This is a genomic window from Sphingobium sp. (assembly GCF_035511395.1).
Taxonomy (GTDB): domain Bacteria; phylum Pseudomonadota; class Alphaproteobacteria; order Sphingomonadales; family Sphingomonadaceae; genus Sphingobium.
The window spans coordinates 1-55,937 of the sequence record NZ_DATKFP010000097.1; the positions used below are offsets into that span (position 1 = coordinate 1).

The 55,937-nt window shown below is 65.3% G+C and carries 55 protein-coding genes (1 of these 55 running past the window's edge); 29 read left to right on the forward strand and 26 right to left on the reverse strand.

From position 1 onward, the window contains the following. From VMR39_RS06060 to VMR39_RS06070, 3 genes are all read left to right on the forward strand, one after another. On the forward strand, positions 1-783 hold a 783-nt coding region (locus VMR39_RS06060; protein WP_325415089.1), incomplete at its 5' end, for a hypothetical protein. A gap of 112 nt (positions 784-895) precedes the next feature. Next, positions 896-1,462 carry an ATP-binding protein gene (locus VMR39_RS06065; RefSeq protein ID WP_325415090.1) on the forward strand — a complete coding sequence of 189 codons (567 nt, stop codon included), beginning with the start codon at positions 896-898 and terminating at the stop codon, positions 1,460-1,462. 73 nt (positions 1,463-1,535) lie between these two features. Further along, on the forward strand, positions 1,536-2,450 hold the full coding sequence (locus VMR39_RS06070; protein WP_325415091.1) for a dienelactone hydrolase family protein: 915 nt from the start codon (positions 1,536-1,538) through the stop codon (positions 2,448-2,450). Between the two features lie 55 nt (positions 2,451-2,505). On the opposite strand, the gene VMR39_RS06075 is transcribed toward VMR39_RS06070, so the two are convergent. Both VMR39_RS06075 and VMR39_RS06080 read right to left on the reverse strand, forming a co-directional pair. Beyond that, a complete protein-coding gene (locus VMR39_RS06075) occupies positions 2,506-3,039 on the reverse strand; it encodes a peroxiredoxin (protein ID WP_325415092.1) in 534 nt (177 codons plus the stop codon). Between the two features lie 32 nt (positions 3,040-3,071). After that, complete coding sequence (locus tag VMR39_RS06080) at positions 3,072-3,458, reverse strand: VOC family protein (protein WP_325415093.1); 387 nt, start codon at positions 3,456-3,458, stop codon at positions 3,072-3,074. A gap of 98 nt (positions 3,459-3,556) precedes the next feature. On the opposite strand from VMR39_RS06080, the gene VMR39_RS06085 reads away from it, so the two are divergent. After that, positions 3,557-4,057 carry a hypothetical protein gene (locus tag VMR39_RS06085; RefSeq protein WP_325415094.1) on the forward strand — a complete coding sequence of 167 codons (501 nt, stop codon included), beginning with the start codon at positions 3,557-3,559 and terminating at the stop codon, positions 4,055-4,057. 21 nt (positions 4,058-4,078) lie between these two features. Here the strand turns inward: VMR39_RS06085 and VMR39_RS06090 are convergent, their stop codons facing one another. Beyond that, on the reverse strand, positions 4,079-5,029 hold the full coding sequence (locus VMR39_RS06090; protein WP_325415095.1) for a 2-hydroxyacid dehydrogenase: 951 nt from the start codon (positions 5,027-5,029) through the stop codon (positions 4,079-4,081). A 75-nt stretch (positions 5,030-5,104) separates the two neighbouring features. Here VMR39_RS06090 and metX point away from each other — a divergent pair, with 75 nt between their 5' ends. Then, positions 5,105-6,241, forward strand: a complete 1,137-nt coding sequence (metX, locus tag VMR39_RS06095; protein ID WP_325415096.1) for a homoserine O-acetyltransferase MetX — start codon at positions 5,105-5,107, stop codon at positions 6,239-6,241. A gap of 11 nt (positions 6,242-6,252) precedes the next feature. Then, complete coding sequence (gene metW, locus VMR39_RS06100) at positions 6,253-6,846, forward strand: methionine biosynthesis protein MetW (protein WP_325415158.1); 594 nt, start codon at positions 6,253-6,255, stop codon at positions 6,844-6,846. Positions 6,847-6,911: 65 nt separating this feature from the next. On the opposite strand, the gene VMR39_RS06105 is transcribed toward metW, so the two are convergent. Both VMR39_RS06105 and VMR39_RS06110 read right to left on the reverse strand, forming a co-directional pair. Then, positions 6,912-7,310: a PilZ domain-containing protein gene (locus VMR39_RS06105; protein ID WP_325415097.1), complete on the reverse strand. Its 399-nt coding sequence runs from the start codon at positions 7,308-7,310 to the stop codon at positions 6,912-6,914. A 122-nt stretch (positions 7,311-7,432) separates the two neighbouring features. Beyond that, positions 7,433-8,047, reverse strand: a complete 615-nt coding sequence (locus VMR39_RS06110) for a TetR/AcrR family transcriptional regulator (protein WP_325415098.1) — start codon at positions 8,045-8,047, stop codon at positions 7,433-7,435. 161 nt (positions 8,048-8,208) lie between these two features. Between VMR39_RS06110 and VMR39_RS06115 the strand changes: the two genes are divergently transcribed. Continuing rightward, on the forward strand, positions 8,209-10,569 hold the full coding sequence (locus VMR39_RS06115) for a TonB-dependent receptor (protein ID WP_325415099.1): 2,361 nt from the start codon (positions 8,209-8,211) through the stop codon (positions 10,567-10,569). A gap of 100 nt (positions 10,570-10,669) precedes the next feature. After that, positions 10,670-11,932: an MFS transporter gene (locus VMR39_RS06120; RefSeq protein ID WP_325415100.1), complete on the forward strand. Its 1,263-nt coding sequence runs from the start codon at positions 10,670-10,672 to the stop codon at positions 11,930-11,932. A gap of 15 nt (positions 11,933-11,947) precedes the next feature. Here the strand turns inward: VMR39_RS06120 and VMR39_RS06125 are convergent, their stop codons facing one another. Together VMR39_RS06125 and VMR39_RS06130 are read right to left on the reverse strand one after the other, a co-directional pair. Beyond that, positions 11,948-13,525 carry a peptide chain release factor 3 gene (locus tag VMR39_RS06125; RefSeq protein ID WP_325415101.1) on the reverse strand — a complete coding sequence of 526 codons (1,578 nt, stop codon included), beginning with the start codon at positions 13,523-13,525 and terminating at the stop codon, positions 11,948-11,950. A gap of 44 nt (positions 13,526-13,569) precedes the next feature. Further along, positions 13,570-14,454, reverse strand: a complete 885-nt coding sequence (locus VMR39_RS06130; protein WP_325415102.1) for an aldose 1-epimerase family protein — start codon at positions 14,452-14,454, stop codon at positions 13,570-13,572. Positions 14,455-14,638: 184 nt separating this feature from the next. Here VMR39_RS06130 and VMR39_RS06135 point away from each other — a divergent pair, with 184 nt between their 5' ends. Beyond that, positions 14,639-15,178 (forward strand): hypothetical protein, encoded by a 540-nt coding sequence (locus tag VMR39_RS06135; protein ID WP_325415103.1) that lies wholly within the window; start codon positions 14,639-14,641, stop codon positions 15,176-15,178. A 90-nt stretch (positions 15,179-15,268) separates the two neighbouring features. Here the strand turns inward: VMR39_RS06135 and pheT are convergent, their stop codons facing one another. From pheT to rpmI, 5 genes are all read right to left on the reverse strand, one after another. Next, a complete protein-coding gene (gene pheT, locus VMR39_RS06140; RefSeq protein WP_325415104.1) occupies positions 15,269-17,686 on the reverse strand; it encodes a phenylalanine--tRNA ligase subunit beta in 2,418 nt (805 codons plus the stop codon). Next, positions 17,683-18,774, reverse strand: coding sequence for a phenylalanine--tRNA ligase subunit alpha (gene pheS, locus VMR39_RS06145; RefSeq protein ID WP_325415105.1), 1,092 nt, complete (start codon positions 18,772-18,774; stop codon positions 17,683-17,685). The genes pheT and pheS overlap by 4 nt, the downstream gene beginning before the upstream one ends. Positions 18,775-18,864: 90 nt before the next feature. Next, the gene (locus tag VMR39_RS06150; RefSeq protein ID WP_325415106.1) at positions 18,865-19,482 is read right to left on the reverse strand and encodes a LysE family translocator; all 618 of its coding nucleotides are present in this window, start codon (positions 19,480-19,482) and stop codon (positions 18,865-18,867) included. A 179-nt stretch (positions 19,483-19,661) separates the two neighbouring features. Then, positions 19,662-20,024 (reverse strand): 50S ribosomal protein L20, encoded by a 363-nt coding sequence (gene rplT / locus VMR39_RS06155; RefSeq protein ID WP_325415107.1) that lies wholly within the window; start codon positions 20,022-20,024, stop codon positions 19,662-19,664. Between the two features lie 13 nt (positions 20,025-20,037). Continuing rightward, the gene (gene rpmI / locus VMR39_RS06160) at positions 20,038-20,241 is read right to left on the reverse strand and encodes a 50S ribosomal protein L35 (RefSeq protein ID WP_325415108.1); all 204 of its coding nucleotides are present in this window, start codon (positions 20,239-20,241) and stop codon (positions 20,038-20,040) included. Between the two features lie 159 nt (positions 20,242-20,400). Between rpmI and VMR39_RS06165 the strand changes: the two genes are divergently transcribed. Genes VMR39_RS06165 through VMR39_RS06175 form a run of 3 tightly spaced genes read left to right on the forward strand, consistent with a single transcriptional unit; the run spans position 20,401 to position 23,563 of the window. Then, complete coding sequence (locus tag VMR39_RS06165; protein ID WP_325415109.1) at positions 20,401-22,551, forward strand: AsmA family protein; 2,151 nt, start codon at positions 20,401-20,403, stop codon at positions 22,549-22,551. Between the two features lie 55 nt (positions 22,552-22,606). After that, positions 22,607-23,020 (forward strand): VOC family protein, encoded by a 414-nt coding sequence (locus tag VMR39_RS06170; protein ID WP_325415110.1) that lies wholly within the window; start codon positions 22,607-22,609, stop codon positions 23,018-23,020. 3 nt (positions 23,021-23,023) lie between these two features. Beyond that, on the forward strand, positions 23,024-23,563 hold the full coding sequence (locus VMR39_RS06175; protein ID WP_325415111.1) for an O-acetyl-ADP-ribose deacetylase: 540 nt from the start codon (positions 23,024-23,026) through the stop codon (positions 23,561-23,563). Here the strand turns inward: VMR39_RS06175 and VMR39_RS06180 are convergent. Further along, positions 23,557-24,378, reverse strand: a complete 822-nt coding sequence (locus tag VMR39_RS06180) for an inositol monophosphatase family protein (protein ID WP_325415112.1) — start codon at positions 24,376-24,378, stop codon at positions 23,557-23,559. The genes VMR39_RS06175 and VMR39_RS06180 overlap by 7 nt on opposite strands. Before the next feature lie 73 nt (positions 24,379-24,451). On the opposite strand from VMR39_RS06180, the gene VMR39_RS06185 reads away from it, so the two are divergent. Further along, entirely contained in the window at positions 24,452-24,880 is a 429-nt protein-coding gene (locus VMR39_RS06185; RefSeq protein WP_325415113.1) for a VOC family protein, read from the forward strand. A gap of 49 nt (positions 24,881-24,929) precedes the next feature. Then, a complete protein-coding gene (locus VMR39_RS06190; RefSeq protein WP_325415114.1) occupies positions 24,930-25,166 on the forward strand; it encodes a hypothetical protein in 237 nt (78 codons plus the stop codon). A gap of 69 nt (positions 25,167-25,235) precedes the next feature. On the opposite strand, the gene VMR39_RS06195 is transcribed toward VMR39_RS06190, so the two are convergent. Beyond that, complete coding sequence (locus tag VMR39_RS06195; protein WP_325415115.1) at positions 25,236-26,171, reverse strand: ribose-phosphate pyrophosphokinase; 936 nt, start codon at positions 26,169-26,171, stop codon at positions 25,236-25,238. A gap of 220 nt (positions 26,172-26,391) precedes the next feature. Between VMR39_RS06195 and VMR39_RS06200 the strand changes: the two genes are divergently transcribed. The 7 genes from VMR39_RS06200 to VMR39_RS06230 all read left to right on the forward strand — a co-directional run bounded on the left by VMR39_RS06200 (position 26,392) and on the right by VMR39_RS06230 (position 35,497). Next, positions 26,392-28,053 (forward strand): NAD+ synthase, encoded by a 1,662-nt coding sequence (locus VMR39_RS06200; protein WP_325415116.1) that lies wholly within the window; start codon positions 26,392-26,394, stop codon positions 28,051-28,053. A gap of 8 nt (positions 28,054-28,061) precedes the next feature. Next, the gene (gltX, locus tag VMR39_RS06205; RefSeq protein ID WP_325415117.1) at positions 28,062-29,387 is read left to right on the forward strand and encodes a glutamate--tRNA ligase; all 1,326 of its coding nucleotides are present in this window, start codon (positions 28,062-28,064) and stop codon (positions 29,385-29,387) included. Between the two features lie 139 nt (positions 29,388-29,526). Further along, positions 29,527-31,116: a bifunctional phosphoribosylaminoimidazolecarboxamide formyltransferase/IMP cyclohydrolase gene (purH, locus tag VMR39_RS06210; protein WP_325415118.1), complete on the forward strand. Its 1,590-nt coding sequence runs from the start codon at positions 29,527-29,529 to the stop codon at positions 31,114-31,116. A gap of 182 nt (positions 31,117-31,298) precedes the next feature. Beyond that, complete coding sequence (locus tag VMR39_RS06215; RefSeq protein ID WP_325415119.1) at positions 31,299-31,631, forward strand: UrcA family protein; 333 nt, start codon at positions 31,299-31,301, stop codon at positions 31,629-31,631. A 158-nt stretch (positions 31,632-31,789) separates the two neighbouring features. Beyond that, on the forward strand, positions 31,790-33,328 hold the full coding sequence (locus VMR39_RS06220; protein ID WP_325415120.1) for an NAD(P)/FAD-dependent oxidoreductase: 1,539 nt from the start codon (positions 31,790-31,792) through the stop codon (positions 33,326-33,328). A gap of 5 nt (positions 33,329-33,333) precedes the next feature. Beyond that, positions 33,334-33,753: a GtrA family protein gene (locus VMR39_RS06225; protein ID WP_325415121.1), complete on the forward strand. Its 420-nt coding sequence runs from the start codon at positions 33,334-33,336 to the stop codon at positions 33,751-33,753. Then, on the forward strand, positions 33,731-35,497 hold the full coding sequence (locus VMR39_RS06230) for a hypothetical protein (protein ID WP_325415122.1): 1,767 nt from the start codon (positions 33,731-33,733) through the stop codon (positions 35,495-35,497). The genes VMR39_RS06225 and VMR39_RS06230 overlap by 23 nt, the downstream gene beginning before the upstream one ends. On the opposite strand, the gene msrB is transcribed toward VMR39_RS06230, so the two are convergent. Genes msrB through VMR39_RS06245 form a run of 3 tightly spaced genes read right to left on the reverse strand, consistent with a single transcriptional unit; the run spans position 35,478 to position 38,151 of the window. Continuing rightward, positions 35,478-35,954 carry a peptide-methionine (R)-S-oxide reductase MsrB gene (gene msrB / locus VMR39_RS06235; protein WP_325415123.1) on the reverse strand — a complete coding sequence of 159 codons (477 nt, stop codon included), beginning with the start codon at positions 35,952-35,954 and terminating at the stop codon, positions 35,478-35,480. The genes VMR39_RS06230 and msrB overlap by 20 nt on opposite strands. A gap of 20 nt (positions 35,955-35,974) precedes the next feature. Then, positions 35,975-37,165 (reverse strand): ABC transporter permease, encoded by a 1,191-nt coding sequence (locus VMR39_RS06240; RefSeq protein WP_325415124.1) that lies wholly within the window; start codon positions 37,163-37,165, stop codon positions 35,975-35,977. Then, positions 37,162-38,151, reverse strand: a complete 990-nt coding sequence (locus VMR39_RS06245; protein ID WP_325415125.1) for an ABC transporter ATP-binding protein — start codon at positions 38,149-38,151, stop codon at positions 37,162-37,164. The genes VMR39_RS06240 and VMR39_RS06245 overlap by 4 nt, the downstream gene beginning before the upstream one ends. Before the next feature lie 43 nt (positions 38,152-38,194). On the opposite strand from VMR39_RS06245, the gene queG reads away from it, so the two are divergent. Next, positions 38,195-39,220, forward strand: a complete 1,026-nt coding sequence (gene queG / locus VMR39_RS06250) for a tRNA epoxyqueuosine(34) reductase QueG (protein ID WP_325415159.1) — start codon at positions 38,195-38,197, stop codon at positions 39,218-39,220. A gap of 263 nt (positions 39,221-39,483) precedes the next feature. On the opposite strand, the gene VMR39_RS06255 is transcribed toward queG, so the two are convergent. The 4 genes from VMR39_RS06255 to secB form a co-directional block, all read right to left on the reverse strand. Next, positions 39,484-40,140, reverse strand: coding sequence for a DUF4136 domain-containing protein (locus tag VMR39_RS06255; RefSeq protein WP_325415126.1), 657 nt, complete (start codon positions 40,138-40,140; stop codon positions 39,484-39,486). A gap of 239 nt (positions 40,141-40,379) precedes the next feature. Next, on the reverse strand, positions 40,380-41,384 hold the full coding sequence (gene trpS, locus VMR39_RS06260) for a tryptophan--tRNA ligase (RefSeq protein WP_325415127.1): 1,005 nt from the start codon (positions 41,382-41,384) through the stop codon (positions 40,380-40,382). A gap of 17 nt (positions 41,385-41,401) precedes the next feature. Then, positions 41,402-42,991: a murein biosynthesis integral membrane protein MurJ gene (gene murJ / locus VMR39_RS06265; RefSeq protein ID WP_325415128.1), complete on the reverse strand. Its 1,590-nt coding sequence runs from the start codon at positions 42,989-42,991 to the stop codon at positions 41,402-41,404. Positions 42,992-43,132: 141 nt separating this feature from the next. Then, entirely contained in the window at positions 43,133-43,651 is a 519-nt protein-coding gene (gene secB, locus VMR39_RS06270) for a protein-export chaperone SecB (protein ID WP_325415129.1), read from the reverse strand. A gap of 182 nt (positions 43,652-43,833) precedes the next feature. Between secB and VMR39_RS06275 the strand changes: the two genes are divergently transcribed. The 4 genes from VMR39_RS06275 (at position 43,834) to VMR39_RS06290 (ending at position 48,066) form a co-directional block, all read left to right on the forward strand. After that, entirely contained in the window at positions 43,834-44,487 is a 654-nt protein-coding gene (locus VMR39_RS06275; protein ID WP_325415130.1) for a Tim44/TimA family putative adaptor protein, read from the forward strand. After that, positions 44,484-45,737, forward strand: a complete 1,254-nt coding sequence (locus VMR39_RS06280; RefSeq protein ID WP_325415131.1) for a murein transglycosylase A — start codon at positions 44,484-44,486, stop codon at positions 45,735-45,737. Before VMR39_RS06275 ends, VMR39_RS06280 begins: the two co-directional genes overlap by 4 nt. A gap of 9 nt (positions 45,738-45,746) precedes the next feature. Next, a complete protein-coding gene (locus VMR39_RS06285) occupies positions 45,747-46,283 on the forward strand; it encodes a Smr/MutS family protein (protein ID WP_325415132.1) in 537 nt (178 codons plus the stop codon). 97 nt (positions 46,284-46,380) lie between these two features. Next, a complete protein-coding gene (locus VMR39_RS06290; protein ID WP_325415133.1) occupies positions 46,381-48,066 on the forward strand; it encodes a putative bifunctional diguanylate cyclase/phosphodiesterase in 1,686 nt (561 codons plus the stop codon). Positions 48,067-48,187: 121 nt separating this feature from the next. Here the strand turns inward: VMR39_RS06290 and VMR39_RS06295 are convergent, their stop codons facing one another. From VMR39_RS06295 to hemC, 4 genes are all read right to left on the reverse strand, one after another. Continuing rightward, complete coding sequence (locus VMR39_RS06295) at positions 48,188-48,940, reverse strand: alpha/beta hydrolase (protein WP_325415134.1); 753 nt, start codon at positions 48,938-48,940, stop codon at positions 48,188-48,190. A 116-nt stretch (positions 48,941-49,056) separates the two neighbouring features. After that, positions 49,057-49,947, reverse strand: coding sequence for a hypothetical protein (locus VMR39_RS06300; RefSeq protein ID WP_414712464.1), 891 nt, complete (start codon positions 49,945-49,947; stop codon positions 49,057-49,059). Beyond that, a complete protein-coding gene (locus VMR39_RS06305) occupies positions 49,944-50,627 on the reverse strand; it encodes a uroporphyrinogen-III synthase (RefSeq protein WP_325415135.1) in 684 nt (227 codons plus the stop codon). Before VMR39_RS06305 ends, VMR39_RS06300 begins: the two co-directional genes overlap by 4 nt. After that, positions 50,624-51,550: a hydroxymethylbilane synthase gene (hemC, locus tag VMR39_RS06310; protein ID WP_325415136.1), complete on the reverse strand. Its 927-nt coding sequence runs from the start codon at positions 51,548-51,550 to the stop codon at positions 50,624-50,626. The genes VMR39_RS06305 and hemC overlap by 4 nt, the downstream gene beginning before the upstream one ends. A 44-nt stretch (positions 51,551-51,594) precedes the next feature. Between hemC and tsaD the strand changes: the two genes are divergently transcribed. From tsaD to VMR39_RS06325, 3 genes are read left to right on the forward strand one after another with little or no spacing between them, the layout of a single operon-like run. Then, positions 51,595-52,629 carry a tRNA (adenosine(37)-N6)-threonylcarbamoyltransferase complex transferase subunit TsaD gene (gene tsaD, locus VMR39_RS06315; protein ID WP_325415137.1) on the forward strand — a complete coding sequence of 345 codons (1,035 nt, stop codon included), beginning with the start codon at positions 51,595-51,597 and terminating at the stop codon, positions 52,627-52,629. Beyond that, positions 52,626-53,597, forward strand: a complete 972-nt coding sequence (locus tag VMR39_RS06320; RefSeq protein WP_325415138.1) for an NAD(P)H-dependent glycerol-3-phosphate dehydrogenase — start codon at positions 52,626-52,628, stop codon at positions 53,595-53,597. The genes tsaD and VMR39_RS06320 overlap by 4 nt, the downstream gene beginning before the upstream one ends. Positions 53,598-53,642: 45 nt before the next feature. After that, positions 53,643-55,175, forward strand: coding sequence for a lipopolysaccharide biosynthesis protein (locus VMR39_RS06325; protein ID WP_325415139.1), 1,533 nt, complete (start codon positions 53,643-53,645; stop codon positions 55,173-55,175). 44 nt (positions 55,176-55,219) lie between these two features. Here the strand turns inward: VMR39_RS06325 and VMR39_RS06330 are convergent, their stop codons facing one another. After that, positions 55,220-55,937, reverse strand: partial view of an adenosine kinase gene (locus VMR39_RS06330; RefSeq protein WP_325415140.1) — the 3' portion only. 296 nt of this gene lie beyond the right edge of the window; only the last 718 of its 1,014 coding nucleotides appear in the window; the start codon falls outside the window, past its right edge; the stop codon is at positions 55,220-55,222.

The following is a 55,937-nucleotide window of genomic DNA, read 5'->3' on the forward strand; positions in this document are numbered from 1 at the left end:
GCATGGGTCCAGAAGAACACCAGCGTGTCGGGCGGCTATGTCATCATCCCCGCGTTGGCGATCCTCGTTCCGCTCTATTTCTGGAATTATATGCGGCCTTGGGGCCGTCGCAGGAAATGGCGTCCGCGCATAGTCGGCCAACAGCGGCAACCATATGACAGGCGGTCGCGGTCGAATGGTTGGCAGCAGCCCAAGGAGCGGCAATTTCCAGCTTGGTCAGTTTATGCCGTTGCTGCTGTCCTGATAGTCGGCACCTTCTGCGCGGTTTTCTTTTGGCCCAGCAGCGAACCGAGCGAGGCGGCTTCAATCGCAATACCCGCGTCAACGGCAACCTCTATGGTTGATGCTCCTACGCCCAAAGCCAGCAAACAGGCGTTCGCCAGTTTACCAGAGAGGCCAGAGGCACCCGTCCGAGCGTCGGAAATGTATAAAGTTCCGTCTGATCGCTTCTTGTGCCGTGTCAGCAGCATCACCGACGGCGATACTTTGCGATGCGCTGACGGTACGAGGATCAGGCTTCACGCGGTTGCTGCTCGTGAAAGCGATGAAACCTGTAAGGTTGGTCATCCTTGCCCATCAGCATCGGGCGCTTCCGCTACGTCCAAACTGACTGAGCTTGCCTCTGGCCAAATCCTACAATGTGAGCAGACGGGCACCAGCTACAACCGCGCGACTGCCGTTTGCTGGAACGAGGCAAGCACGGAGATCAACTGCGCGATGGTTCAAAGTGGCACCACTGTCATATGGCCCAAGTTCAACCAGCAACGGGCGATCTGCGAATGAAGATGATGAGACGCCTGCTGTTTTGGACTGAGGTTATCGTCGTTGCGGGGCTAACGCTTTTTGGGTCCGTCCAAATGCTACTGTCCCTTGGCCGCTCGCTTTGGAATGCCCTTTGAAACCCCAGATTTCTGCGGATTTTAGGCAGAATATTTTTCAGTCTACATACATTGCAGGTTGCGTTCAACTGATCGCGGCGATGAATCCCTGTCGCTGCGGCCATCTTGGCGACCCGGCGCTGGCCTGTTCGCGCGCGCCGCGCTGCGCATCGGATTATCAGGCCAAGGTATCGGGACCGCTGCTAGATCGTATCGATCTGCATGTCGAGGTGCAGGCGGTGACCGCCGCCGACCTTGTCCTGCCGCCGCCTGCCGAGGGATCAGCGGAGGTTGCGGCGCGGGTCGCAACCGCGCGTGCGGTGCAGACGAAGCGCTATGCCGGCAGCAAGACGCGCACCAATGCCGAAGTGGATGGCGAGCGGCTGGAGGATGTCGCCGGCCCGGACGAGGCGGGGCGGCAGTTGCTGGCGCAGGCAGCCGCGGCGATGAAGCTGTCCGCGCGCGGCTATACCCGCGTGCTTCGCGTGGCACGGACCATCGCCGACCTGGAAGGGGCGGAGCGGGTCGGACGTGTCCATGTCGCCGAAGCGCTCAGCTATAGGCGGCGCGCGCCGGTGAATTGATCGATCGCGCTCTTTCGTTTCCGCGTCGAGCCTCTACTCTGGCAGCCATCAGCCAAGGGAGAGGAGCGTGCCGATGACGAGCAAGGGAAGCAAAGACAAGGGGGCTGCGCCCGATCGCTTGCCCGAAGACCGCAACTGGGTTGGCAGCACCGGCCTTCAGCGTCGCCATGTCCTGGCTGGCGGCGCCTTTGCCGCCGGTTTCGCGGCGGCCTGTCGTCCGGTCGCCAGCAGCGCGGTGCAGACATCGGGCGACGGACTGATGGAGGAAAGCGTCTCCATCCCTGCGAACGACGGTTTTGCCATGCCCGCCTTCGTCGCGCGGCCGGCAGGCGGGAAGAGCGCGCCGGTCATCGTCGTCGTGCATGAGATTTTCGGCGTGCATGAATGGATTCGCGACATATGCCGCCGCTTCGCCAAGGCCGGCTATTATGCCATCGCGCCCGATCTGTTCGCGCGGCATGGCGACGCGACAAAGGTCGCCGACTTCAAGCAACTGGTCGGCACGATCGTGTCCAAGGCGCCCGATGCCCAGGTGCTGGCCGACATCGACACGACCTATGGCTGGGCGGGCAGTCATGGTGGCGACGCCAGGCGGCGCGGCATTACCGGCTTCTGCTGGGGCGGGCGGATCGTCTGGCTCTATGCCGCGCACAGCGCCGATCTGGATGCGGGTGTCGCTTTCTACGGCCGGCTGGTCACCGACAAGACCGCACTGCAACCGCTGAGCGCGATTGAGGAAGTGGGCAAGCTCAAGGTGCCGGTGCTCGGCCAATATGGCGAGCTGGACAAGGGCATCCCCCAGACCGACGTGGAGGCGATGCGCGCCGCGCTTTCCAAGGCGGGCAAGTCTCCGCCCGACGCCATCACCGTGCATAAGGGGGCGGACCATGGCTTCATGGCCGACTACCGACCCAGCTATGATGAGGCAGCGGCGAAAGCGGCCTGGGACGCGACGCTCGGCTGGTTCGGCAAATATGTGAAGGGGTAAGGCTGAGCCGTCGTCCGCTTCGGGTGAACGGCCCGAAGCGGACGGAGATTATTCCTTACTTGCCCTTCATCGCTTCCACGGCGGCCAGCGTGCTCTTCACATGGCCGGCATAGCTCATCTCGCTATGGACGAAGGCGATCCGGCCCGACGGCGCGATGACATAGGAGGTGCGGTCAGTCATGCCCGGCCGCATCTTGAGCGCCACGTCATAACCCGACACGATGGCCGGACCGGCCGAGGCGACGGCGAACTTGCCCGCGCATTCCTTGGTCGAAAAGGCGACCAGATCGTCCACCGGATCGGCCGACATGCCGATGACGGTCGCGCCCGCTGCCTTGAACTTGTCGATATTCTCAGCGAATTCGCGCGCTTCGGCGGAGCAGCCCGGCGTGAACGCCTTGGGGAAGAAATAGAGTACCACCGGCCCGCGCTTCAGCTGGTGCGAGAGGGTCAGGGTGAAGGTCTTGCCCGCCTGTGCGCCGCGTGTTGTGAAGTCCGGCGCCTTGGCACCGACGGCGAGCGCGGCCATGGCGGCGGCGGGCATCAGCGTGGCGGCAGCGACGACGAGGAAGAGGGGGAGGCGCTTCATCAGGATGCTCCAATATTCAGGCGGCCAAAAAGTCAGGAAGGCTTGGGCTGTTCCCACAATTCGATCGCATTGCCCTCCGGATCGTGAATGCGGGTAAAACGGCCGACCACGGGGTCGTCCCATTCGGGCTTGGTGATGATCTCAACGTCCGCCGCGCGCAAGTCCGCCAGCAGCGCATCGAGGTCCGATACGCGAAAATTGATCATATACTGCTTGTCGGCAGCGAAATAGTCGCTGTTGGCCTTGAACGGGGCGAAGACCATCGGGCCGCCCAGCGTTTGCCACACCCATTCATTTGCCTCTGCCGTCGGATCGGCGACGCAGCCGCCGCCGACATTCAGATGCTTGCGATACCAGGCGGCCAGCGCCTCGGGATCGCGCGAACGGAAGAACAGGCCACCCATTCCCAGAACCGGCATGGCATCGACTCTCCTTGGATGATGCTGCTTGCCTAGCATGGCGGCAGACTCGAGTCATGCGGCGGGAACCGGAAGGCGGCCGGGATTGTTTTCGCACCATGCGAAAGATCGTCCCGCTCCTGCCACTCCTGTTGATCACCGCCTGTAACCAGAAGGACGGGCAACAGGAACAACAGCCCGGCGTCGTTTCCAATATCGTCGACCAGACGATGCCCGAGGTCCGCAACGGGCCGACCCCGGCCAATGTGATCACGCCGATCGAGGCGCCTCCATCGATCGACACGCCCCCACCGCCACCCGCGCCCGACGGGCTGATCCCCGTAGCGATACAGGGGCGCTGGACCGGGATGGACGAACGGTGCGGTGATCGCGCCGCCGATCTGGAATTGTCGGTCGCGCCGGACGAGCTTGTCTTCCACGAAAGCGTCGGGAAGGTGAAGGCCGTGCGCACGCGCGACAACGGTCTGGTCGCGGTGGATGCCGCGTTCACGGGCGAGGGGCAGAGCTGGACCCGGACGCTCCAGATGCGGCCATCGGCGGACGGCAAGACTCTGACCATCACCAATGACGGGACGGCGGTGACGCGTAAGCGCTGCTGATCGACCTGTTCCCGCCTGGGGTCATACAACCGGGGTCAGCAATGCCTCTCCGGCGAAATGCGCGTCCAGATTGGCGAGGACCAGATCGGCCATCGCCTTGCGCGTGTGGACGGTGGCGCTGCCCTGATGCGGCTGGAGCACGACATGGTCCATCGCAAACAGGGCCTGCGGCACATGGGGTTCGTTGACGAACACGTCGAGGCCGGCGCCAGCGATGCACCGGTCGGCGAGCGCGGCGACCAGCGCCTCCTCGTCGATCACTCTGCCGCGGCTGATGTTGACGATGACGCCGTCTGGCCCCAGCGCGTCGAGCATGGCGGCATCGACCAGCTTGGCCGCTTCCGGCCCGCCGGAGGTAGCGACGATGATCACATCGCTTTGCCGCGCGAAGTCGACGGGATCCGCGACATACCGATATGAGGTGTCTGAAGCTTCTCGCCGATTGTGGTAGAGGATTTCGCCGGCCACCGGCTCCAGCCGTTTCGCGATGGCGCGGCCGGTGCGACCGAGGCCCAATATGCCGATGCGCGATCCGGTCACGCGACCGGACAAGGCCGGTTTCACGCCCCGCGCCCAGTCGCCCGCGCGCACCATCCGGTCGTTGGCGGCGATGTTGCGGACCGTAGCGTAGAGCAGACCGACCGCGAGGTCGGCGACATCGTCGGTCAGCACATCGGGCGTGTTGGTGACGCGGATGCCCTTCGCGCGGGCGTGATCGACATCGACCTTGTCATAACCGACCGAGAAGAGGCCGATCATTTCCAATTTCGGCAGCGCGTCCATGATCGGGGCGGGCGCGCCGACCGATCCGAAGCTGACGAGCGCGCGCGCATCCTGCACCTCCGCCGGCAGGGTGGACAGGTCGGCGTCGGCCGCAACGGCATGGACCGTAAAGCGGCGTTGCAGTTCATTGGTCAGATAGGGGTAGAGAGGGCCAAAGGCGACGATCGGGGGGCGGTTGCTGTCGGTCATGTCGTTAATCTAGGGACTCGGTGGCGATCGTGCCAGATTGACAGAGGCGGGCAGCGGTCCTAGCCCCGCTCGGTCATGGCCAGTGTCCCCATCAGCGAAGACAATCGGTTCGGCCTGCGCCGGCAGGCCCGCCTGACCGGGCCGTTGCGCCTGTCCAGCGGCGCAAGCCTCGGCCCCGTCGACATCGCCTATGAAACCTATGGCACGATGAATGCCGACAGGTCGAACGTCATCCTGATCTGCCATGCGCTGACCGGCGACCAATATGTCGCGTCCGACCATCCCGTCACCGGCAAGCCGGGCTGGTGGTGGCGGCTGGTGGGTGAGGGAAAGCCGGTCGATCCGGCGCGCCATTTCATCATCTGCTCCAACGTCATCGGCAGTTGCATGGGGTCGAGCGGCCCCGCCAGCCTCGATCCTGCGACCGGCGATCCGCATGCAATGCGTTTCCCTGTCATCACCATCGCCGACATGGTGCGGGCGCAGGCGCTGCTGCTCGACCATCTGGGGGTGGACCGGCTGAGCGCGGTGATTGGCGGATCGATGGGGGGGATGCAGGCGCTGACCTGGCCGACGCTGTTCCCCGACCGGGTCGAAAGCTGCGTCGTCATCGCCTCGACCGCCCGCCACAGCGCGCAGAATATCGCCTTTCATGAGGTCGGGCGGCAGGCGATCATGGCCGATCCCAACTGGCGCGGTGGCGACTATTATGCCGATGGGCAGGTGCCGAGCGCGGGCCTCGCCGTCGCGCGCATGGCGGCACACATCACCTATCTGTCCGAAGCCGGGCTGACCGAGAAATTCGGGCGTCGACTTCAGGGACGCGATGCCAAGACCTTCGGCTTCGACGCGGATTTCCAGGTGGAAAGCTATCTGCGCCACCAGGGGCTGAGCTTCGTCGAGCGGTTCGACGCCAACTCCTATCTCTACATCACCCGCGCCATGGATTATTATGACATTGCCGAGGATCATGGCGGATCGCTGGCCAAGGCTTTCGCGGCGACCAGTGCGCGCTTCTGCCTCGTCAGCTTCGACACCGACTGGCTTTACCCGACGACAGAATCGCGGGTGATCGTCCATGCCCTCAACGCATCGGGCGCGCAGGCGAGCTTCGTCGAACTGTCCAGTCCCTTCGGCCATGACGCCTTTCTGCTCGAATCGCCCGAACTCAACAGGGTGGTGGACGGCTTCCTGCGGGGCGGCCGGGCATGAGCGAGGCGCCGCTGGTGCAGACATTGCGCCCGGACCTGGCCCTGATCGCGCGAACTGTGCGGCAGGGCGCGCGCGTGCTGGACGTGGGCTGCGGCGACGGCGCCTTGATGGCGGCGATGCGCGACCATAGCCAGGTCGACGCGCGCGGGCTGGAGATTGACGGCTCCAACGTCGCGGCGGCGGTCGGGCGTGGCCTCTCCGTAGTGCAGGGCGACGCGGACACTGACCTTGCCTATTATCCCGACGCCAGCTTCGACTATGCGATCCTGAGTCAGACGCTCCAGACGACGCGGCGGCCCGATCTGGTGGTGGAGGAATTGCTGCGCATCGGGCGGCAGGCCTTCGTCTCCTTCCCCAATTTCGCGCATTGGCGCGGGCGGGTTTCGCTGCTGTGGGGCGGGCGGATGCCGGTGACGCGGCTGTTGCCAGACACCTGGTATGACACGCTCAACATCCATCATGTGACGGTCGACGATTTCCGCGCGCTGGTGAAGGAGCGCGGCTGGCATATCGAGGGCCAATGGTTCCTCAAGGGGGACAAGGAAACCACCCACGCAAACGCCAATCTGTTCGCGGAACATGCGGTGTTCCTGCTGCGAAAATAATCTAAAGCATCGTCCAGTCAGACGAGAATGTCTGACCAACTCCATCAGGGTGATCGTATCATACTTTAGCGGCCAGCCCCCGCTACACGCAGGCCAAAGGTTTTGCGGCCGCGCGGGGTCTGTCGATGGAAATGACCGAGGCCCGATGTGAGGGCTGCTGCATATAGGGGGCGCTCGGGCGATCTGGGCACCGCAGCCTTCAGCACCGCGTCGACGTTGATCGGCTCGTCAAAGGCCACGCCGAAATGACGATCGGCCGTCCATACAACCCGGCCGGGCATTTCCGTTTCGCCCCGCGTCAGGACGATCCGGGCGCCTACGCCGGGCGACTTGCCCTGAATGCGGACGCCACCTTCGGAAATGTCGCGGATACGCACGACCTGCGTTGCCGACAAGGGCTCGCCCAGATTCAGACAGGCATCTATGAAGATGTTGGAGCGCTTCGCGCGCGGAGGCAGGTCCATGATCCTTCTCCCATGATGTTTCGTCATGAAAAGGAGTCACGAACGGCGCTGCTGGTTGCAAAGGCCTCGCCAGTCCGAGACGGTCTTGCGACCGACAGAGCCTGTGGTCATCGCTAAGGCCGTCAGCGCGGCTGGCCTATACCCCTCTCGATAAGCGCATTGGCGATCGCCGCCACTTCCTCGGCCGGGCGGCTATCGTCCCAGACGCCGTAGCGGAGGCCCAGGAAGACGTTCATGCCCATGATCGCCCAGGCATGGACTTCCTCGACATCGGGACGCACGTCGCCGCGCTCGGCGGCCTTGGCGAGTCGCGTGGCCATGCGAGTGGCCGTATTCTCGTAATGAGCGCGGTAGGCGGCTTGGTCGACGAACTCCGCCTCGTCGATGATGCGGTAGATTTCCTTATGGTCGCGGGCGAACTCCAGAAAGCTCAGCAGGCCGATCCGTTCCGCGTCGATGCCGTCGCGCGCCGCCGCGATGCGTGGTGTCACATAGTCGCGCACCTGCCCCGACATGTCGTTCACCAGCGCGCGGAAAATATCGTCCTTGGTATCGAAATAGGTGTAGAAGCTGCCCAGCGCGCAGCCGGCGCGGCGGGTGATGCCGCTGATCGAGCCGTCGTGAAATCCCTTCTCGCCAAATTCCGCCGCGGCCGCCGACAATAGCGCACGACGGGTGCGCTCGCCGCGCGCGGTGCGGGGCGTCTTGTCGTCCTTCGCTGCGCCTTCACCGGTCATTTCCACTCCTGATATGCTGTGCTCTTTTTGCCGCAATGATGGCCTCTCGTCACTTGCCTCTTATTTGAAGTTGAAAGCTGGTTCAACTTTCATTATCGAATCAGGCAGCGCAAGTGACCCGGCAGACCGGGCGCAGCTTTTTCAGGAGAGGACCGACCCCGATGAAGGCCCATCAGACCATTCGCGCTCTCGCGCTCGCTTCTGCCGCGTGGAGCGGCGTGGCCGCGCTGCCCGTCTTCGCGCAGGACAGCGCGCCGCAGGCAAGTGCCGACGATGACGGCGCGGCGATCGTCGTCACCGCACGTCGTCGCGAGGAAACTTTGGTCAGCGTGCCGATCGCGGTCAGCGCCTTTTCCGGCGAAGCGCTCGAACGGGGCGGGGCGATCGACATCACCGACCTGGCCAATGTGACCCCTAACACCACGCTGGAGGCTTCGCGCGGCACCAATTCGACGCTGACTGCCTTCATCCGCGGCGTGGGTCAGCAGGATCCGGTCTCCGGCTTCGAGCAGGGCGTCGGCATCTATCTGGACGATGTCTATCTGAACCGTCCGCAGGGGGCGCTGCTCGACATTTACGATGTGGAGCGGATCGAGGTGCTGCGCGGGCCGCAGGGCACGCTTTACGGTCGCAACACGATCGGCGGTGCGGTCAAATATGTGACCAAGCTGCTGCCGCAGGACTTTTCGCTCAAGGTGAAGGGCACTTATGGCAGCTATGACCAGGCGGACGGCATCGTCACCGTGTCGGCGCCGATCGGCGACCTGATCCGCGTCGGCGGCGCCTTCGCCCGCCTGTCGCGCGGCGGCTTCGGCACCAACCTCACCACCGGTCAGGAAAATTACAACAAGGATATCTGGGCCGGGCGCGCTACCGCCGAAATGGGCGGCTATGGCGAACCGGTGCTGGTGCGCATTACCGGAGACTATACCAAGGACAAGAGCAATCCGCGTGGCGGCCATCGCCTGATACCGGGGCAGGCATCGGGCGCGCCGGTGCTGGACGATGTCTTCGACACACGCGGCGGTCTGGTCGATCCCCGGCAGCAGGTCAAATCCTACGGCCTGTCGATGAATATCTCGGCCGAACTCAATGACATGTTCACGCTGAAGTCGATCAGCGCCTGGCGCAAGGATGACAGCGCATCGCCGATCGATTTCGACGCATTGCCCGCCGTCGATGTTGACGTGCCGGCCTTCTATCGCAACGAACAGCTGAGCCAGGAATTCCAGTTGCAGGTCGATGCCGGGCCGTTGAAAGGCATGATCGGCTTCTATTATCTGGATGCGAGCGCCGACACGCAGTTCGACACGCGCATCTTCACCACGCTGGCCGGCCTCACCGCCTTCACCCAGGCCGATGTCGATACCGAAACCTATGCGATCTTCGGCGACTTCACCTATGATTTCAGCGACCAGTTCAGCGTGTCGGCCGGCGGCCGCTACACATGGGATGAGCGGACCGCCGACATTCTGCGCCAAAGCTATGTCGGGGGCGGGTCGCCGGTGTTCGGGGGCGCCGGCCTGCCGCTCGGCGCGCCCAGCACCGATTTCCGCGGCTCCGCGAAATATAAGAAATTCACGCCGCGCTTCTCGGTCAGTTACAAGCCGACCCCGGATCACAATATCTACGCCAGCTATTCCAAGGGCTTCAAGGGCGGTGGCTTCGACCCGCGCGGGGTGGGCACCAATGCGCCCGACCTGAATGGCGACGGCATAAGACAGGAAAGCGAGATTGCGTCCTTCCTCAGCTTCCGTCCGGAGCAGGTCGACAGCTATGAGGTCGGTTACAAGGGCAATTTCATGGACGGCGCGCTCTATGTCGCGGTCGCCGGCTTCTATGCCGACTACAAGGATGTGCAGATCCCCGGCTCCGTCGCCTGCACCGTGCTGGTGAGCGGGGTGCCGACGCCGTCCTTCTGCGGTGTGGTGTCCAACGCGGGCAAGGCCCGGTTCAAGGGGCTGGAGTTCGAAAGCAATGCGCGCCTCGGCCGTGACCTGTTGTCGAGCGGAGACCGGCTGAACCTGTCCACCGCGATCGGCTATATCGATGCGGAATATCGCGAATATATCGCCAATATCGGCAACGTCCCGACCGACGTGGCGCAACATCGCCGGGTGCAGAACACGCCCAAATGGACGGCGAGCGGCTCGCTCAGCTACACGACCCCGGTAGGCGACGGCAGCCTCTTCATGGGCAGCACCCTTTCCTGGCGCAGCAAGACCTATCAGTTCGAGATTCCCAACCCCTATATCGACCAGAAGGGCTATGCGCTGTGGGATGCCAGCATCGTCTACACCGCGCCCGACGACCGATGGAGCTTGGGCGTCCATGGCAAGAATATCCTCGACAAGGAATATAAGACGTCGGGCTATACCTTCGTCGCTGCCGATCCGGTGACGGGCGCGATCATCAACAATGCCGCCGGTTTCCCGACCCCCTCGTTGGGCAGGGAGGGGACGCTCACGGCCTTCTACGGCAATCCCCGGCAGGTCTTCGTGACCGGCACGGTGAAATTCTGATCTGGCTCACCCCTTCCGTTCGGTTCGAGCTTGTCGAGAACCGTGTAGCGCCAACGCTTCTCGACTTCGCTCGAAGCGAACGGAGATTTAACTGACTTTCATGACCGATCGAACCTCATCCCCTGCCTATCGCCCCGGCTACTCCAGGCTCGTTCTGGCGATGCTGCTGCTGGTCTATACGTTCAACTTCCTCGACCGGCAGATCCTGGGCATCCTCGCCGGGCCGATCAAGGCGGAGTTGCAGTTGACCGATACGCAGCTGGGAGCGTTGGGCGGCATCGCCTTCGCCCTGCTCTATTCGACGCTGGCGATCCCGCTGGCGCTGCTGGCGGACCGGACCAGCCGGACATGGGTCATCACCGTCAGCCTCGCCATCTGGAGCGGCTTCACCGCGCTTTGCGGCGTGGCCGGCAATTTCATGCAGATGTTCCTGTTCCGCATCGGCGTAGGCGTGGGTGAGGCTGGCGGCGTGGCGCCATCCTATGCCGTCATCTCGGATTATTTTCCGCAGCATCAACGGGCGCGGGCGCTGTCCATCTATTCGCTCGGCATCCCCCTGGGATCGGCGGGCGGCGTACTGCTGGGCGGCTATATCGCGCAGACGGTGGAATGGCGCACCGCCTTCATCGCGGTCGGGCTGCTCGGCATCCTGATCGCCCCGATTTTCCGCCTGGTGGTGCGCGAACCTGCGCGGCCGGTGCAGGCGGGCGAGGCGGTGCCGGTCAGCGCCGTATTCGGCATCCTCGCCGCCAAGCGCAGCTTCTGGATGCTGGCGCTGGGTGCCGCGTCCAGTTCGATGTGCGGCTATGGCGTCGCCTTCTGGCTGCCGAGCCTGCTGATGCGCAGCTTCGGCCTCGATCTGCTGGGTGCGGGCCAGTTTCTGGGGGCGCTGCTGCTGATCGGCGGGGTGGCCGGGGTGCTGCTGGGCGGCTTTCTGGGTGATGCCATGGGGGACAAGGACAAGGCCTGGTTCGCATGGGTGCCGGCGATCAGCTATGTCGTGGGCATGCCGCTGTTCGTGATCGGCGTGCTGTCGAGCAGCGTGACCGTCGCCTTCGGCTTGTTCCTGATTCCCCAGGCTCTGGTCTATGTCTGGCTGGGGCCGGTGCTCACCGCCGTGCAGCATCTGGTGCCGGCGCATATGCGGGCGAGCGCATCGGCGACCTTCCTGCTCATCAACAACCTGGTCGGCCTCGGCCTTGGCAGCTGGAGCGTCGGCGCCCTGTCCGACGCGTTGACGCCCACCTATGGCAATGAGGCGCTGCGGTACGCCATCGTCGCGGCGCTGGGCTTTTATCTGCTCGCCGGCCTGTTCATGGCGCTCGCCGGCAAGGCGCTGCGCAAGGACTGGGTCAGCACCTGATCCACCGGATTATACTTACCGCTCCTTGGTGGCGCTGAACTTCACCTTGGGGTGGCGTTCCTGCTGATAGCCGATATCCCAGGCACTCCGCGCCATGAAGACGAGGTTGCCGTCGCGGTCCTTGGCCATGTTGGCGCCGTTATAGCCGACCAGTTCCTTGACCGCGGCCTCGTCGCCGCTGATCCAGCGCGCGGTGTCGAAGGGGGAGGGTTCGAGGCCCGCCGCCACCTTATACTCCGCCTCCAGGCGCGAGATCAGCACTTCGAGCTGAAGCTGGCCGACCACGCCGACGATCCAGTTGCTGCCGATTTCCGGGTAGAAGACCTGGATGACGCCTTCCTCGGACAGGTCGTCCAGCGCCTTGCGCAGCTGCTTGGTCTTGGTCGGGTCTTTTAGCGCCACGCGGCGCAATATTTCCGGCGCGAAATTGGGCAGGCCGGTGAAGCGCAGGCCGGGCTTTTCGCTCAGCGTGTCGCCCACGCGCAGCGCGCCATGATTGGGGATGCCGATGATGTCGCCGGGGAAGGCCTCGTCCGCCAGTTCGCGGTCCTGCGCGAAGAAGAGGATCGGCGAATGGACGGCAAGCGGCTTGCCGCTGCCCGATGGGGTCAGTTTCATGCCGCGGCGGAACTTGCCGGAGACGAGGCGCATGAAGGCGATGCGGTCGCGGTGCATCGGGTCCATGTTCGCCTGCACCTTGAAGATGAAGCCGGTGACTTCATTCTGTTCGGGTTCGACGGCGGCCGGCTCGGCGGGCTGCGAGCGGGGCGGCGGGGCATAGAGGCCCAAGGCGTCGATCAGCTCGGTGACGCCGAACAGCTTCAGCGCCGATCCGAAATAGACCGGCGTCAGGTCGCCCGCGCGATAGCGGTCCAGATCGAATGCGCCATAGCCGCCCTGCGCCAGCTCCGCTTCCTCGCGCAGCCGATCGAGCGCGCGTTCGGACAGGTGATCGGCCAGCGTCGGATCGTCGAGACCGGTGAACTGGTGGCGGGTACCGTCGAATTCGCGGCTGGGCCCTGTCGGCTGCATCAGCCGGTTGGTGGCGAAATCATAGATCCCCTCGAACTCGCCGCCCATGCCGGCCGGCCAGCTCATCGGGCAGACGTCGAGTTGCAGCTGATCGGCGACCTCGTCGAGCAGGCCGAATGTCTCGCGGCCTTCGCGGTCGACCTTGTTCACGAAGGTGATGATCGGGACGTTGCGCAGGCGGCAGACCTCGAACAGCTTGCGGGTCTGTGGCTCGATGCCCTTGGCCGCGTCGATCACCATCACGGCGGAATCGACAGCGGTCAGGGTGCGATAGGTGTCTTCCGAGAAATCCTCGTGACCCGGCGTATCGAGCAGGTTGAAGGTGATCGTCTCGCCATCGCGGGTCCGCTCGAAGGTCATGACCGAGGATGTTACGGAGATGCCGCGCTGCTGCTCGATCTTCATCCAGTCGGACCGCGCGCGCCGGTTCGCGCCGCGCGCCTTGACCTCGCCCGCCAGGTGGATAGCGCCGCCTTCCAGCAGCAGCTTTTCGGTCAGCGTGGTCTTACCGGCGTCCGGGTGGGAAATGATCGCGAAGGTGCGGCGGGATGGGATGCTCATGGGCGGCTCATATAGGGATTTTTGCGCCCAAAGCGAGTCGCGCGTTAGGGTTCCACCAGCGTCACGTCCATGCGGAACGACCGACTATCGCCCGGCAGCAGCGCCAGGATACCCTGCTTGTCCCAGACGTCGCCGGTAAAACCGACCAGATCGGCCATGCCCGCCCAGGGTTCGACGCACAGATAATGCGCGCCCGGCTTCTGCCAGAGGCCGAGCCAGGGCGTGTCGGGAAAGTCGATCCGCAGGTGCGGCTGGCCGGGCACGCCCCAGTTCAGCGAGCGGCTGGCGAGATCGTCCCAGATCAGCGCGTCGCCCTCGAACATTGCATGGGTGGGGGCGAGCGTGTCGCCCTCGACCGGGGAGGGGGCGGTTTCGCGCGCGATGAGGCCGGGTTCGTCGCCGACCTTGCGGATCGGAGCAGGTTCGGGCTGGTCGAATAGCACGCGATGATCCTCCGCCGCGCCGCCATAGGGGAGAGGCCAGGCGAAGGCCGGGTGATAGCCGAAGGAGAAGGGCATGTCCGCTTCGCCCCGGTTAGTGACAGTGGCGGTCATGTGGAGCGTCGCATCCTCCAGCACGAAGCCCATGTCGAGGCGGAAGTCGAATGGATAGGCGGTGCGCGTCTCATTGTCCGCTTCCAGCCGGAACAATGCTGCGTTGTCGCTGCGCTCGACCAGCGCGAAGTCGCTGTGGCGAGCAAAGCCATGCTGCGGCATCGGATAATCCCGCCCGTCCAGCCGATAGACGTCGCCGCGCGATCGGCCAACGAAAGGGAAGAGCAGGGGCGCATGGCCGGTCCACCAGCGCGGATCGGCGTCGGTCATCAACTCGCGGCCCTGCGTGTCCCTGAGCGACCAGAGTTCGGCGCCCAGCGGCTCGATCTGCGCGGAAAGTGCGGACGAAGCGATGGCGATGCGGGTGTCGGACAAGCGGGGCTCCTGCGGGTAAGCGCTTGGCATAGAGCATTCTGAAGTCGGCTGGAACAGCCGACGGCTTGCAGAATGCGGTAATCAAAAGACAATAGCGTCGGGACGGGCCGGAGTCTCCATCGCCGATCGTTTCGGCTGGGGAACCGACAGGCCCTGCCGCAGGTTTGGCGGATGGGAGGACGAAATGAAACAAATCACTACCGCCATTGCCCTGTCGCTGTTGTTGTCGGGCGCCGCCATCGCGCAGGAGCAGGACAAGAAGAAGGATGACACGCTGGACAAGGCCGGCCGTATCGCGACCCAGCCGGGGCGCGATGTAGGACTGGACAAGGACGAGATCCCGATCGTGCTGACGAAGGCGGTGGAAAATCCCTACGCCCAGCCGGCCAACCGGACCTGCAAGGGGCTGAACATGGGGCTGGGCGACCTCAACGCCGTGCTGGGTGAGGATTTCACCGTCGGCAAGGAAGCCAATGAAAATCGCACCGGCAAGATCGCTGAGGCGGTGGGCAAGACCATCGTCAATTCGCTGATCCCCTTCCGCGGTCTGGTGCGCGAGATCAGCGGCGCGGCGCCGGCCGAGCGCCGGTTGCAGGCGGCCGTGACCGCCGGCATCGCGCGGCGCGGCTATTTGCGCGGGCTGGCCGCCGCCAAGGGCTGCAAGATCGCGCCGATCGCGCCGCCTCCTGCGCCAAAGGTGAAGAAGGACGAGGATAAGAAATAGCCGAGATCCGTTCGTTTCGAGCGTGTCGAGAAACGTGAAGCGCGCGCTATCTGCTTCTCGACTTTGCTCGAAGCGAACGGATTTTGGTGCTTACCCCCTCAGCGACGCACCCAGCTTCTCCGCGGCCTTGACCACGGCGGCGCTGATCGCCTCCAGCTCTTCCTGCGAAAAACTCTTCTCGCCCGGCTGCAACGTCACTTCGACCGCAAGCGACTTCATGCCCTCGTCCACGCCCGGCCCGACGAAGACGTCGAACAGGCGCGCGTCGACGATGCTCTTCTTGTCCGCGCCCTTCACGCCGCGCTCCAGTGCATCGGCCTCGACCGTTTCCGGCACGACGAAGGCGAAGTCGCGCTTTACCGCCTGCAACGCCGGCGGTGCGTAAGGCGCGCGCATGAAGCCGCTCTTGCGCTTGCCCGGAATGGCGTCGAGGAAGATTTCGCCTGCAACGACGGTACCCGTGAGGCCGAACTGCTTCGCAAGTGACGGGTGTAGCACGCCATATTCCGCGAGCACCACCTTCGGCCCCAGCCGCAGCGTGCCCGACTGCCCCGGATGATAGGCGGCGGACGCCTCACCGAAGTTCTGGAGGTTCGGGACCGGCGCACCGGCGGCGGCCAGCAGCGCGATCACCTCAGCCTTGGCATCGAAGGCGTCGAACGCCTGCGCCTTGCCGCTCTGCCATCCCCGCGCGGTCTTCTCGCCTGCCAGCACGAAGCCGACCGTGGCCCGCTCACCCTGCTTGAAATAGCGACGGCCGAGTTCGAACAGGCGGACCGATGTGGCGCTGCGATCGACATTGCGCTTCGTCGCCGACAGCAGACCAGGTAGCAGCGAGGGGCGCATGACCTTCAGATCCTCGGAGATCGGATTGGCCAGCGTCCAGTCGCCCCCGCCAACGGCAGCGGCCTCCTTTTCGGAGAGGAAGGACCAGTTGATCGCTTCGGCGAGGCCACGCGCAGCCGCCGTGCGGCGAACCCGGCGCTCGACCAGCTGCTCCGGCGTGGCGGTCGGACGAGCGACGCCCGGCATGCGCGGCAGCGGGGTGGACGGCACATGGTCGAGACCGACGATGCGCACGACTTCCTCGACAATGTCGGGCCATCCATCGACGTCGCGGCGCCAGGTCGGAACCGTGATGGTCCAGTTGGCGGGCACGGTGACGGGCATGCCGTCCTGATATTCGACGCCGCCGCCCGACGCGCTGACGGCGAAGCCCAGGCTTTCGAGGATGCGCTGCTGCTCGTCAGCGGCCACGTCCACGCCGGCCAGCGCGAGGCACTGGTCGGGGCTGTAGCTGACGGTCCTGGGCGTCGCGGGCGCGACACCGGCGCGGGTCGCCTCGCTCGCCGTGCCGCCGCACAGCTTCACCACCAGATCGGTCGCGATCGACAGGCCATCGTCCAGGAAGGCGGGATCGACGCCGCGTTCGAACCGGCCGCGCGCGTCGGACGTCAGGGTCAGTTTCTGACCCGTCATCGCGATCCGCTCCGGCGTGAAATAGGCGCATTCGATCAGCACGTCGGTCGTGCCGTCCTGCGCGCCCGAATGCTCGCCGCCCATGATGCCGCCAATGTCATGCACGGCTTCATCGTCGGCGATGACCGTCATGCTCTCGTCGACCGTATAGGTCTTGCCGTTGAGCGCCAGAACCTGCTCGCCGGGCTTGCCCTTGCGGGCGACAAGGCCGCCCTTCAACGTCGCCATGTCATAGACGTGCAGCGGTCGGCCAAGGTCGATCATGATATAATTGGTGATGTCGACCAGGGTGCTGATCGGCTTCTGCCCGATCGCCTTCAGCCGCTTGCTCATCCATTCGGGCGACGCGCCATTGGTCACGCCGCGCACGGTGCGCGCGAAGAAGGCGGGGCAGCCGTCCATGTCGTCCGTGCGCACGTCCGGTCCCGGACCCACGCCCTCGATGGTCGGCACGATGATGGCATTGAGCGTGCCGAGGCCCGCCGCCGCCAGATCGCGCGCGATGCCGCGCACGCCCATGCAATCCTGCCGGTTGGGCGTGATCGACACGTCGATGACCGGATCGTTCAGGCCCGCCCAGTTGGCATAGACCTCACCCACCGGCGCGCTTTCGGCCAGTTCGATGATGCCGTCATGATCCTCACCCAGCTCCAGTTCGCGGAAGCTGCACATCATGCCGTTGGATTCGACGCCGCGAATGGCGGTCTTCTTGAGCACCATGCCGTTGACAGGCACCACCGCGCCCTCGACGCCGAACACGCCGACCAGCCCCGCGCGCGCATTGGGCGCGCCGCAGACGACCTGCAACGGATTGCCGTCGCCATGGTCGACCGTCAGCACCTGCAACTTGTCGGCCTGCGGGTGGCGTTCGGCGGTCAGCACCTTCGCGATCCTGAATGCGCCCAGCTTCTCGGCCGGGTTTTCCACGTCCTCGACTTCCAGGCCGATGGCGTTCAGCGTCTTGAGGATCGTGGCGAGGTCCGCGTCGGTCTTCAGATGCGTCTTGAGCCAGCTCAGGGTGAACTTCATGCGCCGACTCCTCCCGACAGCGTGGGCACGTCGAGTGCCGAAAATCCATAATGTTTCAGCCAGCGCAGATCGCCGTCGAAGAAGGCGCGCAGGTCGTTCATGCCATATTTGAGCATGGCGAGCCGGTCGACGCCGGTGCCGAAGGCGAAGCCCTGCCATTCGTCGGGATCAAGGCCGCACGCTTCGATGACGCGGCGGTTGACCATGCCGCTGCCCAGCACTTCCAGCCATCCGCCACCCGGTGCATCGCCGTCGCCGCCGATGACGCGCTGGCCATTGGTCAGCGTATAGCCGACATCGACCTCGACCGACGGTTCGGTGAAGGGGAAGTAACTGGGGCGCAGGCGCAGGACGATGTCCTCGCGCTCGAAGAAAGCCTTGAGGAAGGTTTCCAGCGTCCATTTGAGATGGCCGAGCGTGATGCTCTTGTCGATCACCAGACCCTCGATCTGGTGGAACATCGGCGTGTGGGTCGCGTCGGAGTCGCTGCGATAGACGCGACCGGGCGCGATGATGCGGATCGGCGGCTCCTGCGTCATCATCGTGCGGATCTGCACCGGCGACGTGTGGGTGCGCAGCAGCATCTTCTTCTGTCCCTCTTCATCAGGGAAGTAGAAGGTGTCATGCATTGCGCGCGCCGGGTGCGTCTCCGGGATGTTGAGCGCGGTGAAATTATGCCAGTCGTCCTCGATCTCCGGCCCTGTGGCGACCGAGAAGCCGAGGTCGGCGAAGATTTCCGCCAGTTCGTCCATGACCTGACTGACCGCATGGACCGACCCTTGCGGACCCAGATCGGCGGGCAGGGTCATGTCGACCTTTTCCGACGCCAGCTTGGCGTCGAGCGCAGCCTGCTCCAGCGCCGCCTTCTTGTCCGCCAGCGCAGCGGTTACGCTTTCGCGCAGATCCTGGATCGGCGGACCTTTCTCCATCCGCTCGTCAGGCGACATGCCGCCCAGCGTCTTCAGCAGGCCGGTCACGACCCCGCTTTTGCCCAGCGCCCCCACCCGCAGCGCCTCCAGCGCGTCCAGCGTGTCGGCGGCGGCGATGTCGGCGATCAGGCCGGCTTTCAGTGCGCTAATTTCGGTCATTCTTCTTCCAGAGCCTGTGGTGGCGGAGACATGCCCGCGGCCTTAGCGGGGCATGTCGTTCAAGGAAAGGGGCGCTCAAGGAAAGCGCGGTTAAGCCCGCGCCCCCAGCAATGCGCCGCCAAAGCCGATAAACAGCAACCCCGTGCCACGGTTGAACAGCTTCTGCCGGTTGACGGGTTCCAGCCAGCGGGCGAGGCGCAGGCCACCCAGCGCGTAGACGCCATACCAGAAGCTCTCGATCACCACGAAGCTGGCGATCAGGATGGCGAGCTGCACCCAGAAGGGCCGCTCCAGATCGATGAACTGGGGGAAGAGCGCGGCGGCGAAGATGATGAGCTTGGGGTTGGCGAGGCCGGTCAGCAGGCCGGTGCCATAGAGGGCGCGGGCCGAGCGGGCGTTGGTTGCGCTCGCCTCGCCGCCGCCCACGGGCGCGCGCCAGGCCTTGATCCCCAGCCAGACGAGATAGGCGACGCCGGCATAGCGCAGCACGTCGAACAGGCGCGGCGACGCCTTCAACAATGCGCCGAGACCGAGCGCGGACGCGACGAGGCACAGCAGCACCGCGCTCATCAGGCCCGCCATCGTCGCAGTCGCCTTGCGCGGGCCATGGGCGATGCTCTGCGTCATCACATGCAGCATGTTCGGCCCCGGCGTGGCCGAGATCAGGAAGACCGCAGTGACATATAACCACCAGAGATGCAGCGACATGGGATGCGCCTTTTGGTCTGGCTTCTTTCCTCCGTTCGCTTCGAGCGAAGTCGAGAAGCGGATAGAATTGCTCTTCGCGTTTCTCGACGCGCTCGAAACGAACGGGCGTTGAAAAACAAAAAAGGGCGCCGAAGGCATCTGCCCCGGCGCCCCTTTGACGATCTCGCGATCGATCAGCTTCAGGCTGCGGGCAGCGCAGCCTTCGCCTGGGCGATGATGGCGCTGAACGCCTCGCCTTCATGCATCGCGATGTCGGCCAGGACCTTCCGGTCCAGTTCGACGCCGGCCAGCTTGAGGCCGTGCATGAACTGCGAATAGGTCAGGCCTTCAGCGCGGACGCCCGCGTTGATGCGCTGGATCCACAGGCCACGGAAGGTGCGCTTCTTGACCTTGCGGTCGCGGTAAGCGTACTGGCCAGCCTTTTCGACGGCCTGACGGGCGATACGGATCGTATTCTTGCGACGGCCATAATAGCCCTTCGCCTGTTCCAGAATCCGCTTGTGCTTGGCGCGGGTGGTTACACCACGTTTGACGCGTGCCATGTGCCTCTACTCCTTACTTCAGGCCGTAGGGCGCCCACAGGCGCACATGGGCAACATCGGAATCCGACAGCACGCTGGTGCCGCGGTTCTGGCGAATATATTTCGAATTGTGGCTGATCAGGCGGTGACGCTTGCCAGCGACGCCGTGCTTGACCTTGCCGGTAGCGGTGAACTTGAAGCGCTTCTTCACACCGCTCTTGGTCTTCATCTTGGGCATTTTCGTCTCCTTTTGCAGCGCGACGATTACAGACAGCCACGGCAGCCCTAGTTAGCCGGGCGGTCTCACTGAATATCGCGAACGGCGCGCATAGTCGGGCGCGTCCGCAAAAGCAAGCGATTCGGAGCCAAAATCGGGCCTTTGCGTTGATGCCCTGCCATGGCCGATGTCGATCCCCTGATGCGCCCCGCATCCATATCCGGTTGGCGGCCTCATGCCCGCCGTGCGGGGGAGCGCTGGCGCCGGCTGCCGCTGGTCGTGCGCATCCTGCTCTGGATCGTCGGCATCCTCTTGGCGCTCTGGCTGGTCCTGTTCATCACCAAGGGGCGCTTCCTGAAACATCCGTTCGAGCGTATCGTAGGTGGCCAGCTGGAGCGGCAGGTACGTGTCGGCGGCGATTTCCAGCTCTATTTCGCGCCGATCGCGATCAAGTTCCGCGCCGAGGGGCTGAGGGTCACCAATCTGCCCTGGGCCAGCCGCGCGGATTTATTTCGCGCCGACCTGATCGACATGCGGATTGCGCCGCTCAGCCTGCTCTTCGGTGACCGGTACAGGATCGCATGGCTGGAGTTGCGCAATGCCGCCGCCGATCTCGAATGGTCGCGCGACCGGCAGCATAATACATGGACGCTGGGCGATCCCGATCGCAAGGGCGAGCCGATGACGCTGCCGCTGATCCGCCGCGCGCTGCTTGCGGGCACGACGCTGCGCTATCGCGATCCGGTGATGCGGCTGTCCACCGATATCGGGTTCGAGACGGCAAAGGCGCAGGATACGCGCTTTTCCAGCGACCTGCGCTTTTCGGGCACCGGCACGATGCGTGACAAGCCCTTCACCCTGAAAGGGGGACTGCTGTCGCCCAACGAGACGGTAGTCGGCGGGAAGAACAGTCTGGCCATGCGGGCCGTTGCGGGCACGACCGTGCTGGAGATGAGCGGTACGCTGCCCGGCGCGACCGAGCTGGAACGCAGCGACCTGCGGCTGATGACGACCGGTCCCAATCTAAGCCTGCTGTTCGATTTCCTGGGCGTCGCCATTCCCGACACCCGCGCCTATCGCTTCACGTCGGCGCTGACGAAGGCGGGCGAGGAATGGCGCTTCACCCATTTGAAGGGCCGGTTCGGCGACAGCGACCTGGCCGGCCGGATGACGGTGTCGCTGCCGAAGGCGCGGCTGCTGATCGATGCCGATCTCGCAACGCAGAAGCTGGACATCATCGATGTCGGCCCCTTCATCGGCTATGATCCGCAGCGTTTGGCGAAGGAAGGTGCGGGCGGGGCGATCGAGCAGGTCGGCGGTACGCCCCGCATCCTTCCCGACGCCCCGCTCCGGGTCGAGGCGATCCGCAATTTCGACGCGAATGTCCGCTACAGTGTGAAGACGATCCGTGCGCCGAACCTGCCCGTATCCAACGGGACGGTGACGGTGAAGCTGGACCGCAGCCTGCTCACCCTGTCGCCGCTGACCTTTGACATGTCGGGCGGCCATGTCGCGTCGGACATAGAGATTGACGCGCGGGGCCGGCCGGTGCGCACCGCCTATGACATCCGCCTGTCGCCTACGCCCATGGGAAAGCTGCTGGCGCGCTGGGGCGTGGAGGAATCGGGCACCAGCGGCACGATCAAGGCGCGCGTGCAGATGACGGGTCAGGGCGATACGCTGCACGATTCGCTCGGCACGGCGAACGGGCGGATCGCGGTGATATTGCCCGCTGGCTCCATGTGGGCGCGCAACGTCCAGCTATCCGAACTGGATGTCGGCACCTTCGTCACCAAGATGTTCTCCGGCAAACTGAAACAGCCGGTGGAGATCAACTGCGGCCTCATTGCCTTCACCGTGCGCGATGGCGTGGCGGCGGCCGATCCGATCCTCATCGACACGAAGAAGAATGTGATGATCGGTCGGGGCGGTTTCTCGTTCAGGAACGAAAGCCTCGACCTCGCCTTCCGCGCCGATGGCAAGAAGATCAGCCTCTTTTCCGGCCAGTCTCCCGTCGGCATAGGCGGCTATTTCGCCAAACCCGCCATCTCCGTTCTTTCGCCTGAACTGATGGCGCGGGGCGGGGCGGGTGCGGCGCTGGGCATCGTCGCCAGCCCGATCGCGGCGGTGCTCGCCTTTGTCGATGTGGGCGATGCCAGGGGCGCGGCCTGCGGTCCGGTACTGGCCGGTGCGGACGCGCATGCTCAGCGTACCAAGGGCGGCAAGCCGCGCGACGATGTCGGTCGCGGCACCACCGCCAAGGACGAGAAGGGCAGGGCCAATGCCGATGAGAAGAAGCGGCAGGACAAGAAATTCCTCGGCATCTTCTGATCGTCACGGTGCAGGATTATCCTCTGTGGATAACGACTCGAAGAGGAGAGTGGCCGTGAGTGAAATACCCTTCACCATGCCCGGCGTGACCGCGCATCTCACCATCGGCGACGGCAGGGCGGCCGAGGCGATCGACTTCTACAGGACGGCCTTCGGCGCGATCGAGCAGACCAGGCATATCGCCGACGATGGCGAGCGGATCATGCACGCCCACCTTGTCATCAACGACGGACCCCTGATGCTGAACGACCATTTCCACGAGATGGCGGGGGAAGCGCCGGTGTCGCCGCCAGCCTGCGTGACACTCCATCTGGAGGTGGACGATGCCGATACATGGTGGAACCGGGCCCTGTCGGCAGGCGCCAGCATCCGCTTCCCGATCGACAACCAGTTCTGGGGTGCGCGTTACGGCCAGCTGATCGATCCGTTCGGCCATGTCTGGTCGATCGGCGGGCCGCTGAAGGGCTGAGCCATGATCGTCGGCGCGACCCGGTGGGAAGTGGTGACGGGCGACATCACCCGCAGCGCGACCGACGCGATCGTCAACGCCGCCAACAACAGCCTGCTGGGCGGCGGCGGCGTCGACGGGGCGATCCACCGTGCGGCCGGGCCGGAACTGCTCGCAGAATGCCGGACCATCGGCGGCTGCCCGACCGGCGAAGCGCGGATCACGCGCGGTTACGACCTGCCGGCCCGCTATGTCATCCATACGGTGGGACCGGTTTGGAATGGCGGCGGTCGGGGCGAACGCGACCTGCTTGCCGGCTGCTATGCCCATTCGCTCGACCTGGCGCGCCGCCACGCGTTGCGCAGCATCGCCTTTCCGGCAATCTCGACCGGGGTCTATGCTTTTCCGAAGGATCAGGCGGCAGGTATTGCGGCGGCTGCCGTGGCATCGGCGCTGCGCCGCGATCCGGAGGCGTTCGACTTCGTCCGCTTCGTCTGTTTCGATGACTCGACCACCGTCCTGTTCGAGGCGGCGGTCAGGGACGCGGCCTGCGACGATCAGTGATCGTGGCCATGCCCATGATCATGCCCGCCATCATGGATCGCCTCCAGCACATCCTCCAGCCGTGCGGGATCGCCCAGCGCCAGCACATGACCTTCGCTGTCCGCCGTCAGCGGCTCGCCATTCCAGTCGCACATCAGGCCGCCCGCGCCTTCGACCACCGGCACCAGCGCCGCGAAGTCATAGCTTTGCAGGCCCGATTCGATGACGATGTCGAGGAAGCCCGACGAGAGCAGCCCATAATTATAGCAGTCTCCGCCATAGACCGGCCCCTGGCGCGGCGACCCGCCCGACACCTTGGTCACCAGCGCCATATAATGGGGCACGTCGCCTTCGGCGAAGAGGTGCGGGCTGGTGGTGGCGATGCCCGCCCCCTCCAGCGCCTTGCACGCGCGGGTGCGCACCGGCTTGCCGTTGAAGGTGGTGGGCTGGCCCGCCATGCCGGCCCAGCGTTCCTGCGCGATCGGCTGGTCGATGATGCCGATGGTCGGCCACCCCGCCTGGGTCAGCGCGATCAGCGTGCCGAAGATCGGTCGCCCGGCGATGAAGCTGCGCGTGCCGTCGATCGGATCGAGGATCCACACCCGCTCCGCTTCGGTGCGGACCGATCCATATTCCTCGCCGATGATCCCGTCGTCCGGCCGCTCCTTCTCCAGGATCGCGCGGATAGCGGCTTCGGCGGCGCGGTCGGCCTCCGTCACCGGCGACTTGTCCGCCTTGATCTCCAGATCGTAGCGCGCGCGGAAAAAGGGGCGGATCGCCGCGCCGGCGGCGTCGGCAAGGCGGTTGGCTAGGGCCAGGTCGTCGCGGGTCGTCATGCCCATCGCCTAGCGGTTGAGGAGCGACTGCGCTAGACTGGCCGCCTCTCGAATCCGATAAGAGGAGAGCAAGATGCCCGGTTCGCCCGCCATCCCGTGCCTGCGCTATGCCAACGCGCCTGCCGCCATCGATTTCCTGTGCGACGCTTTCGGCTTTGAACGGCACGCGGTTTATCCGGACGAAGTCGACCCGACCATCATCCATCATGCGCAACTGGTGCTTGGGAACGGCATGGTGATGCTGGGCAGCGTCAAGGATATGGAGAGCGAATCGCTCTACACCTGGTCCACCGCGCGCGATCTGGGCGGCGTCACGGGCTGTGTCTATGTCGTCGTGCCCGATCCTGACACCCATTGCCTCCATGCCCGCAACGAAGGCGCGGTCGTTGTGCAGGAACCGCAGGATAATGACGGCTATCCGGGGCGCGGCTACACGGCGCTCGATCCGGAAGGCAATGTCTGGAGCTTCGGCAGCTACGATCCCTGGGTTCCCATAAGTTAAACCTTTAGAAACCCGGCCGTTCTAGCCTCCGACGTGGAAAGGGACGGTCATGGCGCTGGTCGGCTGGATATTGAGCTTCATCTGCCTGCTTGGCGGCCTTGCACTGCGGCAGGATCTGCCGATCGGCGGTTCGGTGACGATCTCCAACATCCTCATCGTCTTTGCGCTGCTTGCCTGTCCGATGATCTGGCGCGACCTGCCGCTGGGCGTGTCGCGCGGCCAGCGCATCACCGCCGGCCTGGCGCTGATCTTCGCCCTGCCGTTGATCCTGTTTCCGGCGCATTGAGCGTTTTATAGGCCATAGAAAAAGCCGCCGGTTTCCCGGCGGCTGAATGATTTCCCAATCCGATCCAACTCAGTCGAACAGGCTGGAAACCGAACTCTCGTCGGCGATGCGCTTGATCGCTTCGCCCAGCAGTGGAGCAATAGGCAGGTGCCGGATGCGCTGGGCGCCGTTCACCGCGTCCGTGCCCTGGATCGAGTCGGTGATGACCAGTTCCAGCAGTTCCGAAGCCTCGACGCGCGCGACCGCGCCGCCCGACAGCACGCCATGGCTGACATAGGCGATCACATCCTCAGCGCCCGCGGCCTTGAGGGCGCCGGCCGCGTTGCACAGCGTACCGGCCGAATCGACGATGTCGTCGATGAGGATGCAGAAACGGCCCTTCACGTCGCCGATGATGTTCATCACTTCCGACTCGCCCGCGCGCTCGCGGCGCTTGTCGACGATGGCGAGCGGGGCATTGTCGAGCCGCTTGGCGAGCGCACGGGCGCGCACCACGCCGCCCACGTCGGGCGACACGACCATGATGTTCTTGTCGCCGAAGCGGGCCTGGATGTCGGCCGACATCACCGGCGCACCGAACAGATTGTCGGTCGGAATGTCGAAGAAGCCCTGGATCTGCCCGGCGTGGAGATCGACCGACAGCACGCGGTCGGCGCCGGCGGTGGTGATCAGGTTGGCGACCAGCTTGGCGCTGATCGGCGTCCGCGGGCCGGGCTTTCGGTCCTGGCGGGCATAGCCGAAATAGGGGACGACGGCAGTGATTCGCTTGGCCGACGCGCGCTTCAGCGCGTCGATCATGATCAGCAATTCCATCAGATTGTCGTTGGTCGGATAGGCCGTCGACTGGATTACGAAAACGTCCTCGCCGCGGACATTCTCATGAATTTCAACGAAAACTTCCTCGTCCGCGAAGCGGCGGACGCTGGCGTCGGTCAGGGGGATCTCGATATAGTCGGCGATGGCGGCCGCAAGCGGCTTGTTCGAATTGCCGGTCATGAGTTTCATGGCGAAATCCCCAGGCTGATTGGCGTGACGAATTGATGACGATGCGCGAAACGCGGCCCCTTTAGCGGCGCATGTCCCATGTGGGAAGGCGCTTTTGCGCCCTGCGACAAAATGGACCAAGCATTTTCAGAACGCGTGCGAAGCAGTGTCAGGTTCGAAAATGCGGCATCGAAAAACAGAGCATTTTCGCAAATAGCGAAAATGCTCTAGGGCGCGAGGCATGACCGACAAACTCGTGATCGCGCTTGCGCAGATGACCCAGTCCGTGGGCGACCTGAAGGCCAATGCCGACGCCATGCTGGAATGGCGCGCGCGGGCGAAGGGCGCGGACCTCATCGTCTATCCTGAACTCCAGCTGATCGGCTATCCGCCCGAGGATCTGGTGCTGAAGCCCGCGCTGGTCGATCAGGCCAATTACCAGCTCGACCGGCTGGCGCAGGAAAGCGCCGATGGCGGCCCGGCGATGCTGGTCGGCACCGTCGTCGCCTCGCAGGGCGTGCTGTTCAATGTCGTCGCGCTGATCGACAATGGCGCGGTGACGGCGATCCGGCAGAAGCGCGAATTGCCCAATTACGGCACGTTCGATGAAAAGCGTCTGTTCGCCCCCGGCCCGCTGCCGGCCCCGATCGACTTCCGGGGCGTCAGGATCGGCGTGCCGATCTGCGAGGATATCTGGTTTCCCTTCGTCACCGCGCATCTGCGCAGCGAGGGCGCGGAAATCCTGATCAGCCCCAATGGCAGCCCGTTCGAGGTGGACAAGGACGATCGCCGCCTCAACGCCGTCGCGGGAACCCGCGTCCGCGAAACCGGCCTGCCGCTCGTCTATCTCAATCGCGTCGGCGGGCAGGACGAACTGGTGTTCGACGGCGCGTCCTTTGTCATGAACGGCGACCTCGGCATCGCGCACCAGATGCCCGACTGGGAAGAGGCGCTGACCCTCACCAGCTGGGAAAAATGGGATGGCCAGTGGGTTTGCCTGCCCGGCGACAAGCACGACCTCGATCCGCGTCCGGCCGACATCTATAATGCGATGGTGCTGGGCCTGCGCGACTATGTGAACCGCAACCGCTTCCCCGGCGTGGTGCTGGGCCTGTCGGGCGGCATCGATTCCGCCCTGTCCGCCGCCGTCGCGGTCGATGCGCTGGGCGCCGATCGCGTCTGGTGCGTGATGATGCCCTCGCGCTTCACGTCGCAGGAGAGCCTGGACGACGCGGTCGAATGCGCCCGCCTGCTCGGCGTCCGCTACGACACCATTCCGATCGAGCCGGCCGTCGCCGCCTTCGATACGATGCTCGGCCCCGTCTTCGAAGGCCGCCAGCGCGATCTGACCGAAGAGAATATCCAGTCGCGCATCCGCGGCGTGACGCTGATGGGCCTGTCCAACAAGTTCGGCCACATGCTGCTCACCACTGGCAACAAGAGCGAGATGTCGGTCGGCTATGCCACCATCTATGGCGACATGGCGGGTGGCTATTCGGTGCTGAAGGACGCCTACAAGACGACGGTGTTCGACCTCTGCCGCTGGCGGAACGAAAACATGCCGTCGCTCGGCGAAGGCTTTGGCCCCGCCGGCCCGGTCATGCCCGACCGCGTCATCACCAAGCCGCCCAGCGCCGAACTGCGCGACAATCAGCGCGACGACGACAGCCTGCCGCCTTATGAGGTGCTGGACCCGATCCTTTACGGCTTGGTCGAGGAGGAATTGTCGGTCGACAAGCTGGTCGAGCGCGGCTTCGAGAAGGAGACGGTCGCCCGGATCGAGCGACTGCTCTACATCGCCGAATATAAGCGCCGCCAGTCGCCGCCGGGCGTGAAGCTGGGCATCCGCAACTTCGGCCGCGACCGCCGCTATCCGATCACCAACGGTTTTCGGACGATATAAGAGTTTCCATGACCGTCATCACCCGCTTCGCTCCATCGCCGACCGGCCATCTTCATGTCGGCAATATCCGCGCCGCGCTCCACAACTGGTTGTGGGCGAGAAAGTCCGGTGGCCAGTTCCTCCTGCGCCTCGACGATACCGACCTGGAGCGCTCGCGCCCCGAATATGCGGTGTCGATCAAGGCGGATCTCGAATGGCTCGGCCTCCGCTGGGATGGTGAGGAGAAGCAGTCCGACCGCTTCGCCCTCTATGAAGCGCGGTTCGAGGCCTTGAAGGCGTCCGGCCATGTCTATCCCGCCTATGAAACCAGCCAGGAACTGGACCTGCGTCGCAAGATCCTGCTGGGGCGCGGCCTGCCGCCGGTCTATGACCGCGCGGCGCTGTCGCTGACGCCGGAGCAGGTGGTCACCCATGAAGCCGAAGGCCGCACCCCGCACTGGCGCTTCAAGCTGGACCATGACCAGCCGATCGTCTGGACCGACCTGATCCGCGGCGAGCAGCGCTTCGATCCCAAATTGCTGTCCGACCCGGTGATCCGCCGCGCCGATGGCTCATGGCTCTACATGCTCCCTTCCGTGATCGACGATGTCGACATGGGCGTCACCCATGTGCTGCGCGGCGAGGATCATGTCTCCAACACCGCGACCCAGATCCAGATGTTCACCGCGCTCGGCGCATCGCTGCCCCAGTTCGCGCATGAAGCGCTGCTGACCGGCAGCGAGGGCAAACTGTCGAAGCGTCTCGGCTCGCTCGGCGTCGCTCATTTCCGCGAGATCGGGCTGGAGCCGGCCGCCATCGCCTCGCTGCTGGCGCGCCTCGGCAGCTCGCAGCCGATCGAGCCATTCGCGGACGTGCAGCCCTTGATCGACAGTTTCGACTTCGCCCATTTCGGCCGCGCACCCGCGCGCTTCGATGAGGGCGAGCTCGCAACGCTCAATCAGAAGATCGTGCATCTCCTCCCTCATGAGGCCGTCGCGGATCGCCTGCCCGATGGCATGGACGCGGTCGCCTGGGACGCGATCCGCCCCAATCTGGAGACGGTTGCGGGAGCCGCCGACTGGTGGCGCATCGTCACCGGCCCGATCGATGCGCCGGAAACCGCCGACGAAGATCGCGATTTCCTCGCCGCCGCGCATCGCATCCTGTTTGACGCGGCCTTCGACGCCGACATCTGGCGCACGCTCACTGGCGCGCTCAAGGAGGGGACGGGCCGCAAGGGCAAGATGCTCTTCCAACCGCTGCGCCGGGCGCTCACGGGTCTGGATCATGGCCCGGACATGGCACAGCTGTTGCCGCTAATCGGAAGGGACGAGGCGCTGCGCCGCCTGCAATAACGCCGAAACGCCCTGCGACGGCGTGAACTTCGGCTGGCTTGCGAGGCGGATCGCCTGAAGGGCTGTATTTTTCCGCCGCACGGGACTAAGGGGCTGGCGCAAAGTCGTCCTGCCCTTTGCCTGTAGAAAGCCCTGCTCCATGACTGACGTCACCATCAAGCGCGCCCTCCTGTCCGTGTCCGACAAATCGGGCCTCATCGAACTAGGCCAGGCGCTGGGCAAGCATGGGGTGGAACTGGTGTCGACCGGCGGCACTGCGAAGGCACTGCGCGAAGCGGGGCTTGAGGTGAAGGATATTTCCGACCTCACCGGCTTCCCGGAGATGATGGACGGCCGCGTCAAGACGCTGCATCCCAAGGTCCATGGCGGCCTGCTCGCCGTGCGCAACAATCCGGAACATGTGGCGTCGATGACCGAGCATGAAATCGGTGCGATCGACCTGGTGGTCGTCAACCTCTACCCCTTCGCCGCGACCGTCGCCAAGGGTGCGGACCGTGACGAGATCATCGAGAATATCGATATCGGCGGCCCGTCCATGGTCCGCTCCGCCGCCAAGAATCATGAAAGCGTCGCGATCGTCACCGATCCCGCCGACTATGCCCGCCTGATCGCCGAAATGGCGGAAAAGGGCGGCGCGACCAGCTACGACTTCCGCCGGATGCTGGCCGCCAAGGCCTATGCCGCCACCGCCGCTTACGACTCGATGATTGCCAGCTGGTTCGCCTTCGCCGATCAGGGCGTGATGTTCCCCGAAACGCTGGCCGTATCGAGCAAGCTCGGTTCGACCCTGCGCTATGGCGAGAACCCGCACCAGTCGGCCGCGCTTTATCTGCCCGTCGGCCCCTCGGCCAAGGGCATCGCCCAGGCAGAGCAGATCCAGGGCAAGGAACTCAGCTACAATAATTATAACGACGCCGACGCCGCGCTGGAACTGGTCAGCGAATTCCGCGACGGCCCGCCGACCGTGGTGATCGTCAAGCATGCCAACCCCTGCGGCGTGGCCACAGGCGAGACGCTGATCGAGGCCTATGAAGCCGCGCTCGCCTGTGACAGCGTGTCGGCCTTCGGCGGCATCATCGCCGTCAATCGTCCGCTCGACGGCCCCACCGCCGAAGCGATCAGCGGCATCTTTACCGAAGTCGTGGCCGCGCCGGGTGCGGACGAAGAGGCGAAGGCCATCTTCGCGAAGAAGAAGAATCTGCGCCTGCTGCTGACCGGCGACCTGCCCGATCCCGCCCGTCCCGGCCTCCAGATCAAGAGCATCGCCGGCGGCCTGCTGGTCCAGAGCCGCGACAATGGCCAGGTCGATCGTGATGCACTCAAGGTCGTGACCAAGCGCGCGCCGACCGATCAGGAGTTGAAGGACTGCCTGTTCGCCTGGACCGTCGCCAAGCATGTGAAGTCCAACGCCATCGTCTATGCCAAGGGCGGCAGCACCGCGGGCGTGGGCGCGGGCCAGATGAATCGCCTCGAATCCGCGCGCATCGCCGCGTGGAAGGCCAGGGACGCCGCTGAAAAGGCCGGCTGGGCCGAGCCGCGCACGATCGGTTCGGCGGTCGCCTCCGACGCCTTCTTCCCCTTCGCCGACGGCCTGCTGGCGGCGGTGGAAGCCGGCGCCACGGCGGTGATCCAGCCCGGCGGCTCGATCCGCGACGATGAAGTCATCGCGGCGGCGGACGAAGCCGGCCTCGCCATGGTCTTCACCGGCATGCGCCACTTCCGTCACTGAACTGACTTTGATGCGAGTGCGAAACAGAGTATTTCGCACTCGCAAAATCGCGGAAATCTGCCACTTTTTATGAAGTGGCCTCTTTTCAACTTCGCCGGGCGCGCCTATTTACAGCACGACCCTACTTCCACGTCAGACGTGGGGCAGAAAATCAAAAGAACAGTTCGACAGGAGACTATAGGATGACCAGAAAGACGCTGGTGGCACTGGCCGCCACGATCGCCCTTGCGCTTCCCGGCATGGCCAGCGCCGGCAGCAACGACATGGATGTCGTCGTCGACGGCAATACGGGCGCGGAAACCCGCTCGATCGCCGTGTCCGTGGCCGACCTCAACCTTGCCAGCACCAATGGCATGCGCCGCGCCGATTCCCGGCTGATCCGCGCCTCCAAGCAGGTGTGCGGTTTCGTCAACGGCTCGGTCATTCCGGTCACTGACGATTATCGCAATTGCTTCAGCGCCGCGATCGACGGCGCACGCGGCGACCTGACTGTGCTCGCGCAGCGGATGAGCTGATAACCCTTCCACAAGAAGAGATCATGAGGGCCGCTCCACTGATGTGGGGCGGCCCTTTGTCGTGGTCGGGCATTTATCGTTACCGGCGATTAACCAGTCCTTAGAAGATTTACTTCAATCCCGTGGGCACGAAAGTTCATCCGGGGGAATCGATTGCCATGCCGCGTACCGACCAAAGCGTGGACGTTGCCATCATCGGGGCTGGCCCCGCTGGCCTGACTGCCGCCTATCTACTGACCAAGCAGGGTTACAGCGTCACCGTGATCGAAAAGGATCCGGTCTATGTCGGTGGCATCAGCCGCACGGTGGAACTGGACGGCTTCCGCTTCGACATTGGCGGCCACCGTTTCTTTTCCAAGTCGCAGCAGGTCGTCGACCTGTGGAATGACATCCTTCCCGACGACTTCATTCAGCGTCCGCGCATGAGCCGCATCTATTATGAAGGCAAATTCTACAGCTATCCGCTGCGCGCGTTCGAGGCGCTGTGGAACCTGGGCATATTCCGCTCGACCCTTTGCATGACGAGCTTCGCCAAGGCGCGCCTATTCCCGAACCGCAATGTGAAGTCCTTCCAGGACTGGACCGTCAACGCCTTCGGCCACAAGCTCTTCTCGATCTTCTTCAAGACCTATACCGAAAAGGTGTGGGGCATGCCCTGCGACGAAATGTCGGCAGACTGGGCGGCACAGCGCATCAAGGGGCTGTCGCTCTGGGGCGCAGTGACCGATGGCCTGAAGCGCTCGCTCGGCCTCAACAAGAAGCCCAATGACGGCATGGCGACCAAGACGCTGCTGGAGACGTTCCGCTACCCGCGCCTCGGCCCCGGCATGATGTGGGAAGCTGCGCGCGACCGCGTGGTCGAAGGCGGCAATCAGGTGCTGATGGCGCACAGCTTCAAACGGCTGGAAGAGGATCAGGCGAGTGGCCGCTGGCGGCTGATCGCGGACGGCCCGGACGGCGACGTCGTCATCAACGCCGCCCATGTCATCAGTTCCGCGCCGATGCGCGAACTCGCGGGCCGCATTCATCCGCTGCCGGCGAGCCTGCCGGAGGCGATGGACCTCAAATATCGCGACTTCCTGACCGTGGCGCTGATGGTGAAGGGGGATGATATCTTCCCCGACAACTGGATCTATATCCACGACAGCAAGGTGCAGGTCGGCCGCATTCAGAATTTCCGCAGCTGGTCGCCCGAAATGGTGCCCGACCCCACGCTCGCCTGCGTCGGCCTCGAATATTTCTGCTTCGAAGGCGATGGTCTCTGGTCTTCGTCCGACGCCGACCTCGTCGAACTGGCCAAGAAGGAAATGGCGACGCTCGGCCTCTGCAACCCCGACGATGTCGTCGGCGGCGCGGTCGTGCGGCAGGAAAAGGCCTATCCGGTCTATGACGATGCCTATGCCGCCAATGTGCTGGCGATGCGCACCGAACTGGAGGCGCGTTATCCGACGCTCCACATGGTCGGTCGCAACGGCATGCACCGCTATAATAATCAGGACCATGCAATGATGACGGCGATGCTGACCGTTCGCAACATCGTCGCGGGCAAGCGCGTCCATGACGTGTGGCAGGTCAATGAGGATGCCGAATATCATGAGGCGGGCGAGGAAGGCCAAAATAACGGAACGACCGACGCCGATGCGCAGGCGGCGCTCGCCAGCGTCCGCGCCGTCCCGTCGCGGCTGAAGGCCGCCTGATCCTCATGTCCGGGACCGGGGTCGACCGGCTGCGGGCGCTCGCCGCGCCGATCGCGCGCCTGACGTTCGCCCGCTATATGCTGGCCAGCATCTGCGCGCTGTCGGGCGACTTCATCCTCTTTCTGATGCTGGACCGGATCGGCATGCCGCCCGTTGCCGCCGCTTCCGGCGGCTATGCGGCGGGCCTGCTGATCCATTGGGTGATCAGCGTTCGCTTCGTCTTCAATACCGGAACCGGCGCTTCGCATGGCCAGCGGCTGGCCTTCATCGCCAGCGCGCTGCTGGGCATGGGCATGACGATGGCGATGGTCGGCGGCCTTACCCTGCTGGGTATCGCCGCTCCGATCGCCAAGCTGCTGTCGGTGCCTGCCAGCTTCCTTACCGTCTATGCGATCCGCAAATATGGCGTCTTCGCCCGCACCTGAGCTGCGCCGCGCAGCCTATTGGGCGCTGCTGGGCTGGCTGGCGTGCAGCGCCGCCATGCTGTGGCTGTTCCATGGCGGTTTTGCGACCCTTGCCTTCCGCGATCCCGACGATGCGATGCGGCTGGTACAGATACGCGACTGGATCGGCGGACAGGCCTTTCATGACGTCAGCCAGCACCGCGTAAACCCGCCCCTCGGCGGCCCCATGCACTGGTCGCGGATTGTCGACATGCCTGTCGCGGGCCTGATCCTGCTGCTGCGACCGCTGCTGGGAACCGCCAGTGCGGAAATGATCGCCTGCGCCATCGTGCCATGCCTCCTGCTGGGTGGCCTGACTGCCGCCCTTTTCCTGGCCGCAAGGCGCGTCGCCAACAGCGGCATCGCCCTGCTCGCCGTCGGGCTGCTGCTGACCACCCCCAGCATATTGGTGCAATTCACGCCGCTGCGGATCGATCATCATGGCTGGCAGATCATGCTGGCGGCGATCGCACTTGCCAGCGCGATGGACGCCCGCGCCGCGCGCGGCGGGATCGTCGCCGCTCTGGCGCTCGCGCTCTGGCTTCAGATTTCCAGCGAAGCGCTGCCCTATACCGCGATCTTCGCGGGAGCCTTCGCCCTGCGCCACTGGATCGCGCGTGATCAGGCGCCACGCTTCATTGCCTTCGCCCTGACGCTGGGCGCCGCCGCGCTGCTGCTGCTCGCCCTGCTCCGTGGCGGGCAGGCGCTCGTCACCACCCAGTGCGACGCCTTGTCGGCAGCCTATCTCTGGCCGCTGGTCGGGCTTGCTACCGCAACCGGCGTTGCGACGCCAATCATCGGCACCCAATCGGCGGGCCGACGTTTCGCCATCGCGGTGATCGGCGGGGGCGCGGCACTGGCGATCTTCCTTGTCACCGGCGGCCCCTGCCTGTCAGGCGATCCCTTCGCGGCGCTCGGCCCGCTGGCCTACAGGCTCTGGTATCTTCAGGTGATGGAAGGTCGTCCCTTCTGGGAGCAAAGCTTGTCCATGCAGGGCATCATCCTGTTGCCATCGTTGATCGGCCTTGGCGCAAGCCTGATGGCCGCACGCGCGAACGAAGGCGATGCCCGGATGCGCTGGCTCATGCTGATCCTGCTGCTCTGCGGCGCGGTCGCGGTGTCGATGCTGGTGATGCGGGCGCTCTCGGTCGCCCATCTTTTCGCTCTGCCCGGCACGGCCTGGCTCCTGCTTCAGCTCTTCCGCCGGGTGCAGGCGTCACCGCGTGCGCTGCTGCGCGTACCCGGCTCGGTCGCACTGGTGCTGCTCACCCCGGCCGGCCTCTGCGCCGTCTGGGTCGCGCTCATCGAACAGCCCGAACCGGCGACGAAGAAGGCCAGCGCCGACTGCCGGTCCGCTGCCGTGCTGGCGCCGCTCAAGACGTTGCCGACCGCCACGCTACTTGCCCCGATCGACCTTGGCCCCGACATATTGGCGCAGACGCCCCACAGCGTGATCGGCACCGCCCATCACCGCAACGCCGTCGGCATTGCCGCCGTTATCCACAGCTTCGTCGACGCACCCGATGCTACGAGAAGGGTAATCGCCCGCACGCGCGCGACCTATCTTGTGAATTGCGACGGCCTCAACGAAGACAATGTCTACGTAAAGGCCAATTCCAGAGGTCTTGCCGCGATGCTGTCGCGCAAACAGGTGCCGAGCTGGCTGACGCCGCTGCCCGGCAATGGGCCACTTCATATCTACCGCATCAAGCCGGCAGGAAGCTGAGCGCCACTCCGTTCATGCAGTAACGCTTGCCGGTCGGTCGCGGCCCGTCATCGAAGACATGGCCCAGATGCCCGCCGCAACGCGCGCAATGGACTTCGGTGCGCACCTCACCCAGGCCAAGGTCGCGGCTGGTGCCTACCGCCTTGGGCAGCGCCGCCCAGAAGCTTGGCCAGCCAGTGCCGCTGTCGAACTTGGTCTTCGAACTGAACAGCCTCTGCCTACAGCCGGCGCAGGCGAAGGTACCGGCGCGATGCTCGTCATTGAGTGGACTGGTATAGGGATGCTCGGTGGCCTGCTGCCGAAGCACCTTGTAGGCCCAGGGGCTGAGCCGCCTGCGCCATTCGGCATCGGTCAGGGTGAAGGGATAGGCCGCCTCCGCCGCATCGGGGAGGAGTTGCCACAGGACGATAGCGGTGACGCCGGTCGCGACGCCACCCAGGAAATGCCGCCGGTTCATGGCGGCCATCCCTAGCCCACTCAGCCTGTCGCCGGCCTGAACAGCCTCTTCCACCAGCGCCCGCCCGACTGCATCACATGACGGCGGAACAGCAGCACGCCCACGCGGATGATCAGCGCCACGAACGCCGCCTGCCACAGCAGCGCCACCACATGCGGCCAGAGCGTGGCGTCCTGCGCCGCCCGCGCGATCATCGCGAAGGGCGAGCTGAACGGGAAGATGCACGCCGCCACCTCCGCCGGCGATCCCATATGATCGACCGCATAGCTGGCGAAGAAGAAGATCAGCATCTGCCCCATGGTGATCGGCATGTTGAGTGTCTGCACCTCGCGCACCGTTGCCGCCTGCGCGCCGATCCCCAGGAACAGCGATCCGAGCAGCGTATAGGCCATGGCGAAATACAGCACCGCCAGCAGCAGGAAGATCGGCCACCCGACCGCCGGCGCGGGTAGTCCCGACGCGCCGCCGCCCAGCGCCAGGAAAATGCCAAACGCCGTGCCGCCCCAGAAGGCGATGCCCACGAAGCTCATCGCCAACATCGCCATCAGCTTGCCGAGGAAGATCGCGTCGATCGGGATGGCGGCAGCCAATATCTCAATGATCTTGTTGGTCTTTTCCTCGACCAGATTGGACAGGATCATACCGGCGAGCAGGATGGTGAGGAAGAACATCACCACCTGCGCGATCCGGCCGATCACCAGCCGCGCCTGCGCCTGCGCGCCCAGGCTCGTGGCGACCTCCTGCCGTTCGACCTTCACCAGTTGCAGCGTTCGCTCGGCCTTGGCCGCGCTCGACATCAGGCTGAGGTCGCCCTGCAACCGGTTCAGATCCTCCGCCTTGCCGGTCAGCACGGGCCGGGCGACGCTGCCGGACAGGATCGCCACCACCTCCGAATCCGGACGGGCGAGCTGGACCCGCGGCGCGGGACTGGCCGGCACGCGGCGCAGGCGGGGCAGGGCCTGCTCGCCCATCCGTTCGGTCAGGCGATCATGCGCCCGCTCCAGCGCCGCGCTGTCCTGCGCCGACATGGCGACGCCGACGACCGGGCGCAGGTCGGTATTGGAAATCTTCTCTCCCAGCCCGCCAAAGGCAAAGCCGATCAGGATCGGCAACAACGGCCCCAGCAGGAACAGGATGAAGGTGCGAGACAGCACCACGGCGGTAAAGTCCCGCCGGGCGATGACGAAGGCGGCGCGCCACAGCTGCTTCATGCCTCTTCCTCCTGCACCCGGTCATCCTGCATCTGTTTCGCCACCGCCGCGCCGGCAATGGCGACGAAGGCATCGTGCAGGCCCGGCCGCTCGATCGACAGGCTCTCTATCCCCGCCTGATCGTCGATCAGCGCGCGCAGCAGCGGTTCGATCCCTTCGTCGGGCAGGGCGAAGTGCCACACCCCTTCCTCCGCCATCGTGTCCTCCGGCAGCGCGCGGCGCCACGCCCCGTCGACCGTCCGGGTGCGCAGCCGCACCTGCGGGCGCAGCCGGTCGCGCGCCTCGCCCGGCGTGCCCTCGAACCGGATGCGCCCGCCAGCGACGATGGCGATCCGCTCGCACAGCCGTTCGGCATGGGCGATGACATGGGTGGAAAAGAGAATGGTGACGCCCCGTCGTGCCTGCGCGCGGATCAGCGCCTCCAGCTTCTCCTGATTGATCGCGTCCAGGCCGGAAAAAGGCTCGTCCAGCACGATCAGGCGCGGCTCATGGACGATGGTGCCGAACAGCTGCACCGTCTGGGCCATGCCCTTGGACAATTGCCGGATCGGCTTGTCGATCGACGCGCCCATGCCATGATCGGCGAGCATCGCCTTGGCCCGCTCGCGCCCGACTTTCAGCGGCAGGCCGCGCAACGCCCCCATGAAAGCGATCGCCTCATAGGCCTTCATGGACGGATAGAGGCCGCGCTCTTCCGGCAGATAACCGACCTCGGGCGCCATGCGCAGAGGCTGCGCCGCACCCAGCAGGCTGCGATGCCCTTCATCCGGGTCGACTATGCCCAGCAGCGTGCGCAGCAGCGTCGTCTTGCCCGCGCCATTGGGGCCGAGCACGCCGTAGATCGATCCGGCCGGCACCGCGATGTCGATCCCGTCGACCGCCCGGAAACTGCCGAAACTCTTGACAAGCCCATGGCCTTCGACGGCATAGGCCGCTTGCGGGGCGAGCGGTGCAGGGATGGCCGATGCCGGAGTGTCGCCGATCATCCCGCTCTGATAGTCTGGACCCGTGCCCGTGCCTATAGAAACCTTGGAACAGCGGCTGAAAGCCGAGGCGCTGCGGCTGGGCTTCGCCGCCTGCCGTATCGCGCCCGCCGATGTCGCGCCCAAGACGGGCGAACGGTTGCGCCAGTGGCTGGACGCGGGCCATCATGGCGAGATGCTGTGGATGGAAGATCGCGCGGAGCAGCGTGGATCGCCCAAGGGACTATGGTCCGACGTGCGCAGCGTCATCATGCTGGGCATGAGCTATGCGCCGGGGCGCGATCCGCTGGCGCTGGCCGATGTGCCCGACCGCGCGCGCTTTTCCGTCTATGCGCAGGGCAAGGATTATCACGACGTCGTCAAGAAGGCGCTCAAAAGCCTCGCCCGCTGGCTGGTCGATCAGCAACCGACTGCGCTGAAAGTGTTCGTGGATACCGCCCCCGTCATGGAAAAGCCGCTGGGGCAGGGGGCTGGCCTTGGCTGGCAGGGCAAGCACAGCAACCTCGTCAGCCGCGACCATGGCAGCTGGCTGTTCCTGGGCGCCATCTATACCGAACTGGCGCTGGAACCGGATGGCCCGGAGCGCGACCATTGCGGCAGCTGCACCGCCTGCCAGACCGCCTGCCCGACCGACGCCTTCCCATCCCCCTATGTGGTGGATGCACGCCGCTGCATTTCCTACCTCACCATCGAGCATAAGGGGCCAATACCGGAGGAACTACGCGAAGGTATCGGCAACCGCGTCTATGGCTGCGACGATTGCCTTGCCGTCTGTCCCTGGAACAAGTTCGCCGACGCCGCGGCGGCGAACCGGGCCTTCGTCGGCCGCGCCGAACTTGCCGCGCCCGAAATCGGCGACCTCCTCGACCTGGACGACGTGACCTTTCGCGAAATCTTCTCTGGCTCGCCCATCAAGCGTATCGGCCGCAACCGCATGGTCCGTAACGCCGCCATCGCGGCAGGCAACAGCGGCGACGCGCGGTTATTGGGCCGATTGCAAGCGCTGGTCGGAGACGAAGATCCGGTGGTGGCGGAAGCGGCCCAGTGGGCGATTGGAAAGCTGTCGGGCTAAGCGGGGCGGTTCCGCTGGCGATCATAATCCGTCACCCCAGCGCAGGCTGGGGTCGCATGCGACGAAGCGCTTGAATGCCGGAGCAAGTCTGTCGAAGGGGTCGGCATGACGGAATTGGATAGTGGCCACGCTTTTCCGCCATTCATTTGCTTCTGACTTGGCCGACGCACCGCGACATCATGATTAAAAGAAAACCCGGCGCTTACACAAGCGCCGGGTCAGACAGGGGCTTGGCTGGGAGCCGCCCTTATCCTGCTGGTCTGTCAGCCCTTCTTTTCGGGCGGCAGCGTCACCTTCACATTTTCCCCACTCTGGCCGGGAAAGTTGGTGAACATGACGTCGATCAGATTCGGGACCAGATAGGTCAGCTTGTTCGACAGCGACTGGGCGCTCGCCTTGCCTTCGAACAGGCGGCGATTGTCGGCGGCGCGGTCGATCTTCATGCTGAGGTCGCTGGTGTAGACGGTGTAGCTCGACACATCATTATAGCCGGCGCCACCGAACAGCCACGGATCGTAGAAGCCATAGCCCCACGGACGGCCCCAGCGGCCGCCAAAGCCACCGCCCCACGGTCCCCAGCCAGCCCCATAAGGGCCGCCGAAGCCGGTCGAGCGCACCTTTTCACGGCCATTGTCGACATCATAGGCGACGCGGACGATCAGGTCCGCGCGGGCCGGGTCGCTGGCGGCGACATAGCCGGTCTGGCTCAGGCGCTGCCCGACAAGATCGGCATAATGGGAGAATTCGAGTCCACCAGCGAGCCGCGGATCGTCGGCGACGATGGTGTAGCTCTGCCCGGCGGGCGCGGGAAGTTGCTGGAAACGGGCGACATCGGCCTTGAAGCCCGTGGCGCAGCCAGACAGCGCGACCAGCGCCAGAGCCGGCGCAGCGAACAGACCGATCTTGTTGAAACGAGCCATGTTTTTACGTCCTGTATCAGGCGAGGAGCCTGCGATCATCTTTGCGCCCTGTCATAGCAAAACGCAACTGAACATCGTTTGAACGCGCGAACCCATCGAACGGGCGCAAAACCATGTTCCCACATCTACGACGCTGCGGAGATGGCTATTCCGTAGCCCAAAGAAAAGGGCCAGCCCTTTCGGACCAGCCCTGTGACTTTGGCGCATCGGTCGCGGACGGCGCGTCAGGCCCCCGCGCGTCAGCGCATGAGACCCATCGCGTCATAGGCCGCGCGCAGGGTCGGTTCGGCTGCCGCCGCCGCCTTGGCCGCGCCCTTGTCGAGGATCGCGTCGAGCGCCGCGTCGTCGGTGCGCAACTCCATGAACCGCTCGCGAATCGGACGGAGCGTCTCCACCAGCACCTCGCCCAGCGCCGGCTTGAACGCGCCGAAGCCCTTGCCGGCAAATTCGGCGCATATCGCGTCGGCGGTGGTTCCAGACAGGGTGGCGTAGATGCCGACGAGGTTGTTCGCTTCGGGACGGCTCGCCAGACCTTCCGCCGTTTCGGGCAGCGGTTCGGGGTCGGTTTTCGCCTTCTTCACCTTGTTCATGATGGCGTCGTCGTCATCGGTCAGGTTGATCCGGCTCATATCGGACGGATCGGACTTGGACATCTTCGCCGTGCCGTCGCGGAAGGACATGATGCGCGCCGATTCCTTGGGGATGATCGGGGCGGGCATGGTGAACAGGTCGACGCCGAAATCGGTGTTGAACTTGGTCGCGATGTCGCGCGCCAGTTCCAGATGCTGCTTCTGGTCCTCGCCCACCGGCACATGGGTGGCGTTGTAGATCAGAATGTCGGCCGCCTGGAGCACGGGATAGACGAACAGGCCGATCGAGGCGCCCTCGCGGTCCTTACCGACCTTGTCCTTGAATTGGGTCATGCGGTTGAGCCAGCCAATCCGCGCAGTACCGTTCAGCAGCCAGCACAGCTCGGCATGGGCGGGCACACGCGCCTGATTGAACAGGACCGAGCGGTCCGGGTCGATTCCGGCGGCGACCAAAGCGGCGGCCATGTCGCGGACGTTGCGGATGCGCTGCTCGCGCCCTTCGTGAACGGTGATCGAGTGCATGTCGGCGAGAAAGAAGAAGCACTGGCTGTCACTATCCATCTCATCCTGCATCCGCACCCAGTTACGGATCGCGCCGAGGTAGTTGCCAAGGTGCAGATTGCCGGTGGGCTGGATGCCGGAAAGGACGCGCATTTATTGATCCGTTCTTCTCAGGTTGAACTTTTGCGGCGCATCAGCGCCTTGAGGTCGGACAGCCGATAGGCTCCCGTGACGAAGGATGCCAGCCCGTAAAGCGCCACGCCTGCGCCGACCAGCACCGCCAGCGCCACATAGCGCTGGAGCATCGCCCCGGTCAGCCAGGGATCGAGCAGATCTTCCCCGGCCCAGAGCGCGATGCCCATGATGAGCGCGGCGACGGCCAGACGCGGAATGCGACGGCGCAATCCGGCATCGGCGGCGAAATGGCCGCGCTTCACCAGCGTGGTGTAGAGCATCGCGACATTGACGGTCGAAGACAGCGCGGTGGCGAGCGGCGGGCCGACATGGCCCAGCCCAAGCCGCCCCAAAGTAGGGATCATGGCGAGGTTGCCGACGATGTTGATGACGATCGACAGCATGGCGTAGCGCACCGGCGTCCTGGTGTCGCCGCGCGCATAATAGCCGGGCGTCAGCACCTTCACGAGTACATAGCTGGGCAGGCCGATCGAGAAGGCCGACAGCGCCCAGCCGCAACGCATCGCATCCTCCGGCGTGAAGCGGCCATATTGGAACAGGCCGCGCACGATCGGCTCCGCCACGATCAGAAAGGCGACGGTAGCTGGCAAGGTCAGGAACAGGGCGAGTTCGATGCCCCGGTTCTGCGTCTCCATCGCCTCCGCCTCCTGCCCCTTCGACAACATGCGCGAGATGGTAGGCAGCAATATCGTGCCGAGGCCGATCCCTATCAGGCCGAGCGGCAGCTGGTTCAGGCGATCGGCATAATAGATATAGGTGATCGAACCCGACGCCAGCAGCCAGCCCGACAAGGCGGTGGAGATAAGCAGGTTGATCTGCGACGCGCCGGCACCGGCGGCGGCGGGGACGATCAGGCGCAGCAGTTCGCGCACGTCGCCGTCCAGGCGCGGGCGCTTCAATTTCATCGATACGCCCGCCCGCCTGCACGCCCAGATCAGCCACAGCAGTTGCAACGCGCCGCCGATCGTCACCGACATGGCCTGTACCCTCGCCGTTTCATATTCGTCGGCGCCATGGAAAAACCACAACCCCGCGATCATCGCGACGTTGAGCAGGATCGGCGCGGCCGCGTTGACCCAGAATTTGTCGAGCGAATTGAGGATGCCACCCAGCAGCGAGGCGAGCGAGATCAGCGCCAGATAGGGAATGGTGATGCGCGACAGGGTGACAGCGAAGGCGAATTGCTCAGCCGTCGGATTCTGCCGCGAAAAACCGCCCGACAGCGCCCAGGTGATCGGCCAGGCGGCGGCGATCAGGATCGCGGTGAAGAGGATCAGGACCGGCAGCAGCACCGCCAGCGCACGCTCGGCGAAATCATAGCCGGCGGGCAGGCCGCCCTCGCCCGCCGCCTTCCTGTTGAAGAGCGGGATGAAGGCGGCGGAAAAGGCGCCTTCGGCGAAGAGGGCGCGGAACATGTTAGGCAGGCGGAAGGCGACGCCGTTGAACGCATCCGATGCGAAGCCCGCCCCGACATAGCGCGCCGCCAGCGAATCGCGCACCAGCGCAAGGACGCGACTGGCAAGGGTAAGCCCGCCGACCGAGCCAAGGGCCTTGACCAGTTTCATATGATGATCCCTCTTTCCGTTCGGACTGAGCTTGTCGAAGCCCCGCCCTTCTCTTGCGAAGAAAAGGACTGCCCTTCGACATTCGAGCGAGACAAAAGGCTCGCTCGAACAGGGCGAACGGAAATCAAGGGCATCTGTGGATCAGGCGTGGCCGGCCGGCTCGCCTGAAGTCACTTCCATCTGCTGCGCCTGCTGGAGATAGAGCGAACCGAAATCGATCGGGTCGAGCAGCAGCGGCGGGAAACCGCCGTCGCGAATCGCGTCGGCCAGCACGCGGCGGGCGAAGGGGAAGATGAGGCGCGGGGCTTCGGCCAGCATGAAGGGCTGGATCTGATCCTCGGGCACGTTGCGCATGCCGAACAGCGCGGCATAGACCAGTTCGACGGCGAAGGCGGTACCCTGCGGCGCGACGGCCTTGACCTCGATCTTCAGCGCGACTTCCAGCACTTCGTCACCGACCTTGTCGGCGCCGATGTTGAACTGGACGTCGATCTGCGGCTGGTCCTGCCACTGGTAGACGGCCGGCGCGTTCGGGTTTTCGAACGACATATCCTTCACATACTGGCTGATCAGCGCGATCTGCGGCGCATTGTCGGCGCCGTTGCCGGTGTTGATGCCAGAATTGATGGTGGTGGTGATGGTATCGGCTTCGTCGGCCATGCTCTCTACCTTGGCTTTCGCTGTTGGCCCGCGGCAGAAGGCCGCCGGCGTGTTGACCCGCGCGCTTAGCAGGGGCGCAAAGGCAGAGCAATGGTAGCTCCCCCATGCGCACTATTTGAAGTTGGCGACAAACATGCCTATGTTGGCAGGAACATTGTCCCACGCAAAGGGTATAGCTTTCCGTGTATGTGATCGTCATCCTCGCCATGATCGCCGGTTTTCTGGCGCTGCGGCTCTATTCTGTGCTGGGCAAGCGTACCGGCCACGAGCAGGAGCCTGCACTGCGCCCCGCCGATGAACGCGCCAAGGTGACGGTGCTGCAACCCGGCCCGCCGGCCCCGAATAGCGGCGATTCGGTGCGGCTGGCCGAAGGGCTGATCGCACCCGGCGCCGAAACCGGCGTCCGCGCACTGATCGCCTCCGACCGCAGCTTCGACGTGCCGCAATTCGTGGACGGGGCCAAGAGCGCCTACAAGATGGTGCTGGAAGCCTTCTGGCGCGGCGATCGCGACCAACTGGCCTGGTTGTGCGACACCGATGTGCTGGCTTCCTTCGAAGAAGCGATCGCGGCGCGCGAGGTGGAGGGCCATGTGCTCGACAACCGTCTGGTCCGTATCGACAAGGCGCAGATCGTCGAGGCCTCGATCAACGGCCGCACCGCCGAAGTGGCGCTGCGTTTCGAAGCTGACATCGCCGCTGTCACGCGTGACAAGGACGGCAATGTCATCGCTGGATCGCTGACCGACGCGATCGGTACCAAGGACATCTGGACCTTCACCCGCGACGTCCGCAGCGCGGACCCGAACTGGAAGCTTAGCGAAACCGACGAAGCATGATTCGTCGCCAATCGGGGGCTGCGCTGCTTGCGGCGCTGATGCTGTCCGCCTGCGCGGGCGGCGTAATCCCGCCGTCGAGCGGCGGCCCTGCCCCCACACGCCCCGTGCCGTCAGGCGAAGGGGCAACCCGCCCCACGCCGGCCACGCCCCGTCCTGCATTGCCGGTCGAGGTACCGACCGAGCCGGTGCTTGACCAGAGCACGGCCGCCGGTCTTGGCGTCACGCGCGGACCCGATATTGCCAGCCTGATCCCGTCGGGCGCGCGCGCGCGCGCCGCGCTCCAGGCGTTCCGCCTGTCCTGCCCGACGCTCATGCGTCGTACCGACCAGAGCGGCCTGACGCGCGGGTCGGACTGGAACAGCAGCTGCGCCGCCGCATCGAGCTGGCCCGAAGCGTCGGCGAGCGAGTTCTTTTCCCGCTATTTCGAGGCGGTGCAGGTCGGTGAGGGCAAGGCCTTCGTCACCGGCTATTATGAACCGGAAATCAGCGGATCGCGTACCCGCCAGCCGGGTTATCAGGTGCCGATCTACCGCCGTCCCAACGACCTGATCGACGTCGATCTCGGCCAGTTCAGCGACAGCCTCAAGGGCAAGTCGATCCGCGGCAAGGTGAACGGTACCAAGTTCGTCCCCTATGACGAACGCAGCCAGATCGTCAGCGGATCGCTCGCCGGGCGCGGGCTGGAACTGGCCTGGGCGGCCGATCCGGTGGAATTCTTCTTCCTTCAGGTGCAGGGCAGCGGGCGGCTGAACCTGCCCGATGGCGGGGTGATGCGCATCGGCTATGATGGGCAGAATGGCCGCGACTATACCGGTATCGGCAAGCTGATGAAGGATCGTGGCCTGATCCAGGCCGGGTCGATGCAGGATATCATGCAATATCTGCGCGCCAATCCCGCCGAGGGCGCGGCGATCATGAACGAGAACAGAAGCTTCGTCTTCTTCCGCGAACTGACCGGGGCGGGGCCTCTGGGCGCGCTGGGCGTACCGGTGACGCCGGAAGCTACCGTCGCGGCCGACCCCAAGTTCATTCCGCTGGGCGCGCCGGTGCTGCTCTCGCTCGACCGGGCCGAACCCAATGGCATCTGGGTTGCACAGGATACGGGCGGCGCGATCAAGGGTGCCAACCGATTCGACAGCTTCTGGGGCGCGGGCGCGCGGGCGCGCGGCATTGCCGGCGGCATGTCGGCACGGGGCAGCGCCCTCATCCTGTTGCCGATCGGATCGGCAGCGCGGCTCGCGCAACCCTGACGCCGGACCATGGTCCGGCGCCGGCTCACCAATGAGGAAGAGGCGCTCTGGGACGCGCTGACGCGATCGGTGCGACCGCTTCGCCCTGGCCAGCGCCATCCCGGCCTGTCCGCCACCCCCATGCCGTTGCCGCCTGCCAAGACAGGGTTAACGCCGCAGGCCCGACCGGCCCCGCCGCCCAAGCCTGCACCGGCCCCCGCCGCCATGCTCGATTCCAGCTGGGAACGACGAATCCGTAGCGGCAATCTGGCGCCGGAAATGAGCATCGACCTGCATGGCCATAGCCTTGCCGCGGCGCACAACAGACTTAACCAGGCGCTGGCTCAGGCACTGGCGCAGGATGCCCGGACCTTGCTGGTCGTGACCGGTAAACCGCCGAAAAATGCAACGACACCGGGCGGCGGGCGGCGCGGCGCGATTCGCGGCGAAATCGGGCATTGGCTGGAAACCAGCCCCTATGCCGACCGCATCGCCAGCGTCCGGGTCGCCCATCCCCGCCACGGCGGTGATGGCGCGATCTACCTGATTTTGCGTCGCAAAAAATAACGCTTCGCTCGCAATCCGCTGACCCTTTCTTAACCACTCTCCTTCATATCCGGTGGATCGGGCCCCTGACATGGGTCGGCAATCGGGCGGGAGACGAATGCAGGGCGTGACGTTGAAAAGCCGCGCCACAGCTTTCGCCTGCGCCGCGGGAGCGCTGGTGTTCATCCTGTCGCTGGTGCTGGGCTATAGCCCCGGCCAGGACGATGATGTGATGCAGGTCGGCCGCGCGCTTATCATCGCGATCTTGTGCGGCACCATGAGCTGGGCATCGGCCAGCCGATCGATGGCCACCACCGCTGCTGCAATCGATGCCGCCACCGAGCGTCTCGTGTCCGCCGCCCATGGCGACCTGCAATCCCCGGTGCCCAGGGATATTGGCGGCGAACTGCCCGAACTGTCCGTTGCGATGGAAAGCCTGTTCAGTCAGGTGCGCACCAATCTCGACCATGTGCAGGCGCTCGCCCTGTTCGACCAGATCACCGGCCTTGCCAACCGAACCAGCTTTTGCCGTCAGGTCGAACGCCATCTGGCCGAGCGGGCCGATGCCGGCATGGCGGCCCTTTTCTTCATCGACCTGGACGGGTTCAAGGGCGTCAACGATACGCTGGGCCATGCGGCGGGCGACCAGTTGCTCGCCCGTGTCGCCGGCCGCCTGCGCGAGGTCGTGATGGCGCAGGTCAGCAATGGCACCGGCGACGCGGTAATCGGACGCCTGGCGGGCGACGAGTTCACCATGTTCTTCCCAATCCTGCCCGGCCGCAGCGCCGCATCCCGGATCGCGCGTGCCATCCAGTTCGCGCTCAACGAGCGATTCGACCTTGGGAGCCAGCATGTCGAGCTGGGCGCATCGATCGGCATCGCCTGCTATCCGGAGCATGGCGATACCTTGTCTGCCCTGCTGCGCGCCGCCGACATCGCCATGTATCATGCCAAGCATGAAGGGCGCGGCCGGGCAGAAATATACACCGCCGAACTGGCGCTGGAAGCCGCCGATCGCGCGGAGCTGGAGCGCGAACTGCTGATCGCGTTGCAGCGTGAGGAGTTTTTGCTGGAGTTCCAGCCGCAGATCGATGTCGGCAGCGGCCGGGCGGTCGTCGCCGAAGCGCTGGTGCGCTGGGCGCATCCCGAACGCGATCTGGTACTGCCGGGCGCCTTCGTCCCTATTGCCGAGGAAAGCGGCGCCATCGTCGCGCTGGGTGACTGGGTGATGAGCAGGGTGTGCGAAACCGCCGCACGCTGGGCGCGGAGTGGCATCGACCATCGCATCGCCATCAACATCAGTATGCGGGAGCTGGCGCAGGCAGATTTTTTCCTGCGCCTGCGCCACGCCATGGCGACACATGCGACGCCGCCCGCGATGCTGGAACTGGAAATCACCGAATCGCTGGCCATGGACATGGAACCACGCATCCTGACGCAGTTGCATGCACTGCGGGAAGATGGCGTGCGGATCGCAATCGACGATTTCGGTACCGGCTATTCCAACCTCAGCCGCCTCAAGGAATTGCCCGTAGACCGGGTTAAGATCGACCGCAGCCTCGTACGCGACATCGCAACATCCGCCGAGGCGCGCACCATATGCAGTGCTGTCGTCGGCCTGATCCAGGGGCTGGGCATGGAAGTCGTGGTCGAGGGCGTCGAAAGCCAGGCGCAGATGGATGTACTCCGCGTCATCGGCTGCTCGCTCTTCCAAGGCTATCATCTGGCGCGCCCGATCCGCGAGGACGCCTATATCGACCGCTTCACTGCGCCACTAGCACGGCTGGAACAGCGCGGCGCCTGAGCATAACGGCCTGAGCATAACGGCCTGAGCATAACGGGATGCCGGCCCGGCAAATGCCCGGCCTTCAACCTTTTGTTGAAACACTTCCCGTCGATCCATCGCTATCAATCAAGGCTGCCCCTCAATGGGTCATGCCGTCCAGCGCCTTGCCCACGGCCGCTATGCCTTCGGGCGATGCGGCGAATCCCATATGGGTGCAGTCGACCTCGATCGCCTTGTCGCGCTCACCGATGCGGCCCTTGGCGCATTCGGGCAGGATAACGCCGTCGCGCTTCGACCAGAGGGCCACTGTCGGCACCGGGGGCTTTTCCTCGCGGGTGCAGGGAAAAGGTGGACGGTCAACCGGAAAGCCCGATACCAGCTGATAGAGCCGCCAGGCATGGTTGGCGCGCGGATCGCCGGAAAAGGGGGTGCCCATCGTCACCACGCCGCCCACCTTGTGCGCGGCGAATTTCGCATATTCACGGGCATAGAGACCGCCAAGGCTCCAGCCCACCAGCGTCACCGGCGCGCCACTGCCCTGCCTGCGAATGGCGTCAACGCGTTGGTCGATCTTCTCCAGGCTGTCGGGGCGCGGCCCGAAATTGCGCCCCATGCCCCAGTCATGCGCGTCATAGCCGGCGGCGGTCAGGATATCGCGCAGCCAGCCCATGCGCTGTTCCGACGCCATCAGGCCGGGGATCAGCAGCACGCTGCGGCCGTCGCCGTTGATCTGGCCGGCCAATATTGCTGCCTGCGCCTTCGTCCGCGCGAGGTCGAAGGGAACCGACAGATTGCCCAGCAACTGCTGCACAGGCGGAAGCACGGCCGCGCGCGGTCCGGGCGCAAGACGATCCTTCCAGAATGTGGTAACGGCTTGGGCGTAAGGCGGCACGACGACAGTTATCCCTGAACCCCGGAGGGCGAAAGATGACACTATCGTGACAAACGCAATCTGCGTCTATCGGTTTCAACGCCTGCGGTTAACGGTTCGTCGTTTGTGACAACCGCTCAGGGCGCCAGCGGTGAGGTTTGGGCGACCGGTGCGCCTTCCGTGCTACGAAGGGTACGGGGTTCCAGGATCGCCGCCGTTTCGATGAGGTCGAGCGCGCGACGCGCTTCCATATAGCGACGGGCCATCTGTACCCAGCGTTCCGCAACGGCCCGCCCTGGCATATGTTCTACCTCGGCGAGCGAGGCACTTACCCGGCCGCCATCGAGATAGCGCAAGGCCCGTTCATAGGCAGCCTGCGGGCGGGTCGACGGCGTGGACGCCTTGTGAATGGTGATGAGTTCGCGCGCCTCATGACGCAGCGCTTCCCACCAACTGGCGTTACCCGGCGGCGTGGTGACGATGATGCCGATATCGGCCAGGCCCGCGCGCAGGTCAGCCAGCGTCACCGGCTCGCGTGCGGCGTTGATGATGGTGGCGACGGCGCGCGGCTGGGCCTGGCCGAAACGCAGGCGCAACTGGCCCTCGATATAACCGAGCGGCGCGCCATTATCGAGCGCGCGGCGGGCGGCGAAGGCTACCAGCAGCCCTTCGGCGCGCGCGGCGTTGGCGGATGCGGTCTGCGCCTCGACCGTGATGCGGGTCAACCTTTCTTCCAGTTGCGCCACGCGCCCGTCGAGCATCTGCGCGGCGTCGGCGGTGAGCGGACGGGTCGGCACGCTGGGCAGGGCGCCGACGGCCAGCGGCTGAGCGGCGGGCTGGACCTGCGGATCGCCCCAGCGGCGCTGGATCTGCGGCCAGGCCCAGGCGGTCAGCGCAACGCCCAGGGCAAAGGCCAGCAGCAGGAGGATCAGCATCGGCAGGATATTGCGCCGGCGCGCGGACGGTGGCGTCACGGTCGTGCTGGCCACCCCGTCCGCGTCGTTCATGCTGGCCCCTTGATCTGTCATTGCGCATGTCCTTCGCACAAACGCAGGGCGAGGGCCAGCATCTCGTCATCGACCGGCTGGTCAGGCGCCTGCACGCTGGCCCAGCCGTCGCCGCACATTGCCAGCGCCGCGACGCTGATGGCGACCAGATGCAGGCCGGTGCGCTGCGCCTGCGGCATCTGCGTCGCCAGCCGTTCGCCCGCGCGCGGCGAATGGACCAGCAGGATCGAGCCGGGTACGGCATCTGCGATAAGGGCGGGATCAGCCGGCAGGCCGGTCATGCCATAGACCGGGATGCGCGTGAGTTCGATCGGTCCGGTCCACATCGGCGCGACGGTCTTGCCTGCCAGATGCAGGACGCGAGCATGGCCGTCGACTGCGATCTGGGCTGCGATCGCGCTGCCGTCGCGCGTCCCGACCCGGACATCGGGAAAGCCTGCCTCGGTCAACGCCCGAGCGGTCGTCGCGCCGACAGCATAAGTGGGCAGACCCCGGTAGTGGAGCAGGGCCGGCCCGGCGAGATGCACGCCATTGGCGCTGGTCAGCAGCAGCGCGTCGAAATCCTCCGGCACGGGCGGCGCCCAGTCGATCGGTTGCGGCGCGAACAGGGAGTGCAGTCGTGCGTCCATCCCCAGCGCCCGTGCTTTTGCGGCGGTTCTGCCCGCCGCCGGTTCAGGCCGCAGGATGAGGACGCGCCTCATGCTTCGAACAGCGTGCGCAATGCCGGGCTGGCGCGATCCAGCAGCGTGCGGCCGATGGTTTGCGCCATCGCCTCGTCACCGCGCGCCAGCCTTGCTTCCTCGCGCACCGTCTCGGTCCCGTCGGGGCTGATGATCTCGGCACGCAGGAACAGGGCGTCGCCCTCTACCAGCGCCAGCGCCGCGATCGGCGAATGGCAGGTGCCGCCGAGACCGCGCAGCACCGCGCGTTCGGCCATCACTGCGTCATGCGTATCCGAATCGTTGATGGCGGCCAGCGCCTCCAGCACCGGCGCGTTGTCGGCCAGCGCCTCGATCCCGACCGCACCCTGCGAAGGGGCGGGCAGCATCATGTCGATAGGGATCGTCGTCCCGACCGCGCTCTGGTCCAGCCGGTCCAGTCCCGCCGCCGCCAGCAGCGTGGCATGGACATCGCCCGCCGCCAGCTTGGCAAGGCGCGTCGCGACATTGCCCCGAAACAGGGTGATGGTCGCATCGGGCCGCAACCGCTTCACCTGCGCGGCGCGGCGCGGTGAACTGGTGCCTACCAATGGATTGGCCGGGAGCGCGTCGAAATGCTCTACCCCCACCAGCTTGTCACGCACATCGGCGCGGGGCAGCATGGCGGCGATACGGAAGGCTTCGGGGCGCACCGTCTCCACATCCTTCATGCTATGCACGGAAAAGTCGATCTCCCCCGCCACCAGCGCCCGGTCCAGCTCCTTGGTCCACAGCGCCTTGCCGCCTATCTCGGCCAGCGCCCGGTCCTGAATCCGGTCGCCGCTGGTCTGCACAGTTACGATCTCGATCGCGTCCTGCGCCCAGCCGTGGGCGGCACACAAGGCCTGAACGGTCAGGCGCGCCTGTGCCAGTGCGAGCGGCGATCCCCTGGTGCCCAGGCGCAACGGTCGGTCGGTGAAAAGCATATCCGGCTTGCTCTAATGACCAGTGGCATTAGATGGAAGCGGCAATGACCATCATTCTCGGCCTGGAATCAAGCTGCGACGAAACCGCGGCGGCGCTGGTGAGCGCTGACGGCCGGATTCTGGCGCATCGTCTCGCGACACAGGAGGAGGCGCATCGCCCCTATGGCGGGGTCGTGCCCGAAATCGCGGCGCGCGCGCATGTGGAGGCGCTTGCCCCCTTGATCGAGGCCGCGCTGGCCGATGCCGACATGACGCTGGCGGATGTCGACGTGATCGCAGCGACCGCCGGGCCGGGGCTGATCGGCGGGGTGATGGTCGGCCTCGTCACGGGCAAGGCGCTCGCCCATGCGGCGGGCAAGCCGCTGGTGGCGGTCAATCATCTGGAAGGTCATGCGCTTTCGCCGCGCCTCGCCGACCGCAATCTGCAATTCCCATATCTGCTGCTGCTCGTGTCGGGCGGCCATTGCCAGCTTCTGCATGTGAAGGGGCCGGGCGACTATGCGCGGCTGGCCACCACCATCGACGATGCGGCGGGCGAGGCGTTCGACAAGACTGCGAAGCTGCTCGGACTCGGCTATCCGGGCGGCCCGCAGGTCGAAAAGGCGGCGGCGCTTGGCAATCCCAAGGCCGTTCCGCTGCCGCGCCCGCTGGTGGGCACGGCGGAGCCGCATTTCTCCTTCGCGGGGCTCAAGAGTGCGGTGATGCGCGCCGTCCAGTCCGACCAATATTCGACCGAAGATATCGCCGCTTCCTTCCAGCAGGCGGTGATCGACTGCCTGATCGATCGCACCCGCCGCGCGCTGGGCGAGAGCGAGGGCGCGACGGCGCTGGTCGTCGCCGGCGGTGTCGCCGCCAACCAGCCAATCCGCGCCGCGCTCGAAGCGCTGGCGGCTGCGCACGACCTGCCCTTCGTCGCACCGCCGCTGTGGTTGTGTACCGACAATGCGGCGATGATCGCCTGGGCGGGCGCGGAACGCTATGCTGCGGGGTTGGTCGATGATCTTACCGTCCCGGCGCGGCCGCGCTGGCCGCTCGACCCGGCGGCGGAAAAGGCGCGCGGAGCAGGAGTGAAGGCATGAAGGCGGGAGTCATCGGCGCGGGCGCATGGGGTACGGCCCTGGCGCAACTGCTGGCCAGCGATGGGCAGGGCGTAACGTTATGGGCGCTGGAACCGGACGTGGTCGATGCGATCAACGTCTCCCATGAAAATCCGCTCTACCTTCCCAATATCCCGCTCTCCCACTCGATCCGCGCGACCGGTGCGATGGCGGACCTGGAGACATGCGAGATGCTGCTGGTGGTCAGCCCCGCCCAGCATCTGCGCAGCGTCGTGGCGCAGGCCCCCGCCGGCGTACCACTCGTCCTTTGTTCCAAGGGGATCGAGGCGGGCACCAGCCTGCTCATGTCTGAAGTGGCGCAGCAGGCGCAGCCGACATCGCCCATCGCCGTCCTGTCCGGCCCGACCTTCGCGCATGAAGTCGCGAAGGGGCTGCCGACCGCCATCACGCTCGCCTGTGAAGACGCGGAACTGGGCCAGCGCCTTGCCGCGCGGATCGCGCGCGCGTCCTTCCGCCCCTATTTGTCCGACGACGTGATCGGCGCGGAAATTGGTGGCGCGGTCAAGAATGTGCTGGCCATCGCCTGCGGAGTCGCGGAAGGCGCGGGGCTCGGCCTCAACGCCCGTGCGGCGCTCATCAGCCGGGGTTTCGCCGAAATGACGCGTTTCGGGCTGGCGCGCGGTGCGCGGGTGGAGACGCTGGGCGGGCTGTCGGGGCTGGGCGACCTGGTCCTCACCTGCTCCTCCACCAATTCACGCAACTTCTCGCTCGGCAAGGGGCTGGGCGAGGGGGCGAGCGCGGCCGAACTGCTGTCCAACCGCCGCACTGTGGCGGAAGGCGCGCATACCGCGCCGGTGCTGCGCGACGCCGCACGCGCGGCGGGCGTCGAAATGCCGGTGGTGGAAGCGGTCTGCGCGCTGCTGGCCGATGCCGCACCGCTGGGGCAGGTCATCGACGCGCTGCTCGCGCGCCCGTTGCGTCCCGAATAAGCCGTCGCGCTTTGGCTGCACACCATCTAGAATCGACATTGAAGAATGACGCAGGGAGATAAGGCAATTTTGGCGACGGACGCATCGTTGCCCCAGGGCCGGCCCGAGGACCGGGATGATATCGCCGCCCTCGCCAAGGGCGGGCGGACCAATGTGTTCGGTTTCCTGCTCCGCCTCGCTGCCCGCCTGCCTTTTTTGTTCATCGCCGGTCGCTGGTATGGCGCCGATGCGCTGGGCCGCTTCGCCTATGCCGTGCTGGTGGTCGAGTTCATCGCCCAGATCGCAACGCTGGGCCTGAAGCGAGGCCTCGCCGGTGCGCTATCACAGACGGAGCGGCCGCATAATCACGTCGTGACCGACGCTATGGTCGTGACCCTGCTCGCCGCGCTGTTGGGGTCGGCGATCCTCGTCGCCTTTCCCCACGCGATGTTCCCGAACAGCGGCGTCAACGGGCTGGACCGGCTGCTGGCGCTGGTGGTGATTGCGGTGGCGGGATCGGACGTGGCGCTGGCCGCCTGCGCCTATCGCTTCGATGTCGGCGCAACCGTGCGGGCGCGGTCGATCATCGAGCCATGGGCGATCAGCATCGGCGCCTTCGGCTTTGCCTATTATTCGCTGCGTGACGGCCTGATCCTCTCCTACGCCGTGTCGATGATCGCGGCGCTGGTCGCCTCGATCATTCCGATGCTGCGCCATTATGGCCTGCCGCGCGGCTGGCGTCCCAATGCTGGCAGGCTATGGCGCCTCGCGCGGCGTAATCTGCCGCTGGCGGCCGCGGACGGCGTCGAATGGGGATCGCGCCGGCTCGACATGGCGATCCTTGGCCTGTTCGTCAGCCCGGCAGTGATCGGCATCTATTATGTCGCGCAGCAGGTCGCGTCGCTGCCGCAGAAGCTCAAGACCAGCTTCGATCCCATCCTCGGCCCGGTCATCACCCGCAACCTTGCGGAAAACAATCTCGGCGCCATCGCGCGGCAGGTCAGCCAGGTCGGCTTCTGGATCATCGCGGCGCAGGCCGGCATCGCGCTGGCGCTCGGTATCCCCGGCGAGGCGGTGATGGGGCTGGTCGGTCCGCATTTCGTCGGCGGCACCGGGGCGCTCGCCTTCCTGCTGCTGGCCGAAGTGGTCGCGGCGACGGCGGTCGTCAGCGAATCGGCGCTGGTCTATATCGCTCGCCATCGCAACCTGATGATCTCGCTGGTGATGATAGGCTGTCAGGCGGGCTTCAGCTTCGCCCTGATCTTCGCGGCGCGGGCGATGGAGCTGCCGCCCATGTGGATCGCAGCCGCGCCGGCGCTCGCGCTCTGTCTGGCGCTGGGGCTGGGCGCGTTCGTCAAGGCGCGGCTGCTGTCGCGGCTGCTGGATGAGCCGATCAACGCCTGGCGCTGGCCGCTGCTGAGCGCGGCGGGGGTCGCCTGCATTGTCGGGGCGGGGTTCGTCGCCCTGCCGGCCCGTTTTGAATGGGTCGAGCTGGCGGTCGGGGTATGGGCGATATTGGGCGCTTATGGCCTCGTCATCTGGCGCTGGGGCTTCGGGTCCGATGACCGCGCCCTGTTCCGCAAGCAGAAGCCGGCATAAAAAAGCCCCGCCTCTCCGATGAGAGGCGGAGCTTTTTCCAACCCTTACGCGAACAGCTTGTCGCGGATCTGACCCAGATCTTCCTCGGGCCGCGCCCCCCAGTGCGAGATAACTTCGGCCGCCGCGGCGGCGCCCAGCGCCAGCGCATCCTCGACGCTGCGGCCGTCGATATGGGCGGCTAGGAAGCCCGACGCGAACAGGTCGCCTGCGCCGGTCGTGTCGATGATCTGCGACACCGGCGCGGCGGGGGCTTCATGGCGTATGCCCTCGACGATGGCGACCGCGCCCTTTTCGCTGCGGGTCGACACCAGCACCGGCACCTTGTCGGCGAAACGTGCCAGCGCGGCGTCGAAATCGTCGACCTGCGCCAGCGACTGGATCTCGCCCTCGTTCGAGAAGAGGATGTCGATCAGCCCCTGGTCGATCAGGTCGATGAAGTCGGCGCGATGGCGGTCGATCACGAAATTGTCCGACAGGGTGAAGGCGACCTTGCGGCCCGCGCCGCGTGCGGCGTCGATCGCCGCGCGCATCGCCGCGCGGGGCTGCTGCGGATCCCAGAGATAGCCTTCGAGATAGAGGATCTTCGCCGACCGGATCAGGTCGAAATCGACCGCCGCTTCCGGCAGGAACTGCGACGCGCCGAGGAAGGTGTTCATCGTGCGCTGCGCGTCGGGCGTCACCAGGATGAGGCAGCGCGCGGTCGGCACTTCGCCGTGCATGACCGGCGTGTCGAAACGGATGCCGAGCGCGCGCACGTCATGC

Coding starts and splice junctions, on each gene's coding strand:
- VMR39_RS06120 (WP_325415100.1), top strand. CDS start 10,670: ATGACCGATCGAACCTCATCCCCTGCCTATCGCCCCGGCTACTCCAGG.
- VMR39_RS06115 (WP_325415099.1), top strand. CDS start 8,209: ATGAAGGCCCATCAGACCATTCGCGCTCTCGCGCTCGCTTCTGCCGCG.
- VMR39_RS06230 (WP_325415122.1), top strand. CDS start 33,731: ATGGCGTCTTCGCCCGCACCTGAGCTGCGCCGCGCAGCCTATTGGGCG.
- VMR39_RS06325 (WP_325415139.1), top strand. CDS start 53,643: ATGACGCAGGGAGATAAGGCAATTTTGGCGACGGACGCATCGTTGCCC.
- VMR39_RS06240 (WP_325415124.1), bottom strand. CDS start 37,165: ATGAAGCAGCTGTGGCGCGCCGCCTTCGTCATCGCCCGGCGGGACTTT.
- VMR39_RS06245 (WP_325415125.1), bottom strand. CDS start 38,151: ATGATCGGCGACACTCCGGCATCGGCCATCCCTGCACCGCTCGCCCCG.
- metX (WP_325415096.1), top strand. CDS start 5,105: ATGGCCAGTGTCCCCATCAGCGAAGACAATCGGTTCGGCCTGCGCCGG.
- VMR39_RS06220 (WP_325415120.1), top strand. CDS start 31,790: ATGCCGCGTACCGACCAAAGCGTGGACGTTGCCATCATCGGGGCTGGC.
- VMR39_RS06215 (WP_325415119.1), top strand. CDS start 31,299: ATGACCAGAAAGACGCTGGTGGCACTGGCCGCCACGATCGCCCTTGCG.
- VMR39_RS06105 (WP_325415097.1), bottom strand. CDS start 7,310: ATGGACCTGCCTCCGCGCGCGAAGCGCTCCAACATCTTCATAGATGCC.
- gltX (WP_325415117.1), top strand. CDS start 28,062: ATGACCGTCATCACCCGCTTCGCTCCATCGCCGACCGGCCATCTTCAT.
- VMR39_RS06110 (WP_325415098.1), bottom strand. CDS start 8,047: ATGACCGGTGAAGGCGCAGCGAAGGACGACAAGACGCCCCGCACCGCG.
- msrB (WP_325415123.1), bottom strand. CDS start 35,954: ATGAACCGGCGGCATTTCCTGGGTGGCGTCGCGACCGGCGTCACCGCT.
- secB (WP_325415129.1), bottom strand. CDS start 43,651: ATGGCCGACGAAGCCGATACCATCACCACCACCATCAATTCTGGCATC.
- VMR39_RS06180 (WP_325415112.1), bottom strand. CDS start 24,378: ATGACGACCCGCGACGACCTGGCCCTAGCCAACCGCCTTGCCGACGCC.
- tsaD (WP_325415137.1), top strand. CDS start 51,595: ATGACCATCATTCTCGGCCTGGAATCAAGCTGCGACGAAACCGCGGCG.
- VMR39_RS06175 (WP_325415111.1), top strand. CDS start 23,024: ATGATCGTCGGCGCGACCCGGTGGGAAGTGGTGACGGGCGACATCACC.
- VMR39_RS06300 (WP_414712464.1), bottom strand. CDS start 49,947: ATGACAGATCAAGGGGCCAGCATGAACGACGCGGACGGGGTGGCCAGC.
- VMR39_RS06305 (WP_325415135.1), bottom strand. CDS start 50,627: ATGAGGCGCGTCCTCATCCTGCGGCCTGAACCGGCGGCGGGCAGAACC.
- rplT (WP_325415107.1), bottom strand. CDS start 20,024: ATGGCACGCGTCAAACGTGGTGTAACCACCCGCGCCAAGCACAAGCGG.
- VMR39_RS06080 (WP_325415093.1), bottom strand. CDS start 3,458: ATGCCGGTTCTGGGAATGGGTGGCCTGTTCTTCCGTTCGCGCGATCCC.
- VMR39_RS06200 (WP_325415116.1), top strand. CDS start 26,392: ATGACCGACAAACTCGTGATCGCGCTTGCGCAGATGACCCAGTCCGTG.
- trpS (WP_325415127.1), bottom strand. CDS start 41,384: ATGCGCGTCCTTTCCGGCATCCAGCCCACCGGCAATCTGCACCTTGGC.
- VMR39_RS06185 (WP_325415113.1), top strand. CDS start 24,452: ATGCCCGGTTCGCCCGCCATCCCGTGCCTGCGCTATGCCAACGCGCCT.
- VMR39_RS06285 (WP_325415132.1), top strand. CDS start 45,747: ATGGTCCGGCGCCGGCTCACCAATGAGGAAGAGGCGCTCTGGGACGCG.
- VMR39_RS06075 (WP_325415092.1), bottom strand. CDS start 3,039: ATGAAGCGCCTCCCCCTCTTCCTCGTCGTCGCTGCCGCCACGCTGATG.
- VMR39_RS06070 (WP_325415091.1), top strand. CDS start 1,536: ATGACGAGCAAGGGAAGCAAAGACAAGGGGGCTGCGCCCGATCGCTTG.
- VMR39_RS06125 (WP_325415101.1), bottom strand. CDS start 13,525: ATGAGCATCCCATCCCGCCGCACCTTCGCGATCATTTCCCACCCGGAC.
- VMR39_RS06255 (WP_325415126.1), bottom strand. CDS start 40,140: ATGGCTCGTTTCAACAAGATCGGTCTGTTCGCTGCGCCGGCTCTGGCG.
- VMR39_RS06320 (WP_325415138.1), top strand. CDS start 52,626: ATGAAGGCGGGAGTCATCGGCGCGGGCGCATGGGGTACGGCCCTGGCG.
- pheS (WP_325415105.1), bottom strand. CDS start 18,774: ATGACCGAAATTAGCGCACTGAAAGCCGGCCTGATCGCCGACATCGCC.
- murJ (WP_325415128.1), bottom strand. CDS start 42,991: ATGAAACTGGTCAAGGCCCTTGGCTCGGTCGGCGGGCTTACCCTTGCC.
- VMR39_RS06150 (WP_325415106.1), bottom strand. CDS start 19,482: ATGTCGCTGCATCTCTGGTGGTTATATGTCACTGCGGTCTTCCTGATC.
- VMR39_RS06165 (WP_325415109.1), top strand. CDS start 20,401: ATGGCCGATGTCGATCCCCTGATGCGCCCCGCATCCATATCCGGTTGG.
- rpmI (WP_325415108.1), bottom strand. CDS start 20,241: ATGCCCAAGATGAAGACCAAGAGCGGTGTGAAGAAGCGCTTCAAGTTC.
- purH (WP_325415118.1), top strand. CDS start 29,527: ATGACTGACGTCACCATCAAGCGCGCCCTCCTGTCCGTGTCCGACAAA.
- VMR39_RS06225 (WP_325415121.1), top strand. CDS start 33,334: ATGTCCGGGACCGGGGTCGACCGGCTGCGGGCGCTCGCCGCGCCGATC.
- hemC (WP_325415136.1), bottom strand. CDS start 51,550: ATGCTTTTCACCGACCGACCGTTGCGCCTGGGCACCAGGGGATCGCCG.
- pheT (WP_325415104.1), bottom strand. CDS start 17,686: ATGAAGTTCACCCTGAGCTGGCTCAAGACGCATCTGAAGACCGACGCG.
- VMR39_RS06195 (WP_325415115.1), bottom strand. CDS start 26,171: ATGAAACTCATGACCGGCAATTCGAACAAGCCGCTTGCGGCCGCCATC.
- VMR39_RS06280 (WP_325415131.1), top strand. CDS start 44,484: ATGATTCGTCGCCAATCGGGGGCTGCGCTGCTTGCGGCGCTGATGCTG.
- VMR39_RS06090 (WP_325415095.1), bottom strand. CDS start 5,029: ATGACCGACAGCAACCGCCCCCCGATCGTCGCCTTTGGCCCTCTCTAC.
- VMR39_RS06190 (WP_325415114.1), top strand. CDS start 24,930: ATGGCGCTGGTCGGCTGGATATTGAGCTTCATCTGCCTGCTTGGCGGC.
- VMR39_RS06085 (WP_325415094.1), top strand. CDS start 3,557: ATGCGAAAGATCGTCCCGCTCCTGCCACTCCTGTTGATCACCGCCTGT.
- VMR39_RS06290 (WP_325415133.1), top strand. CDS start 46,381: ATGCAGGGCGTGACGTTGAAAAGCCGCGCCACAGCTTTCGCCTGCGCC.
- VMR39_RS06135 (WP_325415103.1), top strand. CDS start 14,639: ATGAAACAAATCACTACCGCCATTGCCCTGTCGCTGTTGTTGTCGGGC.